The sequence below is a fragment of the Pseudomonas sp. ICBG1301 genome, from assembly GCF_016918385.1.
Taxonomy (GTDB): Bacteria; Pseudomonadota; Gammaproteobacteria; order Pseudomonadales; family Pseudomonadaceae; genus Aquipseudomonas; species Aquipseudomonas palleroniana.
Genome location: NZ_JAEKGB010000008.1, coordinates 282,645 through 334,762, shown reverse-complemented (window position 1 = coordinate 334,762; position 52,118 = coordinate 282,645). Strand labels below are relative to the sequence as shown.

The 52,118-nt window shown below is 56.9% G+C and carries 59 protein-coding genes and 4 tRNA genes (1 of these 63 only partly in view); 55 read left to right on the top strand and 8 right to left on the bottom strand.

Annotation, left to right across the window (positions count from 1 at the left end; genetic code table 11):
- Positions 1 to 215 precede the first annotated feature (215 nt).
- The 49 genes from birA to bfr all read left to right on the top strand — a co-directional run bounded on the left by birA (position 216) and on the right by bfr (position 35,638).
- Complete coding sequence (gene birA / locus JBE38_RS21025; protein ID WP_090365835.1) at positions 216 to 1,175, top strand: bifunctional biotin--[acetyl-CoA-carboxylase] ligase/biotin operon repressor BirA; 960 nt, start codon at positions 216 to 218, stop codon at positions 1,173 to 1,175.
- Complete coding sequence (locus tag JBE38_RS21020; protein ID WP_090365552.1) at positions 1,165 to 1,914, top strand: pantothenate kinase; 750 nt, start codon at positions 1,165 to 1,167, stop codon at positions 1,912 to 1,914. Before birA ends, JBE38_RS21020 begins: the two co-directional genes overlap by 11 nt.
- A 7-nt stretch (positions 1,915 to 1,921) precedes the next feature.
- The gene (locus JBE38_RS21015) at positions 1,922 to 2,368 is read left to right on the top strand and encodes a hypothetical protein (RefSeq protein ID WP_090365554.1); all 447 of its coding nucleotides are present in this window, start codon (positions 1,922 to 1,924) and stop codon (positions 2,366 to 2,368) included.
- Positions 2,369 to 2,511: 143 nt separating this feature from the next.
- Positions 2,512 to 2,596 (top strand) — tRNA-Tyr (locus JBE38_RS21010).
- A 24-nt stretch (positions 2,597 to 2,620) separates the two neighbouring features.
- Positions 2,621 to 2,694, top strand: a tRNA-Gly gene (locus JBE38_RS21005).
- Positions 2,695 to 2,720: 26 nt separating this feature from the next.
- Positions 2,721 to 2,796: transfer RNA gene (locus tag JBE38_RS21000), tRNA-Thr, on the top strand.
- Positions 2,797 to 2,959: 163 nt separating this feature from the next.
- Positions 2,960 to 3,035, top strand: a tRNA-Trp gene (locus JBE38_RS20995).
- Positions 3,036 to 3,080: 45 nt separating this feature from the next.
- Positions 3,081 to 3,449, top strand: a complete 369-nt coding sequence (secE, locus tag JBE38_RS20990; RefSeq protein WP_003194658.1) for a preprotein translocase subunit SecE — start codon at positions 3,081 to 3,083, stop codon at positions 3,447 to 3,449.
- Positions 3,450 to 3,458: 9 nt separating this feature from the next.
- Complete coding sequence (gene nusG / locus JBE38_RS20985; RefSeq protein WP_003176436.1) at positions 3,459 to 3,992, top strand: transcription termination/antitermination protein NusG; 534 nt, start codon at positions 3,459 to 3,461, stop codon at positions 3,990 to 3,992.
- Positions 3,993 to 4,109: 117 nt separating this feature from the next.
- A complete protein-coding gene (rplK, locus tag JBE38_RS20980; protein ID WP_003176435.1) occupies positions 4,110 to 4,541 on the top strand; it encodes a 50S ribosomal protein L11 in 432 nt (143 codons plus the stop codon).
- Positions 4,541 to 5,236: a 50S ribosomal protein L1 gene (gene rplA / locus JBE38_RS20975; RefSeq protein ID WP_090365556.1), complete on the top strand. Its 696-nt coding sequence runs from the start codon at positions 4,541 to 4,543 to the stop codon at positions 5,234 to 5,236. The genes rplK and rplA overlap by 1 nt, the downstream gene beginning before the upstream one ends.
- 199 nt (positions 5,237 to 5,435) lie before the next feature.
- On the top strand, positions 5,436 to 5,936 hold the full coding sequence (gene rplJ, locus JBE38_RS20970; RefSeq protein WP_016969477.1) for a 50S ribosomal protein L10: 501 nt from the start codon (positions 5,436 to 5,438) through the stop codon (positions 5,934 to 5,936).
- Positions 5,937 to 6,014: 78 nt separating this feature from the next.
- The gene (gene rplL, locus JBE38_RS20965; RefSeq protein WP_060755290.1) at positions 6,015 to 6,380 is read left to right on the top strand and encodes a 50S ribosomal protein L7/L12; all 366 of its coding nucleotides are present in this window, start codon (positions 6,015 to 6,017) and stop codon (positions 6,378 to 6,380) included.
- Positions 6,381 to 6,599: 219 nt separating this feature from the next.
- A complete protein-coding gene (gene rpoB / locus JBE38_RS20960; RefSeq protein WP_090365557.1) occupies positions 6,600 to 10,673 on the top strand; it encodes a DNA-directed RNA polymerase subunit beta in 4,074 nt (1,357 codons plus the stop codon).
- Between the two features lie 64 nt (positions 10,674 to 10,737).
- Entirely contained in the window at positions 10,738 to 14,937 is a 4,200-nt protein-coding gene (gene rpoC, locus JBE38_RS20955) for a DNA-directed RNA polymerase subunit beta' (RefSeq protein WP_090365559.1), read from the top strand.
- A 217-nt stretch (positions 14,938 to 15,154) separates the two neighbouring features.
- On the top strand, positions 15,155 to 15,526 hold the full coding sequence (gene rpsL, locus JBE38_RS20950) for a 30S ribosomal protein S12 (protein WP_002555494.1): 372 nt from the start codon (positions 15,155 to 15,157) through the stop codon (positions 15,524 to 15,526).
- A gap of 118 nt (positions 15,527 to 15,644) precedes the next feature.
- Positions 15,645 to 16,115, top strand: coding sequence for a 30S ribosomal protein S7 (gene rpsG, locus JBE38_RS20945; RefSeq protein WP_002555493.1), 471 nt, complete (start codon positions 15,645 to 15,647; stop codon positions 16,113 to 16,115).
- Positions 16,116 to 16,145: 30 nt separating this feature from the next.
- Positions 16,146 to 18,251 carry an elongation factor G gene (gene fusA, locus JBE38_RS20940; protein ID WP_060755287.1) on the top strand — a complete coding sequence of 702 codons (2,106 nt, stop codon included), beginning with the start codon at positions 16,146 to 16,148 and terminating at the stop codon, positions 18,249 to 18,251.
- Between the two features lie 30 nt (positions 18,252 to 18,281).
- Entirely contained in the window at positions 18,282 to 19,475 is a 1,194-nt protein-coding gene (gene tuf / locus JBE38_RS20935; RefSeq protein WP_090365561.1) for an elongation factor Tu, read from the top strand.
- 157 nt (positions 19,476 to 19,632) lie between these two features.
- Positions 19,633 to 19,944 (top strand): 30S ribosomal protein S10, encoded by a 312-nt coding sequence (rpsJ, locus tag JBE38_RS20930; protein WP_003186070.1) that lies wholly within the window; start codon positions 19,633 to 19,635, stop codon positions 19,942 to 19,944.
- Positions 19,945 to 20,025: 81 nt separating this feature from the next.
- Positions 20,026 to 20,661, top strand: coding sequence for a 50S ribosomal protein L3 (rplC, locus tag JBE38_RS20925; protein ID WP_090365562.1), 636 nt, complete (start codon positions 20,026 to 20,028; stop codon positions 20,659 to 20,661).
- Positions 20,662 to 20,673: 12 nt separating this feature from the next.
- Positions 20,674 to 21,276, top strand: a complete 603-nt coding sequence (gene rplD / locus JBE38_RS20920) for a 50S ribosomal protein L4 (RefSeq protein ID WP_049711296.1) — start codon at positions 20,674 to 20,676, stop codon at positions 21,274 to 21,276.
- Positions 21,273 to 21,572 carry a 50S ribosomal protein L23 gene (rplW, locus tag JBE38_RS20915; RefSeq protein ID WP_002555488.1) on the top strand — a complete coding sequence of 100 codons (300 nt, stop codon included), beginning with the start codon at positions 21,273 to 21,275 and terminating at the stop codon, positions 21,570 to 21,572. The genes rplD and rplW overlap by 4 nt, the downstream gene beginning before the upstream one ends.
- A gap of 14 nt (positions 21,573 to 21,586) precedes the next feature.
- Positions 21,587 to 22,411, top strand: a complete 825-nt coding sequence (rplB, locus tag JBE38_RS20910; RefSeq protein ID WP_003186055.1) for a 50S ribosomal protein L2 — start codon at positions 21,587 to 21,589, stop codon at positions 22,409 to 22,411.
- A gap of 16 nt (positions 22,412 to 22,427) precedes the next feature.
- Complete coding sequence (rpsS, locus tag JBE38_RS20905; RefSeq protein ID WP_002555486.1) at positions 22,428 to 22,703, top strand: 30S ribosomal protein S19; 276 nt, start codon at positions 22,428 to 22,430, stop codon at positions 22,701 to 22,703.
- 11 nt (positions 22,704 to 22,714) lie between these two features.
- Positions 22,715 to 23,047 carry a 50S ribosomal protein L22 gene (rplV, locus tag JBE38_RS20900; protein ID WP_003103908.1) on the top strand — a complete coding sequence of 111 codons (333 nt, stop codon included), beginning with the start codon at positions 22,715 to 22,717 and terminating at the stop codon, positions 23,045 to 23,047.
- Between the two features lie 13 nt (positions 23,048 to 23,060).
- On the top strand, positions 23,061 to 23,747 hold the full coding sequence (gene rpsC, locus JBE38_RS20895) for a 30S ribosomal protein S3 (RefSeq protein ID WP_003176422.1): 687 nt from the start codon (positions 23,061 to 23,063) through the stop codon (positions 23,745 to 23,747).
- Positions 23,748 to 23,759: 12 nt separating this feature from the next.
- On the top strand, positions 23,760 to 24,173 hold the full coding sequence (gene rplP, locus JBE38_RS20890; RefSeq protein ID WP_003176421.1) for a 50S ribosomal protein L16: 414 nt from the start codon (positions 23,760 to 23,762) through the stop codon (positions 24,171 to 24,173).
- Positions 24,173 to 24,364, top strand: a complete 192-nt coding sequence (gene rpmC, locus JBE38_RS20885; protein WP_002555481.1) for a 50S ribosomal protein L29 — start codon at positions 24,173 to 24,175, stop codon at positions 24,362 to 24,364. The genes rplP and rpmC overlap by 1 nt, the downstream gene beginning before the upstream one ends.
- A 2-nt stretch (positions 24,365 to 24,366) precedes the next feature.
- Positions 24,367 to 24,633 carry a 30S ribosomal protein S17 gene (rpsQ, locus tag JBE38_RS20880; RefSeq protein WP_003176419.1) on the top strand — a complete coding sequence of 89 codons (267 nt, stop codon included), beginning with the start codon at positions 24,367 to 24,369 and terminating at the stop codon, positions 24,631 to 24,633.
- Between the two features lie 23 nt (positions 24,634 to 24,656).
- The gene (rplN, locus tag JBE38_RS20875) at positions 24,657 to 25,025 is read left to right on the top strand and encodes a 50S ribosomal protein L14 (RefSeq protein WP_002555479.1); all 369 of its coding nucleotides are present in this window, start codon (positions 24,657 to 24,659) and stop codon (positions 25,023 to 25,025) included.
- 11 nt (positions 25,026 to 25,036) lie between these two features.
- A complete protein-coding gene (gene rplX / locus JBE38_RS20870) occupies positions 25,037 to 25,351 on the top strand; it encodes a 50S ribosomal protein L24 (RefSeq protein WP_007896770.1) in 315 nt (104 codons plus the stop codon).
- Between the two features lie 22 nt (positions 25,352 to 25,373).
- The gene (gene rplE / locus JBE38_RS20865) at positions 25,374 to 25,913 is read left to right on the top strand and encodes a 50S ribosomal protein L5 (protein WP_003194642.1); all 540 of its coding nucleotides are present in this window, start codon (positions 25,374 to 25,376) and stop codon (positions 25,911 to 25,913) included.
- A gap of 13 nt (positions 25,914 to 25,926) precedes the next feature.
- On the top strand, positions 25,927 to 26,232 hold the full coding sequence (rpsN, locus tag JBE38_RS20860; RefSeq protein WP_003176414.1) for a 30S ribosomal protein S14: 306 nt from the start codon (positions 25,927 to 25,929) through the stop codon (positions 26,230 to 26,232).
- Between the two features lie 208 nt (positions 26,233 to 26,440).
- The gene (gene rpsH, locus JBE38_RS20855; protein ID WP_010206883.1) at positions 26,441 to 26,833 is read left to right on the top strand and encodes a 30S ribosomal protein S8; all 393 of its coding nucleotides are present in this window, start codon (positions 26,441 to 26,443) and stop codon (positions 26,831 to 26,833) included.
- A 12-nt stretch (positions 26,834 to 26,845) separates the two neighbouring features.
- Positions 26,846 to 27,379: a 50S ribosomal protein L6 gene (gene rplF / locus JBE38_RS20850; RefSeq protein WP_003176412.1), complete on the top strand. Its 534-nt coding sequence runs from the start codon at positions 26,846 to 26,848 to the stop codon at positions 27,377 to 27,379.
- 10 nt (positions 27,380 to 27,389) lie between these two features.
- Positions 27,390 to 27,740: a 50S ribosomal protein L18 gene (gene rplR / locus JBE38_RS20845; protein WP_003186037.1), complete on the top strand. Its 351-nt coding sequence runs from the start codon at positions 27,390 to 27,392 to the stop codon at positions 27,738 to 27,740.
- Between the two features lie 3 nt (positions 27,741 to 27,743).
- A complete protein-coding gene (rpsE, locus tag JBE38_RS20840; RefSeq protein WP_003176409.1) occupies positions 27,744 to 28,244 on the top strand; it encodes a 30S ribosomal protein S5 in 501 nt (166 codons plus the stop codon).
- Between the two features lie 2 nt (positions 28,245 to 28,246).
- Complete coding sequence (gene rpmD / locus JBE38_RS20835; RefSeq protein WP_003176408.1) at positions 28,247 to 28,423, top strand: 50S ribosomal protein L30; 177 nt, start codon at positions 28,247 to 28,249, stop codon at positions 28,421 to 28,423.
- 3 nt (positions 28,424 to 28,426) lie between these two features.
- Positions 28,427 to 28,864 carry a 50S ribosomal protein L15 gene (rplO, locus tag JBE38_RS20830; protein ID WP_060755285.1) on the top strand — a complete coding sequence of 146 codons (438 nt, stop codon included), beginning with the start codon at positions 28,427 to 28,429 and terminating at the stop codon, positions 28,862 to 28,864.
- Positions 28,865 to 30,193 (top strand): preprotein translocase subunit SecY, encoded by a 1,329-nt coding sequence (secY, locus tag JBE38_RS20825; RefSeq protein ID WP_016969470.1) that lies wholly within the window; start codon positions 28,865 to 28,867, stop codon positions 30,191 to 30,193.
- A 27-nt stretch (positions 30,194 to 30,220) separates the two neighbouring features.
- Entirely contained in the window at positions 30,221 to 30,337 is a 117-nt protein-coding gene (gene rpmJ, locus JBE38_RS20820) for a 50S ribosomal protein L36 (RefSeq protein WP_002555468.1), read from the top strand.
- A 129-nt stretch (positions 30,338 to 30,466) separates the two neighbouring features.
- Complete coding sequence (rpsM, locus tag JBE38_RS20815; protein ID WP_003194635.1) at positions 30,467 to 30,823, top strand: 30S ribosomal protein S13; 357 nt, start codon at positions 30,467 to 30,469, stop codon at positions 30,821 to 30,823.
- Between the two features lie 30 nt (positions 30,824 to 30,853).
- On the top strand, positions 30,854 to 31,243 hold the full coding sequence (gene rpsK / locus JBE38_RS20810; RefSeq protein ID WP_002555466.1) for a 30S ribosomal protein S11: 390 nt from the start codon (positions 30,854 to 30,856) through the stop codon (positions 31,241 to 31,243).
- 18 nt (positions 31,244 to 31,261) lie between these two features.
- On the top strand, positions 31,262 to 31,882 hold the full coding sequence (gene rpsD / locus JBE38_RS20805; RefSeq protein WP_003176404.1) for a 30S ribosomal protein S4: 621 nt from the start codon (positions 31,262 to 31,264) through the stop codon (positions 31,880 to 31,882).
- Positions 31,883 to 31,904: 22 nt separating this feature from the next.
- Positions 31,905 to 32,906, top strand: coding sequence for a DNA-directed RNA polymerase subunit alpha (locus JBE38_RS20800; RefSeq protein WP_003176403.1), 1,002 nt, complete (start codon positions 31,905 to 31,907; stop codon positions 32,904 to 32,906).
- 41 nt (positions 32,907 to 32,947) lie between these two features.
- Positions 32,948 to 33,334: a 50S ribosomal protein L17 gene (rplQ, locus tag JBE38_RS20795; protein ID WP_003176402.1), complete on the top strand. Its 387-nt coding sequence runs from the start codon at positions 32,948 to 32,950 to the stop codon at positions 33,332 to 33,334.
- Positions 33,335 to 33,569: 235 nt separating this feature from the next.
- Positions 33,570 to 35,018: a catalase gene (locus JBE38_RS20790; RefSeq protein ID WP_205345030.1), complete on the top strand. Its 1,449-nt coding sequence runs from the start codon at positions 33,570 to 33,572 to the stop codon at positions 35,016 to 35,018.
- Between the two features lie 155 nt (positions 35,019 to 35,173).
- The gene (gene bfr, locus JBE38_RS20785; RefSeq protein WP_015886133.1) at positions 35,174 to 35,638 is read left to right on the top strand and encodes a bacterioferritin; all 465 of its coding nucleotides are present in this window, start codon (positions 35,174 to 35,176) and stop codon (positions 35,636 to 35,638) included.
- 66 nt (positions 35,639 to 35,704) lie between these two features.
- Here the strand turns inward: bfr and uvrA are convergent, their stop codons facing one another.
- Complete coding sequence (uvrA, locus tag JBE38_RS20780) at positions 35,705 to 38,539, bottom strand: excinuclease ABC subunit UvrA (protein ID WP_198762267.1); 2,835 nt, start codon at positions 38,537 to 38,539, stop codon at positions 35,705 to 35,707.
- A 178-nt stretch (positions 38,540 to 38,717) separates the two neighbouring features.
- On the opposite strand from uvrA, the gene JBE38_RS20775 reads away from it, so the two are divergent.
- A complete protein-coding gene (locus JBE38_RS20775; protein ID WP_205345029.1) occupies positions 38,718 to 40,112 on the top strand; it encodes an MFS transporter in 1,395 nt (464 codons plus the stop codon).
- 9 nt (positions 40,113 to 40,121) lie between these two features.
- Positions 40,122 to 40,637, top strand: coding sequence for a single-stranded DNA-binding protein (locus JBE38_RS20770; RefSeq protein WP_003232445.1), 516 nt, complete (start codon positions 40,122 to 40,124; stop codon positions 40,635 to 40,637).
- Between the two features lie 69 nt (positions 40,638 to 40,706).
- Here JBE38_RS20770 and JBE38_RS20765 read toward each other — a convergent pair whose 3' ends face one another.
- A complete protein-coding gene (locus JBE38_RS20765) occupies positions 40,707 to 41,615 on the bottom strand; it encodes a LysR family transcriptional regulator (protein WP_205345028.1) in 909 nt (302 codons plus the stop codon).
- 101 nt (positions 41,616 to 41,716) lie between these two features.
- Between JBE38_RS20765 and tam the strand changes: the two genes are divergently transcribed.
- Complete coding sequence (tam, locus tag JBE38_RS20760) at positions 41,717 to 42,478, top strand: trans-aconitate 2-methyltransferase (RefSeq protein WP_205345027.1); 762 nt, start codon at positions 41,717 to 41,719, stop codon at positions 42,476 to 42,478.
- A gap of 21 nt (positions 42,479 to 42,499) precedes the next feature.
- Here tam and JBE38_RS20755 read toward each other — a convergent pair whose 3' ends face one another.
- Entirely contained in the window at positions 42,500 to 43,063 is a 564-nt protein-coding gene (locus JBE38_RS20755) for a cysteine hydrolase family protein (RefSeq protein ID WP_205345026.1), read from the bottom strand.
- Between the two features lie 207 nt (positions 43,064 to 43,270).
- On the opposite strand from JBE38_RS20755, the gene JBE38_RS20750 reads away from it, so the two are divergent.
- The gene (locus tag JBE38_RS20750) at positions 43,271 to 44,380 is read left to right on the top strand and encodes a DUF3182 family protein (RefSeq protein ID WP_205345025.1); all 1,110 of its coding nucleotides are present in this window, start codon (positions 43,271 to 43,273) and stop codon (positions 44,378 to 44,380) included.
- Positions 44,370 to 45,125, top strand: coding sequence for an alpha/beta hydrolase family protein (locus tag JBE38_RS20745; RefSeq protein WP_090365574.1), 756 nt, complete (start codon positions 44,370 to 44,372; stop codon positions 45,123 to 45,125). Before JBE38_RS20750 ends, JBE38_RS20745 begins: the two co-directional genes overlap by 11 nt.
- Positions 45,126 to 45,130: 5 nt before the next feature.
- On the opposite strand, the gene JBE38_RS20740 is transcribed toward JBE38_RS20745, so the two are convergent.
- The 5 genes from JBE38_RS20740 to JBE38_RS20720 all read right to left on the bottom strand — a co-directional run bounded on the left by JBE38_RS20740 (position 45,131) and on the right by JBE38_RS20720 (position 50,385).
- A complete protein-coding gene (locus tag JBE38_RS20740) occupies positions 45,131 to 46,087 on the bottom strand; it encodes a lysylphosphatidylglycerol synthase domain-containing protein (RefSeq protein ID WP_090365575.1) in 957 nt (318 codons plus the stop codon).
- Positions 46,077 to 47,339 carry a cardiolipin synthase ClsB gene (gene clsB, locus JBE38_RS20735; RefSeq protein WP_205345024.1) on the bottom strand — a complete coding sequence of 421 codons (1,263 nt, stop codon included), beginning with the start codon at positions 47,337 to 47,339 and terminating at the stop codon, positions 46,077 to 46,079. The genes JBE38_RS20740 and clsB overlap by 11 nt, the downstream gene beginning before the upstream one ends.
- Positions 47,336 to 48,112, bottom strand: coding sequence for an endonuclease/exonuclease/phosphatase family protein (locus JBE38_RS20730; protein ID WP_205345023.1), 777 nt, complete (start codon positions 48,110 to 48,112; stop codon positions 47,336 to 47,338). Before JBE38_RS20730 ends, clsB begins: the two co-directional genes overlap by 4 nt.
- Complete coding sequence (locus tag JBE38_RS20725) at positions 48,109 to 49,035, bottom strand: DUF72 domain-containing protein (RefSeq protein ID WP_205345022.1); 927 nt, start codon at positions 49,033 to 49,035, stop codon at positions 48,109 to 48,111. The genes JBE38_RS20730 and JBE38_RS20725 overlap by 4 nt, the downstream gene beginning before the upstream one ends.
- Before the next feature lie 147 nt (positions 49,036 to 49,182).
- Positions 49,183 to 50,385: an MFS transporter gene (locus JBE38_RS20720; protein ID WP_090365582.1), complete on the bottom strand. Its 1,203-nt coding sequence runs from the start codon at positions 50,383 to 50,385 to the stop codon at positions 49,183 to 49,185.
- 173 nt (positions 50,386 to 50,558) lie between these two features.
- On the opposite strand from JBE38_RS20720, the gene JBE38_RS20715 reads away from it, so the two are divergent.
- Positions 50,559 to 52,118 carry the 5' portion of a mechanosensitive ion channel family protein gene (locus JBE38_RS20715; protein ID WP_205345021.1) on the top strand. 558 nt of this gene lie beyond the right edge of the window, so 1,560 of the gene's 2,118 nt are visible here — the first part of the coding sequence; the start codon lies at positions 50,559 to 50,561; its stop codon lies beyond the right edge, outside the window.

Sequence of the window (52,118 nt, the reverse complement as noted above, 5' to 3'; positions counted from 1 at the left end):
AACGATGCATCGCCGATGGTAGTGTGGGGTTTCCCCATGTGAGAGTAGGTCATCGTCAAGATTAAATTCCGAAACCCCATTTGCGAAAGCAGATGGGGTTTTGTTTTGGGCGATCGAAAATGCGTAGAGGTCGATGAAGGCTAGAGTTCGGCCATTTCTATGCAATGGCTTTGCGCATGGCTATCATGCGTGCCTCATCGTGAGGCGATATGTGCATGTTGACGTTGTTAGAACTTCTAAAAGATGGCCGATTTCATTCTGGTGAGGCTCTGGGGGCCGCTCTGGGCGTAAGCCGCAGCGCTGTTTGGAAACAGCTTCAACATCTTGAGGCTGAGTTGAATCTGCCCATCCATAAAGTCCGGGGCAGGGGCTATCAACTCGCGTCTCCGCTGGCGTTCCTGAATGCCGAGGAAATTGCGGCGAATTCGGGCTCCACTGTATGGCCTGTCTACATTTCCGACTCTGTTGATTCCACTAATGCTGAAGCTTTGCGTCTTGTTGACGCCGGCAGTGCTGCGCCGTTCCTGGTGCTGGCCGAGCAGCAAACCGCAGGGCGCGGTAGGCGTGGTCGTAAATGGGTCAGTCCATACGCGCAGAACCTGTATTACAGTCTCGTGTTGCGCATTGAGGGCGGGCTGCGGCAGTTGGAGGGCCTCAGTCTGGTTGTGGGGTTGGCGGTCATGCAGGCCCTGCGTGAGGCGGGTGTGCAGCGTGCGGCCTTGAAATGGCCAAACGATGTTCTGGTTGAAGACAAAAAGATTGCCGGTATTTTGCTTGAGTTGGTGGGGGATCCTGCTGACATTTGTCACGTTGTGCTCGGTATCGGTATTAATGTGAATATGCAGAAGGCGGCTGATGTTGATCAGCAATGGACGTCGGTTCAGTTGGAGACTGGGTCTTCAGTCGATCGCAACCATTTGGTTGCAAGGCTGGGTTTGCATTTGCAGGGCTATCTGGACCGACATAAAAGCCTTGGCTTCTCTGCTCTCCAGGAGGAATGGGAGCAAAATCATTTGTGGCAGGGTAGGGCTGTGTCTCTCATAGCGGGCGTCAACCAAATTGATGGGGTGGTGCTAGGTATCGATCGCCAGGGTGCATTGCGCCTGAGTGTTGATGGTGTCGAGAAAACATACAGCGGTGGTGAGTTAAGCCTGAGGTTGCGTGATGATTCTTGAGCTCGACTGTGGGAATAGCTTCATCAAGTGGCGTGTACTTGGGCCGGATAAAGCGGGAGTCTTGGCTGAGGGTGTGGTTGGCTCGGACGCTTCATTGGTTGAAAGTCTGCTCTCACTTCCAGGTCTGTCGCTAACGCGGTGCCGACTAGTGAGCGTTCGAGCTGTCGAGGAGACCGATAAACTCGTGGAGGCGTTGGAGCGGGTGTTTGGCGTCAGCGTGTCGTGTGCGGCTTCTGCGCGGGAAATGGCAGGGGTGCGTAACGGCTATGAAGAATTTGAACGACTGGGGCTTGATCGTTGGTTGGCAATGCTTGGGGCATTCAAGTTGGGCTCAAGTGCTTGCCTGGTACTTGATTTCGGCACCGCAGCGACTGCGGACTTTATTGCGGCCGATGGTGAGCACCTGGGGGGCTTCATCTGCCCGGGCATGCCCCTTATGCGCAGTCAATTGCGCACGCATACGCGAAAGATTCGATACGACGATACCGCTGCTGAGCAGGCGCTGGAGCGGCTCTCTCCCGGCCGTACTACCGTGGAAGCGGTTGAGCGAGGTTGTACGCTGATGTTAAGGGGGTTTGTGCTGACTCAGCTTGAGCTTGCCCGAAGTTATTGGGGGGATGAGTTCTCGGTGTTCCTCACAGGGGGGGATGCGGGCTTGGTTGCGGAAGTCGTTCCGCAGGGGCGGCTCGTTCCTGATCTGGTGTTCGTCGGCCTGGCTATGGCGTGCCCTTTGTCCTGAGGTGTTTATGCGTTGGCTGTTTTTGCTTTTGCTTGTGCTCAATGTCTTCTACTACGTCTGGCATCAGCAAGAAGCTCCGTTGCGTGCGAAAGATGTCACTCCATTGAGTCTTTATAAGGGGTCTCAGCAAGATATTCGTCTGCTGAGTGAGTCTTCCGATGGCGTTGCCCGTCGTGATCGAGCCAAGGCTCAGGAGGCTCAAAATACCTGCTTATACGTGGGCGGGTTCTCAGATATGCGGCAGGCGCAGTTGCTTGAGCAGCGCCTCATGAGCTTGGATATAAAGGCCAAGATCCAAACCTTGAACGTTCCTGATGCTTTCGGTTACTGGCTTCGCGTGTCTCCGGAAAGCAGGCGTCTGGCTGATGATCTGCCGTTTGAAAACCTTGCTAAGGAATTCAATGAGTTAAAACATAAAATAATGTTGTGCGAAGGCGTTGCAAGTCTCGAATAGTTTGCATAGAATGGCGCCCGCTTCGCAGTGAAGACCTTTACGGTCTGCAGTGTGAAGCGAAGGTCAACGCAGCTAACCTCATATTTTTAAATGAGAAAATGCTTGACAGAAGGTCGGCGTAATGTAAAATGCCGGCTCGCTTAGGAGGGGTTCCCGAGCGGCCAAAGGGATCAGACTGTAAATCTGACGTCTACGACTTCGAAGGTTCGAATCCTTCCCCCTCCACCATTTTTAGCGTGAGCTGCAAGCTCCGCGGGTATAGTTTAGTGGTAGAACCTCAGCCTTCCAAGCTGATGATGCGGGTTCGATTCCCGCTACCCGCTCCAAGTTTGCAGGTTGTGCAAGGTGTTTCGCTCTTGTAGCTCAGTTGGTAGAGCACACCCTTGGTAAGGGTGAGGTCAGCGGTTCAAATCCGCTCAAGAGCTCCATATAACAAGGCAGATATGAAAATATCTGCCTTTGTTTTAACAGCTTATCTCGGCTTGATTGCGTTGTTTCTGGCTTGGTTGTCAGGGTGTTTTCAAGTCTCTTGGGGTTGGTTGTTGTAAAGTCTTTTTCAGGTCTGCATAATGGTCGGCCTGATTTTGTTTTAGGTCAGTAGCTCAATTGGCAGAGCGACGGTCTCCAAAACCGTAGGTTGGGGGTTCGATTCCCTCCTGACCTGCCAGATTCGCGTGGTGTGTCTGGCTTTCTTTTCACAGGATCTTCATAGATGACTCCTAAGGCTGAAGCTCAAAGCTCTCGTTTCGATCTGGTCAAGTGGCTCGCTGTAGTCGCTTTGGTGGTCGTAGGCGTTGTTGGCAATCAGTACTATTCTGCTTCGCCGATCCTGTACCGCGTACTTGCTTTGCTTGCTCTTGCTGCTGTGGCTGCCTTTGTAGGCCTGCAGACTGCCAAAGGCAAGTCTTTCGCAGTCCTGGTAAAGGAAGCGCGCACCGAAATTCGTAAAGTCGTTTGGCCGACTCGCCAAGAAACCACGCAGACCACGTTGATCGTTGTGGCTGTTGTTCTGGTTATGGCGTTGCTGCTGTGGGGGCTTGATTCCCTGCTCGGCTGGCTTGTTTCCTTGATTGTTGGCTAAGGGTGTCCCGTGGCTAAGCGTTGGTACGTTGTGCATGCTTACTCGGGTTACGAGAAGCATGTTATGCGCTCTTTGCTAGAGCGCGTAAAGCTTGCAGGCATGGAAGATGGCTTCGGCGAAATTCTGGTTCCCACTGAAGAAGTGGTTGAAATGCGGAATGGCCAGAAGCGTAAGAGCGAACGCAAGTTCTTCCCTGGCTATGTGCTGGTTCAGATGGACATGAATGAAGGTACTTGGCACTTGGTCAAGGATACTCCTCGTGTCATGGGCTTCATTGGCGGTACTGCTGATAAGCCTGCTCCTATCACTGACAAAGAGGCGGAAGCGATTCTGCGTCGTGTTGCTGATGGTAGTGACAAGCCTAAGCCGAAGACTCTCTTCGAGCCGGGTGAGGTTGTTCGTGTCACAGACGGTCCGTTTGCTGATTTCAACGGTACGGTCGAAGAAGTTAACTACGAGAAGAGCCGGATCCAAGTGGCAGTGCTCATTTTCGGTCGCTCTACTCCGGTAGAGCTGGAGTTCAGCCAGGTCGAGAAGGTCTAGCTGAGCAAGCATCCCAACCCCGCAGCCTTAGGCTGTGGGGTTTTGTCGTCACTGGGATAAACGCGCAAGTAACCGGGGAGCCTTTCGAGGCGTTTGAACCCGTAATTGGAGTGCCTCATGGCCAAGAAGATTACCGCTTACATCAAGCTGCAAGTGAAGGCCGCTCAGGCCAACCCTAGCCCACCCGTCGGTCCAGCTCTGGGTCAACACGGCGTGAACATCATGGAATTCTGCAAGGCCTTCAACGCCCGTACTCAGGGTCTTGAGCCAGGTCTGCCGACTCCAGTGATCATCACTGTATACAGCGACCGTAGCTTCACTTTCGAAACCAAGTCGACCCCGGCTTCGGTTCTGTTGAAGAAAGCTGCTGGTCTGACTAGCGGTTCCGCTCGTCCTAACACCGTTAAAGTCGGCACTGTTACTCGTGCTCAGCTGGAAGAAATCGCGAAAACCAAAAACGCGGATCTGACTGCAGCTGATATGGATGCAGCCGTGCGTACCATCGCCGGTTCTGCTCGTAGCATGGGCCTTAACGTGGAGGGTGTGTAATGGCTAAGCTGACCAAGCGCCAAAAGGCTATCGCCGGCAAAATCGAAGCAGGCAAGGCCTACAGCTTTGTAGACGCTGCTGCCCTGCTGACCGAGCTGTCGACTGTCAAGTTCAGCGAGTCTGTTGACGTTGCTGTAAACCTGGGTGTTGACCCGCGTAAATCCGACCAGGTCGTTCGTAGCGCAACTGTGCTGCCACACGGTACTGGCAAGACTGTACGTGTTGCTGTGTTCACCCAGGGTCCGGCAGCTGAAGCTGCTCTGGCCGCTGGCGCTGATCGCGTTGGCATGGACGACCTGGCTGCCGAAATGAAAGGCGGCGACCTGAACTATGACGTAGTTATTGCTTCCCCGGATGCAATGCGCGTTGTAGGTCAGTTGGGTCAGATCCTCGGTCCACGTGGCCTGATGCCTAACCCTAAGGTTGGTACCGTAACTCCAGACGTAGCCAGCGCGGTTAAAAACGCCAAGGCTGGTCAGGTTCGTTATCGCACCGACAAAAACGGCATCATTCACACCTCCGTTGGCAAAGTCGGCTTTGATGCCGTCAAGCTGAAGGAAAACGTTGAAGCCCTGATCGCTGATCTGAAGCGTATCAAGCCGGCTTCCTCGAAAGGTATCTACGTTAAGCGCGTAACCCTGAGCACCACTATGGGCCCAGGTCTGGTCATCGACCAAGGCTCGCTGGACGTATAAGACACAGATTGGCGCAGGAGACTGCGTCAATTGAAAAAATTGGGGTCCCTGCCTGGCGGGGGCTATCCAAGACCGTAGGCGGCGCAAGTCTTAAACCACAAGCCTACGCAGATGGTGCTCCCGGTTCCTTACCGAATCAGACACCAAAACGACATCCGGCTTCGGCCAGATGAAACGGTAACAAGCAGGAGTTAAACCCGTGGCAATTAATCTCGAAGACAAGAAGGCCATCGTCGCTGAAGTCAACGAGGCTGCCAAAGCTGCTCTGTCCGCTGTCGTGGCTGATGCCCGTGGTGTGACAGTAGGCGCTATGACCGGACTCCGTAAAGAGGCTCGTGAAGCTGGCGTATACGTACGTGTTGTACGTAATACCCTGCTCAAGCGCGCTGTTGCTGACACTGAATACAGTGTTCTCAACGACGTGTTCACCGGCCCGACTCTGATCGCTTTCTCCAAAGAGCATCCAGGCGCTGCTGCCCGTTTGTTCAAAGAGTTCGCCAAGAGTCAGGATAAGTTCGAGATCAAGGCAGCTGCGTTCGAGGGCAAGTTCCTCGCAGCTAACCAAATCGACGTACTGGCAACACTGCCGACCCGCGACGAAGCCATTTCGCAGCTGATGAGCGTGATTCAAGGCGCTACCAGCAAGCTGGCTCGTACTCTGGCTGCAGTTCGCGAGCAAAAAGAAGCTGCCGCAGCCTAAGGCTGAGCGACTTCTCTCGCGTATTTTTGTTTATTTCGATGGCCGCGTAGGCCGTCCCCCAATTCAGGAAATACAGTAATGTCTATCTCCCAAGAAGATATCCTCAACGCCGTAGCTGAAATGTCGGTTCTGCAGGTTGTTGAGCTGATCAAAGCTTTCGAAGAAAAATTCGGCGTTTCCGCTGCTGCTGCTTCCGCCGGCCCAGCCGCTGTTGCTGCTGTTGCTGAAGAGCAAACCGAATTCAACGTCATGCTGACCGAAGCTGGCGAGAAGAAAGTAAACGTGATCAAGGCAGTACGTGAACTGACCGGTCTGGGCCTGAAAGAAGCCAAGGCTGTAGTTGACGGCGCTCCTGCCATGGTTCTGGAAGCTGTTGCCAAAGACGCAGCTGACAAAGCCAAAGCAGTACTGGAAGAAGCAGGCGCTAAAGTCGAGCTGAAGTAAGCATCGACCTTGCGTCTCCAGCCCAAGCGTTAAGCTGAAGGCTGATGGCTGGTGGCTCTTGCCACCGGCCTTTTTCCGTTCTTGGCTGTCGACTCGGTCGCCGCCATTAACGCGCTGTAGCCACCCGATGCGGTGGTGCAAACCATGGGGTTTGCAAGATTTTCTGGCTGCTCCCGTCGGAGGGGCCAAACAAGCAGGTGACCAAGCTGGGGAACGCTGATGGCTTACTCATATACTGAGAAAAAACGTATCCGCAAGGACTTTAGCAAGTTGCCGGACGTCATGGATGTCCCGTACCTTCTGGCTATCCAGCTGGATTCGTATCGTGAATTCTTGCAGGCGGGAGCGACCAAAGATCAGTTCCGCGACGTGGGCCTGCATGCGGCCTTCAAATCCGTTTTCCCGATCATCAGCTACTCCGGCAATGCTGCGCTGGAGTACGTCGGTTATCGCCTGGGCGAACCGGCATTTGATGTCAAAGAATGCGTGTTGCGCGGTGTTACGTACGCCGTACCGTTGCGGGTAAAAGTCCGCCTGATCATTTTCGATAAAGAATCGTCGAACAAAGCGATCAAGGACATCAAAGAGCAAGAAGTCTACATGGGCGAAATCCCATTGATGACTGAAAACGGTACCTTCGTAATCAACGGTACCGAGCGTGTAATCGTTTCCCAGCTGCACCGTTCCCCGGGCGTGTTCTTTGACCACGACCGCGGTAAGACGCACAGCTCCGGTAAGCTCCTGTACTCCGCGCGGATCATTCCGTACCGCGGTTCGTGGTTGGACTTCGAGTTCGACCCGAAAGACTGCGTGTTCGTGCGTATCGACCGTCGTCGCAAGCTGCCGGCCTCGGTACTGCTGCGCGCACTCGGTTATACCACTGAGCAAGTGCTGGATGCCTTCTACACCACCAACGTATTCAGCCTGAAGGGTGAAACCCTCAGCCTGGAATTGGTGCCTTCGCGCCTGCGTGGTGAAATTGCCGTTCTGGATATCCAGGACGATAAGGGCAAGGTCATTGTTGAGGCTGGTCGCCGTATCACTGCGCGCCACATCAACCAGATCGAAAAAGCCGGTATCAAAGAGCTGGAAGTGCCTCTGGACTACGTTCTGGGCCGCACCACCGCCAAGGTCATCGTTCACCCGGCTACAGGCGAAATCCTGGCTGAGTGCAACACCGAGCTGAACACCGAGATCCTGGCCAAGATCGCCAAGGCTCAGGTTGTTCGCATCGAGACTCTGTACACCAACGATATCGACTGCGGTCCGTTCATCTCCGATACTCTGAAGATCGACTCCACCAGCAACCAATTGGAAGCGCTGGTTGAGATCTATCGCATGATGCGTCCTGGTGAGCCACCGACCAAAGACGCTGCCGAAACCCTGTTCAACAACCTGTTCTTCAGCCCTGAGCGCTATGACCTGTCTGCGGTCGGCCGCATGAAGTTCAACCGTCGTATCGGTCGCACCGAGATCGAAGGTTCGGGCGTACTGTGCAAGGAAGACATTGTTGCGGTCCTGAAGACCCTGGTCGACATCCGTAACGGCAAAGGCATCGTCGACGACATCGACCACTTGGGTAACCGTCGCGTTCGCTGCGTAGGCGAAATGGCCGAGAACCAGTTCCGCGTTGGTCTGGTGCGTGTTGAGCGTGCGGTCAAAGAGCGTCTGTCGATGGCTGAAAGCGAAGGCCTGATGCCGCAAGACCTGATCAACGCCAAGCCAGTGGCTGCGGCGGTGAAAGAGTTCTTCGGTTCCAGCCAGCTCTCGCAGTTCATGGACCAGAACAACCCGCTCTCCGAGATCACCCACAAGCGCCGTGTATCCGCACTGGGCCCAGGTGGTCTGACCCGTGAGCGTGCAGGCTTTGAGGTTCGTGACGTACACCCGACGCACTACGGTCGTGTTTGCCCGATCGAAACGCCGGAAGGTCCGAACATCGGTCTGATCAACTCCTTGGCTGCGTACGCGCGCACCAACCAGTACGGCTTCCTCGAGAGTCCGTACCGTGTGGTTAAGGACGCTCTGGTCACCGACGAGATCGTTTTCCTGTCCGCCATCGAAGAAGCTGATCACGTGATCGCTCAGGCCTCGGCCACGATGAGTGACAAGAAAGTCCTGATCGATGAGCTGGTAGCTGTTCGTCACTTGAACGAGTTCACCGTCAAGGCGCCGGAAGACGTCACCTTGATGGACGTTTCGCCGAAGCAGGTAGTGTCGGTTGCAGCGTCGTTGATCCCGTTCCTGGAGCACGACGACGCCAACCGTGCGTTGATGGGTTCCAACATGCAGCGTCAAGCTGTACCCACCCTGCGTGCTGACAAGCCGCTGGTAGGTACCGGCATGGAGCGTAACGTAGCGCGTGACTCCGGCGTTTGCGTCGTGGCGCGTCGTGGTGGCGTGATCGACTCCGTTGATGCCAGCCGTATCGTGGTTCGTGTTGCTGATGACGAAGTTGAAACCGGCGAAGCTGGTGTCGACATCTACAACCTGACCAAGTACACCCGTTCGAACCAGAACACCTGCATCAACCAGCGTCCGCTGGTGAGCAAAGGTGATCGCGTTCAGCGTAGCGACATCATGGCTGACGGCCCGTCCACCGACATGGGTGAGCTGGCTCTGGGTCAGAACATGCGTATCGCGTTCATGGCGTGGAACGGCTTCAACTTCGAAGACTCCATCTGCCTGTCCGAGCGTGTTGTTCAAGAAGACCGCTTCACCACGATCCACATTCAGGAACTGACCTGTGTGGCTCGTGACACCAAGCTTGGGCCAGAAGAGATCACTGCGGACATCCCGAACGTGGGTGAAGCTGCACTGAACAAGCTGGACGAAGCCGGTATCGTTTACGTAGGTGCTGAAGTTGGCGCAGGCGACATCCTGGTTGGTAAGGTCACTCCGAAAGGCGAGACTCAGCTGACTCCGGAAGAGAAGCTGCTGCGTGCCATCTTCGGTGAAAAAGCCAGCGACGTTAAGGACACCTCCCTGCGTGTGCCTACCGGCACCAAAGGTACTGTCATCGACGTACAAGTCTTCACCCGTGACGGTGTTGAGCGTGATGCTCGTGCACTGTCCATCGAGAAGACTCAACTCGACGAGATCCGTAAGGACCTGAACGAAGAGTTCCGCATCGTTGAAGGTGCGACCTTCGAACGTCTGCGTTCCGCTCTGGTAGGCCACAAGGCCGAAGGTGGCGCAGGTCTGAAGAAAGGTCAGGACATTACCGATGAAGTTCTCGACGGTCTTGAGCACGGCCAGTGGTTCAAACTGCGCATGGCTGAAGATGCTCTGAACGAGCAGCTCGAGAAGGCTCAGGCCTATATCGTTGATCGCCGCCGTCTGCTGGACGACAAGTTCGAAGACAAGAAGCGCAAACTGCAGCAGGGCGATGACCTGGCTCCAGGCGTGCTGAAAATCGTCAAGGTTTACCTGGCAATCCGTCGCCGCATCCAGCCGGGCGACAAGATGGCCGGTCGTCACGGTAACAAGGGTGTGGTCTCTGTGATCATGCCGGTTGAAGACATGCCGCACGATGCCAATGGCACCCCGGTCGACGTCGTCCTCAACCCGTTGGGCGTACCTTCGCGTATGAACGTTGGTCAGATCCTCGAAACTCACCTGGGCCTCGCGGCCAAAGGTCTGGGCGAGAAGATCAATCGTATGATCGAAGAGCAACGCAAGGTCGCTGACCTGCGTAAGTTCCTGCACGAGATCTACAACGAGATCGGCGGTCGTAACGAAGAGCTGGACACCTTCTCCGACCAGGAAATCCTGGATCTGGCGAAGAACCTGCGCGGCGGCGTTCCAATGGCTACCCCGGTGTTCGACGGTGCCAAGGAAAGCGAAATCAAGGCCATGCTGAAACTGGCAGACCTGCCAGAAAGCGGCCAGATGCAGCTGTTCGACGGTCGTACCGGCAACAAGTTCGAGCGCCCGGTTACTGTTGGCTACATGTACATGCTGAAGCTGAACCACTTGGTAGACGACAAGATGCACGCTCGTTCTACCGGTTCGTACAGCCTGGTTACCCAGCAGCCGCTGGGTGGTAAGGCTCAGTTCGGTGGTCAGCGTTTCGGGGAGATGGAGGTCTGGGCACTGGAAGCATACGGTGCTGCTTACACTCTGCAAGAAATGCTCACAGTGAAGTCGGACGATGTGAACGGTCGGACCAAGATGTACAAAAACATCGTGGACGGCGATCACCGTATGGAGCCGGGCATGCCCGAGTCCTTCAACGTGTTGATCAAAGAAATTCGTTCCCTCGGCATCGATATCGATCTGGAAACCGAATAACACGTGACGCGAATCGAGAGCGGGGCTGTTTAGCCCGCTCTCTGCTCCGCCAGGAGGAAAGGCCTTGAAAGACCTACTGAATTTGCTGAAAAACCAGGGTCAAGTCGAAGAGTTCGACGCCATCCGTATTGGGTTGGCATCGCCTGAGATGATCCGTTCGTGGTCGTTCGGTGAAGTTAAAAAACCGGAAACCATCAACTACCGTACGTTCAAACCTGAGCGTGACGGCCTGTTCTGCGCCAAGATCTTTGGCCCGGTAAAGGATTACGAGTGCCTGTGCGGTAAGTACAAGCGCTTGAAGCACCGTGGTGTGATCTGCGAGAAGTGCGGCGTTGAAGTTGCGCTGGCCAAAGTTCGTCGTGAGCGCATGGCGCACATCGAACTGGCTTCGCCGGTTGCCCACATCTGGTTCCTGAAATCGCTGCCGTCCCGTATCGGCTTGCTGATGGACATGACCCTGCGTGATATCGAGCGCGTTCTCTACTTCGAGAGCTATGTCGTTATCGATCCAGGCATGACCACCCTTGAAAAAGGTCAGCTGCTGAACGACGAGCAGTACTTCGAAGCGCTGGAAGAGTTCGGCGACGATTTCGATGCCCGCATGGGTGCCGAAGCTGTCCGCGAACTGCTGCACGCTATCGACCTGGAACACGAGATTGGTCGCCTGCGTGAAGAAATTCCGCAAACCAACTCTGAAACCAAGATCAAGAAGCTGTCCAAGCGTCTGAAGTTGATGGAAGCCTTCCAAGGCTCCGGTAACTTGCCAGAGTGGATGGTGCTGACCGTTCTGCCGGTTCTGCCGCCAGACCTGCGTCCGCTGGTACCGTTGGATGGTGGCCGTTTCGCAACGTCCGACCTCAACGACCTGTACCGCCGCGTGATCAACCGTAACAACCGCTTGAAGCGCCTGCTTGATCTGTCCGCTCCGGACATCATCGTGCGCAACGAAAAGCGTATGTTGCAGGAAGCTGTCGATGCCCTGCTCGACAACGGTCGTCGTGGCCGCGCTATCACCGGTTCCAACAAGCGTCCTCTGAAATCCTTGGCTGACATGATCAAGGGTAAGCAAGGTCGTTTCCGTCAGAACTTGCTCGGTAAGCGTGTTGACTACTCCGGTCGTTCGGTAATTACCGTAGGCCCGACCCTGCGTCTGCACCAGTGCGGTCTGCCTAAGAAGATGGCTCTCGAGCTGTTCAAGCCGTTCATCTTCGGCAAGCTGGAAATGCGCGGTCTCGCGACCACCATCAAAGCGGCCAAGAAAATGGTCGAGCGCGAACTGCCAGAGGTTTGGGACGTTCTCGCTGAAGTGATTCGCGAACACCCGGTTCTCCTCAACCGTGCACCGACCCTTCACCGTCTGGGTATCCAGGCGTTTGAACCGGTACTGATCGAAGGCAAGGCTATCCAGCTGCACCCTCTGGTCTGTGCTGCGTACAACGCCGACTTCGACGGCGACCAAATGGCCGTGCACGTACCGCTGACACTGGAAGCCCAGTTGGAAGCGCGTGCGTTGATGATGTCGACCAACAACATTCTGTCGCCAGCCAACGGTGAGCCAATCATCGTTCCGTCGCAGGACGTTGTATTGGGTCTGTACTACATGACTCGTGAAGCGATCAACGCCAAGGGCGAAGGTCGTGTGTTCGCTGACCTGCAAGAAGTTGACCGTGTGTTCCGTGCCGGCGAAGCCGCGCTGCATGCCAAGGTCAAAGTGCGGATCAACGAAACCGTCAACGACCGTGACGGCGGCAGCGTGACCAACACCCGTATTGTCGACACCACTGTCGGCCGTGCGCTGTTGTATCAAGTTGTGCCAAAAGGTCTGTCGTACGACGTCGTCAACCTGCCGATGAAGAAAAAGGCGATCTCCAAGCTGATCAACCAGTGCTACCGCGTGGTTGGTTTGAAAGAGACCGTTATCTTCGCCGACCAGTTGATGTACACCGGTTTTGCTTATTCGACCATTTCCGGCGTTTCCATCGGTGTTAACGACTTCGTTATCCCGGATGAAAAAGCCCGCATCATCGGTGCCGCCACCGACGAAGTGAAAGAAATCGAGAGCCAGTATGCGTCCGGCCTGGTAACCCAGGGCGAGAAGTACAACAAGGTGATCGACCTTTGGTCCAAGGCGAACGACGAAGTTTCCAAGGCGATGATGGCCAACCTCTCGAAAGAGAAAGTCATCGACCGTCACGGCGACGAAGTCGAGCAAGAGTCCTTCAACTCGATGTACATGATGGCCGACTCGGGCGCACGGGGTTCTGCTGCGCAGATCCGTCAGCTCGCCGGTATGCGTGGCCTGATGGCCAAGCCGGACGGTTCCATCATTGAAACGCCGATTACTGCGAACTTCCGTGAAGGTTTGAGCGTACTTCAGTACTTCATCTCCACTCACGGTGCTCGTAAAGGTCTGGCGGATACCGCGTTGAAAACGGCTAACTCCGGTTACCTGACTCGTCGTCTGGTAGACGTTGCACAAGATCTGGTTGTAACCGAGATCGATTGCGGCACCGAGCATGGCCTGCTGATGACTCCGCACATTGAAGGCGGTGACGTTGTAGAGCCGCTGGGTGAGCGCGTACTGGGTCGTGTTATTGCCCGTGACGTATTCAAGCCGGGTACCGAGGAAGTTATCGTTCCTGCCGGCACTCTGGTTGATGAGAAGTGGGTCGAGTTCATCGAACTCAACAGCATCGACGAAGTGATCGTTCGTTCGCCGATCAGCTGCGAAACCCGCTATGGCATTTGCGCCAAGTGCTACGGCCGCGACCTGGCTCGTGGTCACCAGGTGAACATCGGTGAGTCGGTTGGCGTAATCGCTGCCCAGTCCATCGGTGAGCCGGGTACCCAGTTGACGATGCGTACGTTCCACATCGGTGGTGCGGCAAGCCGGACCTCTGCAGCTGACAGCGTTCAGGTGAAAAATGGCGGTACCGTCCGTCTGCACAACCTGAAACATGTTGAGCGAGTGGATGGCCACCTGGTTGCCGTTTCCCGTTCCGGTGAACTGGCAATCGCTGATGACTTCGGCCGTGAGCGTGAGCGCTACAAGCTGCCGTACGGTGCTGTGATTTCGGTTAAAGAAGGTGACAAGGTCGACGCTGGCGCAATCGTGGCCAAGTGGGACCCGCACACTCACCCGATCGTTACCGAAATGAAAGGTACCGTGACCTACGTGGGCATGGAAGAAGGCATTACGATCAAGCGTCAGACTGACGAATTGACCGGTATGACCAACATTGAAGTTCTCGATCCGAAAGATCGTCCAGCTGCCGGTAAAGACATCCGTCCTGCCGTGAAGATGGTTGATGACAACGGCAAGGATCTGTTGCTGCCAGGCACTGACGTAATCGCTCAGTACTTCCTGCCAGCCAACGCCCTGGTCGGTGTAGCGGATGGTGCGAAGATCGCGATCGGTGATGTTATCGCGCGTATCCCGCAAGAAACTTCGAAGACCCGTGACATCACCGGTGGTCTGCCGCGTGTTGCCGACTTGTTCGAAGCTCGTCGTCCGAAGGAAGCGTCGATTCTGGCTGAAGTCAGCGGCACCATCGCGTTCGGTAAAGAGACCAAAGGCAAGCGCCGTCTGGTCATTACCCCGAACGACGGTAGCGATCCGTATGAAGAGCTGATTCCGAAGTGGCGTCACCTGAACGTGTTCGAAGGCGAGCAGGTAAACCGCGGCGAAGTTATCTCCGACGGTCCGAGCGATCCACACGACATCCTGCGTCTGCTGGGTGTGAGTGCGCTCGCCAAGTACATCGTCAACGAGATCCAGGACGTTTACCGCCTGCAAGGCGTGAAGATCAACGATAAGCACATCGAGACCATCCTGCGTCAGATGTTGCGTAAAGTTGAGATCTCCGAGTCCGGCGATTCCAGCTTCATCAAGGGCGACCAGATGGAACTGACTCACGTACTGGTAGAGAACGAGAAGCTGGCAGCCGAAGACAAGTTCGTTGCCAAGTTCACTCGCGTGTTGCTGGGTATCACCAAGGCGTCGTTGTCCACTGAGTCGTTCATCTCGGCGGCCTCCTTCCAGGAGACCACTCGCGTACTGACCGAAGCAGCGGTAACCGGCAAGCGCGATTACCTGCGCGGCCTGAAAGAAAACGTGGTCGTGGGTCGTCTGATCCCGGCGGGTACCGGTTTGGCATACCACAGCGAGCGTAAGCGTCGCCGTGATGCTGACAAGCCGCTGCGCGTTAGCGCCAGTGAAGTGGAAGCTGCACTGACCGAAGCGCTGAACTCTAGCGGTAACTGAGTTCTGCGATAAATAAGTCTGGGCCCTGGCAGCCCCCATTCGTCGGATCGAGGCATTTTTGCCCCGGTTCGATGGAAGGGGAGGTCGGGGCCTTGCCTTGACTGGGGGCAAGATCCTCTTTAGACTCTTGTACCCCTAAATTTGGCGGGAATGCGTTCCTGCCATTTTGCTTTTCTTGCAAGACAATAGCGTCGCAAGACAACAGTGGAGCTAGTAGATGGCAACTATCAACCAGCTGGTACGTCAGCCGCGTAAGCGTATCGTCGAGAAATCCGACGTACCTGCGCTGCAGAACTGCCCGCAACGTCGTGGCGTATGCACCCGTGTGTATACCACCACGCCGAAAAAACCTAACTCGGCACTGCGTAAAGTATGCCGTGTGCGTCTGACCAACGGTTTCGAGGTTTCCTCGTACATCGGTGGTGAAGGCCACAACCTGCAAGAGCACAGCGTGGTACTGATCCGCGGCGGTCGTGTAAAAGACTTGCCAGGTGTTCGTTACCACACCGTACGCGGCTCCTTGGATACTTCCGGCGTTAAAGGTCGTAACCAGGGTCGTTCGAAGTACGGTACCAAGAAGCCTAAGTAGTAGCGGCTTTTTGTAAAACTGAATCATCTTATTTTCTGAGTCGATAAGAGTAAGGTCGGAGGCGTCCCGAAAGGGCACCGATTCCGAGCGAACCTGAAGACCGTTTGAGGGCTTATCCATGCCAAGAAGACGCGTAGCAGCCAAGCGCGAAGTGCTTGACGATCCAAAATACGGAAGCCAAATTCTGGCCAAGTTCATGAACCACGTGATGGAAAGCGGCAAGAAAGCCGTTGCCGAGCGTATCGTTTATGGCGCGCTGGAAAAGGTTAAAGAACGCAAGAACAGCGACCCCCTGGAAATCTTCGAGAAAGCTCTCGACGCCATCGCTCCGCTGGTCGAAGTGAAGTCGCGCCGTGTAGGCGGTGCTACTTACCAGGTTCCGGTTGAAGTTCGTCCGTCCCGTCGTAACGCTCTGGCAATGCGCTGGTTGGTAGACTTCGCCCGTAAGCGCGGCGAGAAGTCTATGGCTCTGCGTTTGGCTGGCGAACTGTTGGACGCTGCCGAAGGTAAAGGTGCTGCTGTTAAGAAGCGTGAAGACGTGCACCGTATGGCTGAAGCTAACAAAGCTTTCTCGCACTACCGCTTCTAATTTTAGCTTCACTAATTATGCGAGGGCTTTATGGCTCGTACTACTCCGATTAGCCGCTACCGTAACATCGGTATCGTCGCTCACGTGGATGCTGGTAAAACCACCACCACCGAGCGCGTACTGTTTTACACCGGCAAAAGTCACAAAATGGGCGAGGTGCATGATGGCGCCGCGACCACAGACTGGATGGTTCAGGAGCAGGAGCGTGGTATTACCATTACTTCTGCTGCCATTACCGCCTTCTGGAAAGGTTCCGAGAAGCAGTACAAAGACGAGCACCGCTTCAACGTAATCGATACCCCAGGCCACGTAGACTTCACTATTGAAGTTGAACGTTCCCTGCGCGTACTCGACGGCGCTGTCGTTGTGTTCTGCGGTACCTCGGGTGTTGAGCCTCAGTCGGAAACCGTATGGCGTCAGGCCAACAAATACGGCGTTCCGCGTCTTGTTTACGTAAACAAGATGGACCGTGCTGGTGCCAACTTCCTGCGCGTGATCGGTCAGATCAAGCAGCGTCTGGGTCACACTCCGGTGCCAATCCAATTGGCTATCGGTTCCGAAGACAACTTCCAGGGTCAGATCGATCTGATCAACATGGAAGCTGTTTACTGGAATGACGCTGACAAAGGCATGGTTCCTGTTCGCAAGCCTATCCCTGCCGAGCTTCAAGAGCTGGCTGACGAGTGGCGCAACAACATGGTTGAGGCTGCTGCCGAAGCCAGCGAAGAGCTGATGAACAAGTACCTCGAAGGTGAAGAACTCACCAACGCGGAAATCAAGGCCGCTCTGCGTCAGCGTACTATCGCTGGCGAAATCGTCCTGGCTGTTTGCGGTTCTTCCTTCAAGAACAAGGGTGTTCCCCTGGTTCTCGACGCCGTTATCGACTTCCTGCCTGCTCCAACCGATATTCCTGCTATCAAGGGTTCCAACCCTGATAACGAGGAAGAAGAGATGGAGCGTCATGCTGACGACAGCGAGCCGTTCTCGGCTCTGGCGTTCAAGATCGCTACCGACCCATTCGTGGGTACCTTGACCTTCGTCCGCGTTTACTCGGGCGTGTTGGCATCCGGCGACGGCGTGATCAACTCGGTTAAAGGCAAGAAAGAGCGCGTGGGTCGTATGGTGCAGATGCACGCAAACGCCCGTGAAGAGATCAAGGAAGTTCGCGCTGGTGACATCGCGGCCCTGATCGGCATGAAGGACGTCACCACTGGTGAGACTTTGTGCGACGCTGCCAAGCCAATCATCCTGGTTCGCATGGACTTCCCGGAGCCGGTTATTTCGGTTGCCGTAGAGCCTAAGACCAAGGATGACCAGGAAAAAATGGGTATCGCTCTGGGCAAGCTTGCTCAGGAAGATCCATCTTTCCGCGTCAAGACTGATGAAGAGACTGGTCAAACGATCATCTCCGGCATGGGCGAGCTGCACCTGGACATCCTGGTTGACCGGATGCGCCGTGAGTTCAACGTCGAAGCCAACATCGGTAAGCCTCAGGTTTCCTATCGTGAGCGCATCACGAAGAACTGTGAAATCGAAGGCAAGTTCGTTCGTCAGTCCGGCGGTCGTGGTCAGTTCGGTCACTGCTGGATCCGTTTTGCTCCTGCTGACGAAGGTCAGGAAGGTCTGCAATTCTTGAACGAAGTAGTGGGTGGTGTTGTTCCTAAGGAATACATCCCTGCTATCCAGAAGGGTATCGAAGAGCAGATGAAGAACGGTGTTGTTGCCGGCTATCCGCTGATCGGCCTGAAAGCAACCGTTTTTGACGGTTCTTACCACGACGTCGACTCCAACGAGATGGCGTTTAAGGTGGCTGCTTCCATGGCAACCAAGCAACTGGCCCAGAAGGGCGGTGGTGAGTTGCTTGAGCCAATCATGGCGGTAGAAGTTGTTACACCTGAAGACTATATGGGTGATGTCATGGGCGACCTTAACCGTCGTCGCGGCATGATCTTGGGTATGGAAGACACGGTTTCCGGCAAAGTGATTCGCGCCGAGGTTCCGCTGGGTGAGATGTTCGGTTATGCGACCGACGTTCGCTCCATGTCCCAGGGTCGCGCAAGCTACTCTATGGAATTCAAAAAATACAACACAGCTCCGGCGCACATCGCTGAAACTGTATCCAAAAAACAAGGCTGATTCAGTCCTTTAGGCAAGGAGTTAATTGTCGTGGCTAAAGAAAAATTTGATCGTTCCCTACCGCACGTAAACGTTGGCACCATCGGCCACGTTGACCACGGTAAAACCACTCTGACCGCTGCTCTGACTCGCGTCTGCTCCGAAGTTTTCGGTTCGGCCGTAGTTGAATTCGACAAGATCGACAGCGCACCAGAAGAAAAAGCTCGTGGTATCACCATCAACACTGCGCACGTTGAGTACAACTCGAACATTCGTCACTACGCTCACGTTGACTGCCCAGGTCACGCTGACTATGTGAAGAACATGATCACTGGTGCTGCCCAGATGGACGGCGCGATCCTGGTTTGCTCGGCCGCTGATGGTCCGATGCCACAAACCCGTGAGCACATCCTGCTGTCCCGTCAGGTAGGCGTTCCGTACATCGTGGTTTTCCTGAACAAGGCTGACCTGGTAGACGACGCTGAGCTGCTGGAACTGGTTGAGATGGAAGTGCGCGATCTGCTGAGCACTTACGACTTCCCAGGCGACGACACTCCGATCATCATCGGTTCTGCTCGTATGGCTCTGGAAGGCAAAGACGACAACGAAATGGGTACTACCGCTGTTAAGAAGCTGGTAGAAACTCTGGACAGCTACATCCCAGAGCCAGTTCGTCTGACCGACAAGCCGTTCCTGATGCCAATCGAAGACGTGTTCTCGATCTCTGGTCGCGGTACTGTTGTGACTGGTCGTATCGAGCGCGGTATCGTTCGCGTTCAAGACCCGCTGGAAATCGTTGGTCTGCGTGACACTACCACCACCACCTGCACCGGTGTTGAGATGTTCCGCAAACTGCTCGACGAAGGTCGTGCTGGCGAGAACTGCGGCGTTCTGCTGCGTGGCACCAAGCGTGACGACGTTGAGCGTGGTCAGGTTCTGGTTAAGCCAGGTTCGGTTAAGCCGCACACCAAGTTCACCGCAGAAGTTTACGTTCTGAGCAAGGAAGAAGGCGGTCGTCACACTCCGTTCTTCAAAGGCTACCGTCCACAGTTCTACTTCCGTACTACTGACGTGACTGGTAACTGCCAGCTGCCAGAAGGCGTTGAAATGGTAATGCCAGGCGATAACATCCAGATGGAAGTTACCCTGATCAAGACCATCGCAATGGAAGACGGCCTGCGCTTCGCTATTCGTGAAGGCGGCCGTACCGTTGGTGCTGGTGTTGTAGCTAAAATCATCGAGTAAGCATCTCTCCTGAGATAGCTTCGATGCTTTGAAAAGCCCCCGCTCAGCGGGGGCTTTTTTATTGGGTTGACACCTATCTGGGGCGTCTATAGAATTGCGCCTCCTTTTAACGGGTGCATTGCGCCCGGTGGGAATAGCAGCCGGAGTCTGAAATCCAATGCAAAATCAGCAAATCCGTATCAGGTTGAAGGCTTTTGACCATCGCCTGATCGACCAATCCACCCAGGAAATCGTGGAAACCGCGAAACGTACTGGTGCTCAAGTGCGTGGTCCAATTCCACTGCCTACCCGTAAAGAGCGGTTCACCGTTCTGGTCTCTCCGCACGTCAACAAAGACGCGCGTGACCAGTACGAGATCCGTACTCATAAGCGCGTACTGGACATCGTCCAGCCAACGGATAAAACCGTTGATGCACTTATGAAGCTCGATCTGGCGGCCGGTGTGGAAGTACAGATCAGCCTCGGCTAAGACTTGGGTCTTAGTCGTGTAACGCTCTGAAATGGGCGGCCATAGCGGGTGAAAGCCCCGTACACTCATGAGGTTTACAACATGACTATTGGTGTAGTCGGTCGTAAATGCGGTATGACCCGTATTTTCACCGAAGAAGGTGTCTCCATTCCGGTCACGGTCATTGAGATCGAGCCGAATCGCGTCACCCAGTTCAAAACTGAAGAAACCGATGGCTATCGTGCAGTGCAAGTCACTGTCGGCGAGCGTCGTGCTTCGCGCGTGACTTCTGCTCAAGCAGGTCACTTCGCTAAAGCAAACGTTGCAGCTGGTCGTACTGTCATGGAGTTCCGTCTCGAAGACGGCGACTACCAGGCTGGCGATCTGATCAACGCTGAAATCTTCGCCGCTGGTCAACTGGTTGATGTAACCGGTCAGTCCAAGGGTAAAGGCTTCCAGGGTACGATCAAGCGTTGGAATTTCCGTGGCCAAGACAACACTCACGGTAACTCCGTTTCCCACCGCGTCCCGGGCTCTATTGGCCAGTGCCAGACTCCTGGTCGTGTATTCAAGGGCAAGAAAATGTCCGGTCATATGGGCGCTGAGCGCGTGACCGTGCAGTCCCTCGAAGTAGTGCGCGTCGACGCTGAACGCAATCTGTTGTTGGTCAAGGGTGCTGTTCCTGGCGCTACTGGCGGCAACCTGGTTGTACGTCCAGCGGCCAAGGCTCGCGGTTAAGGGGAAGCTGACATGCAATTAAATGTAAATGACGCTCAAGCGATCGAAGTTTCCGAACTGACATTTGGCGGCGAATTCAACGAGACGCTGGTTCACCAAGCAGTCGTGGCCTACATGGCCGGCGGCCGTCAAGGTAGCAAGCAGCAAAAGACCCGTTCCGACGTTCGTGGTGGCGGTAAGCGCCCTTGGCGTCAGAAAGGTACTGGCCGTGCTCGTGCCGGTACTATCCGTAGCCCAATCTGGCGTGGCGGCGGTACCACTTTCGCAGCTCGTCCGCAGGATCACTCGCAGAAGCTCAACAAGAAGATGTACCGCGCAGCTCTGCGCTCCATCCTTGCTGAACTCGTGCGTACCGACCGTCTGGTCGTGGTTCAGGACTTCGCTGTTGAAAGCCCGAAAACCAAAGATCTGCTGGGCAAACTGAACGACATGAGCCTGACCGACGTTTTGATCGTGTCGGAAGCTGTTGATCAGAACCTGTACCTGGCTGCTCGTAACCTGCCACACGTTGATGTACGTGACGTGCAAGGTTCCGATCCAGTTAGTCTGATCGCATACGACAAGGTGTTGATCACCGTGTCGGCCGTGAAGAAATTCGAGGAGCTGCTGGGATGAACCAGGAACGCGTATTTAAAGTTCTGCTTGGCCCGCACGTTTCCGAAAAGGCTACGGTTCTGGCTGACAAGAAAGGCCAGTTCGTTTTCAAGGTTGCAACTGACGCAACCAAGCTGGAAATCAAGAAGGCCGTCGAAAGCCTGTTCAGCGTGAAAGTAGAGCGTGTTACTACCCTGAACGTTTTGGGTAAGAGCAAGCGCACTGCTCGCGGTCTGGGCAAGCGTAATGACTGGAAGAAGGCAGTTATCTCCCTTCAGCCAGGCCAAGATCTCGATTTCAGCAGCAGTGCTGAGTAAGGAAGGGGTGCATCATGGCAATCGTTAAATGCAAACCGACTTCCCCTGGCCGCCGTTTTGTGGTCAAGGTGGTCAACCAGGAGCTGCATAAAGGCGCTCCTCACGCACCGCTGCTCGAGAAGAAATCGAAGTCTGGTGGTCGTAACAACAATGGTCGTATTACCACTCGTCACATCGGTGGTGGCCATAAGCAGCATTATCGTCTGGTCGACTTCCGTCGCAACGACAAAGATGGCATCGCTGCCACTGTCGAGCGTATCGAATACGATCCAAACCGTACTGCTCACATCGCTCTGCTGCTGTACGCAGATGGCGAGCGTCGCTACATCATCGCCCCTAAAGGCGTGAGCGCTGGCGACCAGCTGATCGCAGGTGCTCTGGCACCGATCAAGCCGGGCAACGCTCTGCAACTGCGCAACATTCCAGTTGGTAGCACCGTACACGGCATCGAATTGAAGCCAGGTAAAGGCGCGCAAATCGCTCGTTCCGCTGGTGCTTCGGCTCAGCTGATCGCTCGTGAAGGTGTCTACGTGACCCTGCGTCTGCGTTCTGGTGAGATGCGTAAAGTGCTGGCTGAATGCCGTGCGACCCTGGGCGAAGTCTCGAACTCCGAGCACAGCCTGCGTTCGTTGGGTAAAGCTGGTGCCAAACGCTGGCGTGGCGTTCGCCCAACCGTTCGTGGTGTTGCCATGAACCCGGTTGACCACCCACACGGTGGTGGTGAAGGTCGTACCTCTGGTGGTCGTCATCCGGTATCGCCATGGGGCTTCCCGACTAAGGGCGCGAAGACTCGTGGTAATAAGCGTACCGACAAAATGATCGTCCGTCGTCGCAAGTAAATAGAGGGATACGACAGTGCCACGTTCTCTGAAAAAAGGTCCTTTTATTGATCTTCACCTACTGAAGAAGATCGAAGTGGCGGCGGAAAAGAACGATCGCAAACCAGTTAAGACCTGGTCGCGTCGTTCGATGATCCTGCCACAAATGGTCGGTCTGACCATCGCAGTACACAACGGTCGTCAACACGTCCCAGTTCTCGTTAACGAAGACATGGTCGGCCACAAACTGGGCGAGTTCGCCGGTACCCGCACTTATCGTGGGCACGTGGCAGACAAGAAAGCCAAGCGTTAAGGGGTTAGGAAATGGAAGTAGCCGCTAAGTTGTCGGGCGCTCGAATCTCCGCCCAGAAAGCCCGCTTGGTCGCCGACCAGATCCGCGGGAAGAAGGTGGGCGAAGCGCTCAACCTGTTGGCTTTCAGCAGTAAGAAAGCCGCCGAGATCATGAAGAAAGTGCTGGAGTCGGCCGTAGCCAACGCCGAGCATAACGAAGGCGCAGACGTTGATGACCTGAAAGTCAGCACCGTTTTCGTTAACGAAGGGCGTTCGCTGAAGCGCATCATGCCACGTGCCAAAGGCCGTGCTGATCGCATCGTCAAGCGGTCTTGCCATATCACTGTCAAGGTTGCTGACAAGTAACGGAGTCGAAGAGATGGGTCAGAAAGTACATCCCATTGGCATTCGCCTGGGAATCGTCAAGGAGCACACCTCCGTCTGGTACGCAGACGGTCGGACTTATGCGGACTACTTGTTCGCTGATCTGAAGGTGCGTGAGTATCTCCAAGACAAACTAAAAAGCGCGTCCGTAAGCCGTATCGATATCCATCGTCCGGCCCAAACTGCACGTATCACCATCCACACCGCTCGTCCAGGTATCGTTATCGGGAAGAAAGGTGAAGATGTTGAGAAACTGCGTCAGGACCTGACCAAGCAAATGGGTGTGCCTGTGCACATCAATATCGAAGAGATCCGCAAGCCGGAGCTCGACGGTATGCTGGTTGCGCAGAGCGTAGCTCAGCAGCTGGAGCGTCGCGTAATGTTCCGTCGCGCTATGAAGCGTGCCGTACAGAACGCAATGCGCATTGGTGCCAAAGGCATCAAAATCCAAGTGAGCGGTCGTCTCGGCGGTGCTGAAATCGCACGTACTGAATGGTATCGCGAAGGTCGTGTGCCACTGCACACCCTGCGTGCCGACATCGACTATGCCAACTACGAAGCTCACACCACTTACGGTGTGATCGGTGTAAAGGTTTGGATCTTCAAAGGCGAAGTAATTGGTGGTCGCCAAGAAGAACTGAAACCACAAGCACCAGCGCCTCGTAAAAAAGCTGCTAAGTAAGGGGTACGCCAAATGTTGCAACCTAAGCGTACGAAGTTCCGCAAGCAGATGACAGGCCACAACCGTGGTCTGGCTCAGCGCGGTAGCAAAGTCAGCTTCGGCGAGTTCGCGCTGAAGTCTGTAGCTCGTGGTCGTCTCACCGCTCGTCAGATCGAGTCAGCGCGTCGTGCTCTGACCCGTCACGTAAAACGTGGTGGCAAGATCTGGATCCGTGTATTCCCGGACAAGCCGATTTCCAAAAAACCTCTCGAGGTTCGGATGGGTAAAGGTAAGGGTAACGTGGAATACTGGGTTGCCCAGATTCAGCCAGGCAAAGTCCTGTATGAAATCGAGGGTGTTTCTGAAGAGCTGGCGCGTGAGGCTTTCGCCCTGGCTGCTGCAAAGCTGCCGCTCGCCACCTCCTTTGTTAAACGGACGGTGATGTGATGAAAGCGAATGAACTTCGTGAAAAATCCGCACAGCAGCTGAACGAGCAACTGCTCGGCCTGCTGCGCGACCAGTTCAATCTGCGTATGCAGAAAGCAACTGGCCAGTTGGGGCAGTCTCATCTGCTCTCGCAAGTTAAGCGTGACATCGCTCGCGTGAAGACTGTGCTCAACCAGCAGGCAGGTAAGTGATCATGGCTGAAGCCGAAAAGACTGTCCGTACGCTGACTGGCCGTGTTGTCAGCGACAAGATGGACAAAACCATCACCGTTCTGATCGAGCGTCGCGTTAAGCACCCGATCTACGGTAAATATGTTAAGCGTTCGACTAAGCTGCACGCGCACGACGAAACCAATCAGTGCCACATCGGCGACAAAGTCACTATTCGTGAAACTCGTCCGCTGGCCAAGACCAAGTCTTGGGCACTGGTTGATGTTCTCGAACGCGCTGTGGAAGTCTAAGGACTAGGGGTCGGAGAAATTATATGATTCAGACTCAATCCATGCTCGATGTGGCCGATAACAGCGGCGCTCGCCGCGTTATGTGCATCAAGGTGCTGGGTGGCTCCCATCGTCGTTACGCTGGTATCGGTGACATCATCAAAGTTACCGTGAAGGAAGCAATTCCTCGCGGTAAGGTGAAAAAAGGCCAAGTGATGACTGCTGTTGTAGTCCGCACTCGTCACGGCGTACGCCGTGCAGATGGCTCCATTATCCGCTTTGATGGCAACGCTGCTGTTCTTCTGAACAACAAGCAAGAGCCGATCGGCACCCGTATCTTTGGGCCAGTGACCCGTGAACTTCGTACTGAGAAGTTCATGAAGATCGTCTCGCTCGCCCCAGAAGTGCTGTAAGGAGATCCGACATGCAAAAGATTCGTCGTGACGACGAGATCATCGTGATCGCCGGCAAAGACAAAGGTAAGCGCGGTAAGGTGCTGAAGGTTCTCGCTGACGACCGTCTGGTCGTTGGTGGTCTGAACCTGGTCAAGCGTCATACCAAGCCTAACCCGATGTCGGGCGTACAGGGCGGTATCGTCGAGAAAGAAGCGCCACTGCACGCTTCTAACGTCGCCATCTTCAACGGCGAAACCAACAAGGCTGATCGCGTTGGTTTCAAAGTAGAAGACGGTAAGAAAATTCGTGTCTTCAAGTCGACCCAAAAAGCGGTTGATGCTTGAACACTGCTAGGTAGATAAGACCATGGCACGACTACAAGAGATTTACCGGAAGGAAATCGCCCCTAAGCTTAAGGAAGAACTTAAGCTTGGGAACGTGATGGAAGTTCCGCGCGTTACCAAAATCACCCTGAACATGGGTCTGGGCGAAGCGATCGGCGACAAAAAAGTCATCGAGCACGCTGTTGCTGACCTGGAAAAGATCACCGGCCAAAAAGTCGTTGTGACCTACGCTCGGAAATCCATCGCTGGCTTTAAAGTCCGTGAAGGTTGGCCGATCGGCGTCAAGGTAACTCTGCGCCGTGAGCGTATGTACGAATTCCTGGATCGTCTGCTGTCGATCTCCCTGCCTCGGGTTCGCGACTTCCGCGGCCTGAATGCCAAGTCCTTCGATGGTCGTGGTAACTACAGCATGGGCGTGAAAGAGCAGATCATCTTCCCGGAAATCGACTACGACAAGATCGATGCTCTCCGCGGTCTGGACATCACCCTGACCACCACTGCCAAGAACGATGATGAAGGTCGCGCCCTGCTGCGTGCTTTCAAATTCCCGTTCCGCAACTGATTGGAGTAGGACCATGGCCAAGATGAGCATGAAAAACCGCGAGCTGAAGCGTCAGCTCACGGTTGCCAAGTACGCCAAGAAGCGTGCAGCACTGAAAGCAATCATCGTTGATCTGAACGCAAGTCCAGAAGCGCGTTGGGAAGCTACAGTTGCCCTGCAGAAGCAGCCACGTGACGCAAGCGCTTCGCGCATGCGTAACCGCTGCCGCCTGACCGGTCGTCCACACGGCGTTTACCGCAAGTTCGGCCTCGGCCGTAACAAACTGCGTGAAGCGGCAATGCGTGGTGACGTACCAGGTCTGGTTAAAGCCAGCTGGTAAGTACTTTCGAAGTCCAGGTGGTTGGCGTCGCAAGATAACGACCACCGGTGACCTTGAATCTGGAATAAGCCCCTTTTGGGGCTTGTTTCATTTCCGGAGTGTGTCTAGAATACCCGGCTCGCCTGAGCCCGTGTTTTCTATGCCCGGAGATTCTCGGCGACATATGTAGCCGCAAGGCTAATTTTTTTGTATTAGGAGCGTCTAGCCCATGAGTATGCAGGACCCGTTAGCGGACATGCTAACTCGTATCCGTAATGCCCAGATGGCTGAAAAGTCCGTCGTAAGCATGCCATCTTCCAAGTTGAAGGTAGCTGTTGCCAAAGTCCTGAAAGACGAAGGCTACATTGCGGGTTATCAGATCAGCAGCGATGTAAAAGCACTGCTGTCCATCGAGCTGAAGTACTTCGAAGGCCGTTCGGTCATCGAGGAAGTGAAGCGCGTTAGCCGTCCAGGCCTGCGTCAGTACAAGTCCGCTGAAGATCTGCCGAAAGTTCGTGGCGGTCTGGGCGTGTCTATCGTCTCCACCAACAAAGGTGTGATGACTGATCGTGCTGCGCGCGCTGCCGGTGTCGGCGGCGAAGTTCTTTGCACTGTGTTCTAAGGGGGGATAAGCATGTCTCGCGTCGCTAAGAACCCCGTTAAGCTGCCAGCCGGTGTCGAAGTCAAATTCGCAGGCCAACAGCTTTCGGTGAAGGGTGCCAAGGGTACTCTTGAACTGAACATCCATTCGTCCGTTGAGATCGTTGAAGAAGCCGGTGAGCTGCGTTTTGCCGCTCGCAATGGCGATCAACAAACTCGCGCAATGGCCGGTACCACGCGTGCGTTGGTAAACAACATGGTCCAAGGCGTAAGCCAAGGCTTCGAGCGTAAGCTCCAGCTGGTCGGTGTTGGTTACAAAGCGCAAGCAAAAGGCACGGTTTTGAACCTGGCCCTTGGCTTCTCGCACCCAGTGGATTACGAACTGCCGGAAGGCATCACCGCTGAGACCCCTAGCCAGACCGATATCCTGATCAAGGGCATCGATAAGCAGCTGGTAGGTCAAGTGGCCGCTGAGATCCGCGACTTCCGTCCACCAGAGCCGTACAAAGGCAAAGGTGTGCGCTACGCGGACGAAGTCGTCCGTCGTAAAGAAGCCAAGAAGAAGTAGGGCATAGCAAATGACCGACAAAAAAGTTACTCGACTGCGTCGCGCTCGCAAAGCACGCCTGAAAATGCACGAACTCGAAGTCGTGCGTCTCTGCGTGTTCCGCTCGTCGCAGCACATCTACGCCCAGGTCATCTCGGCCGACGGCAACAAAGTCCTGGCAAGCGCCTCGACTTTGGATAAAGAACTGCGTGATGGTGCCACCGGCAACATCGACGCGGCCACAAAGGTTGGCCAGCTGGTCGCTACGCGTGCTAAGGCCGCTGGCGTCTCGCAAGTGGCTTTCGACCGCTCTGGCTTCAAGTACCACGGCCGCGTTAAAGCGCTGGCTGATGCTGCTCGTGAAGCTGGGCTGGAGTTCTAAGTTATGTCAAATAACGACCAAAAGCGCGACGAAGGCTACATTGAGAAGCTGGTTCAAGTTAACCGCGTAGCCAAAACCGTTAAAGGCGGCCGTATCTTCACTTTCACCGCGTTGACCGTGGTAGGTGATGGTAAAGGGCGTGTTGGCTTCGGCCGTGGCAAGTCGCGTGAAGTGCCTGCTGCGATCCAGAAGGCAATGGAAGCTGCTCGTCGCAACATGATCCAAGTTGATCTGAACGGCACCACTCTGCAGTACGCAATGAAGTCCGCCCATGGCGCTTCGAAGGTATACATGCAGCCTGCTTCTGAAGGTACCGGTATCATCGCTGGCGGCGCTATGCGTGCTGTCCTCGAAGTTGCTGGCGTTCAGAACGTTCTGGCCAAGTGCTACGGCTCGACTAACCCAGTAAACGTGGTTCACGCCACTTTCAAGGGTTTGAAAGCTATGCAATCTCCTGAGTCCATCGCTGCCAAGCGTGGCCTGACTGTCAAGGAGATCTTCTGATCATGGCTACCGTTAAAGTAACGCTGATCAAAAGCATGACCGGCCGCATCCCTAACCACAAACTGTGCGTTAAAGGTTTGGGTCTGCGTCGCATCGGTCACACTGTAGAAGTCCAGGATACTCCCGAGAATCGCGGGATGATCAACAAGGCTTACTACATGCTGCGTGTAGAGGGTTAATCGATGAAACTCAATGATCTGAGTCCAGCGCCGGGTTCCCGTCGCGAAAAGCATCGTCCGGGCCGTGGTATCGGTAGCGGTTTGGGTAAGACTGGTGGCCGCGGTCACAAAGGTCAGACCTCCCGTTCCGGTGGCACCATTGCTCCAGGCTTTGAAGGCGGTCAACAGCCGCTGCATCGTCGCCTGCCTAAGTTCGGTTTCGTATCCCTGAAAGCCATGGATCGCGCAGAAGTGCGTCTGTCCGAGCTGGCTAAAGTGGACGGCGACATCGTTACTCTGCAGACCCTGAAAGATGCCAACGTGATCAACGTCAACGTACAGCGCGTGAAAATCATGCTGTCCGGTGAAGTGGCTCGCGCTGTCACTATCGGCAAGGGAATCGGCGCCACCAAAGGTGCGCGTTCGGCTATCGAAGCAGCTGGCGGCAAGTTCGAGGAATAAATGGCTAAGCAAGGTGCTCTCTCTGCGCTCGGCAAAGGCGGTATGTCTGAACTTTGGGCACGTCTGCGTTTTCTGTTCCTGGCGATTATCGTCTACCGAATAGGCGCACACATCCCGGTTCCAGGTATCAACCCGGACCGACTCGCAGACCTGTTTCGACAGAATGAGGGGACCATTCTTAGCTTGTTCAACATGTTTTCCGGCGGCGCGCTGGAACGGATGAGCATCTTTGCATTGGGGATCATGCCGTACATTTCGGCATCGATCATCATGCAGCTGATGACCGCCGTCAGCCCGCAGCTGGAGCAGTTGAAGAAGGAAGGTGAAGCTGGCCGTCGCAAGATTAGCCAGTACACCCGCTACGGCACTGTCGTCCTTGCCCTGGTTCAAGCTATCGGCATGTCCGTTGGCCTGGCAGGGCAGGGCGTTGCGTTCACTGGTGACTTTGGCTTCTATTTCGTCGCGGTATCCACTTTTGTGGCTGGTGCGATGTTCATGATGTGGCTGGGTGAGCAGATTACTGAGCGTGGTGTTGGTAACGGTATCTCGATGTTGATTTTCGCAGGTATCGTCGCCGGTCTTCCGAGGGCAATTGGGCAGTCTTTCGAGTCTGCGCGTCAGGGTGATATCAATATCTTCGCCTTGGTTGCCATCGGTTTGCTGGCAGTAGCGATTATCGGTTTTGTGGTGTTCATTGAGCGTGGCCAGCGTCGTATCGCTGTTCACTACGCCAAGCGTCAGCAGGGCCGTAAGGTTTTTGCTGCGCAGACCAGCCACTTGCCGCTGAAAGTGAATATGGCCGGTGTTATCCCGGCAATTTTCGCGAGCAGCATTTTGCTGTTTCCGGCTTCGTTGGGTACCTGGTTTGGTCAGTCTGAAAATATGGGCTGGCTGCAGGACCTTTCTCAGTCGATCGCTCCTGGTCAGCCGTTGAATATTCTGCTGTTTAGTGCAGGGATTATTTTCTTCTGCTTCTTCTATACGGCGTTGATGTTCAATCCGAAAGACGTAGCGGAAAACCTGAAGAAGTCCGGTGCCTTTATTCCGGGCATCCGTCCAGGTGAGCAGTCGGCACGCTACATTGATGGCGTTCTGACTCGTTTGACCCTGTTCGGTGCTCTATATATGACGGCCGTGTGCCTGTTGCCCCAGTTCCTTGTGGTCGCAGCAAACGTTCCGTTCTACCTTGGCGGGACCTCGTTGCTGATCGTGGTCGTGGTTGTGATGGACTTCATGTCCCAAGTACAATCGCACCTCGTTTCGCACCAGTACGAATCCCTGATGAAGAAAGCCAACCTGAAGGGTTACGGCAGCGGCATGTTGCGCTGAGTACCCATAAGGTTCGAGGAGTTGGTGATGAAAGTTCGTGCATCGGTGAAAAAGCTGTGCCGTAACTGCAAGATTATTCGCCGCGAAGGTGTTGTTCGAGTAATTTGCAGCGCGGAACCGCGTCACAAACAGCGCCAAGGCTGAGTGTGATCCGCTTGAAGCCCGGCAGCTAGTGCGCTGCCGGGTTGATTATTTGTTATTACAGCGATATTATCTCGCGCCCTATTTCTTGGCTTCCGGGGCGTAGGTAGCTGTCAATTGGAGTCCCACTGAATGGCCCGTATTGCAGGCGTTAACATTCCAGATAACAAGCACACTGTTATCTCGCTGACCTACATCTATGGTGTTGGTCGCACTACTGCGCAGAAGATTTGCGCAGTTGCTGGGGTAAACCCAGCCGCTAAGATCAAGGATCTGAGCGACGAGCAGATTGAACAGCTGCGTGGCGAAGTGGCGAAGTTCACCACTGAAGGTGACCTGCGTCGCGAAATCAACATGAAAATCAAGCGTTTGATGGACCTCGGTTGCTATCGCGGTCTGCGTCATCGTCGTGGTCTTCCAGTACGCGGTCAGCGTACCAAGACTAACGCGCGTACCCGTAAAGGTCCGCGTAAGCCGATCCGCAAGTAATCGCCCCAGCGAATCGACAGGAAAATTATCATGGCAAAACCTGCTGCTCGTCCTCGTAAAAAAGTTAAAAAGACAGTGGTTGATGGCATCGCCCACATCCATGCTTCTTTTAACAACACCATCGTGACCATCACCGACCGTCAAGGTAATGCGCTTTCTTGGGCTACCTCTGGTGGTTCGGGTTTCCGCGGTTCCCGCAAGTCCACTCCGTTCGCTGCTCAAGTAGCTGCTGAACGTGCTGGTCAAGCTGCGCTGGAATATGGCCTGAAAAACCTCGACGTTAACGTCAAGGGTCCAGGTCCAGGTCGTGAGTCCGCTGTCCGTGCTTTGAACGGCTGTGGCTATAAGATCGCCAGCATCACCGACGTGACGCCAATCCCGCACAACGGGTGCCGTCCGCCGAAGAAGCGCCGCGTGTAATCCAGGAGATTGTAAAGAATGGCTCGTTACATTGGTCCAAAATGCAAACTCGCTCGTCGCGAGGGCACCGATCTCTTCCTGAAGAGCGGCGTGCGCGCGATCGAATCGAAGTGCAACATTGAAGCAGCACCTGGTATCCACGGCCAACGCCGCGGTCGCCAGTCCGACTACGGCACCCAACTGCGTGAAAAGCAGAAGGTCCGTCGTATCTACGGCGTTCTCGAGCGTCAGTTCAGCGGCTACTACAAAGAAGCTGCTGGCAAGAAAGGTGCAACCGGTGAAAACCTGCTGCAACTGCTCGAATGCCGTCTGGACAACGTTGTATACCGTATGGGCTTTGGTTCGACTCGTGCCGAATCCCGTCAGCTGGTATCGCACAAGTCGATCAGCGTTAACGGTCAGACCGTAAACGTTCCGTCCTACCAGGTTCGTGCTGGTGACGTGGTCGCAGTTCGCGAGAAAGCAAAAAACCAGCTTCGCATTGTCCAAGCTCTCGATCTGTGTGCCCAACGTGGCCGCGTAGAATGGGTAGAAGTAGACACTGAGAAGAAGTCGGGCGTTTTCAAGAACGTTCCTGCTCGCAGTGATCTGTCCGCCGACATCAACGAAAGCCTGATTGTCGAGCTCTACTCCAAGTAAGGGCTAGAAAATAGGTGCATCCATGCAGATTTCGGTAAATGAGTTCCTGACACCCCGCCACATTGATGTGCAGGTTGTCAGTCCAACCCGCGCCAAGATCACTCTCGAGCCTCTCGAGCGTGGTTTTGGCCACACCCTGGGCAACGCGCTGCGCCGCATCCTGTTGTCCTCAATGCCCGGCTGTGCAGTAGTCGAGGCCGAGATTGACGGTGTGCTCCACGAGTACAGCGCCATCGAAGGTGTACAGGAAGACGTAATTGAAATCCTGTTGAACCTTAAAGGTCTGGCTATCAAGCTGCACGGCCGTGACGAAGTTACGCTGACCTTGTCGAAGAAGGGTTCGGGGGTGGTTACCGCTGCCGATATTCAGCTGGATCATGATGTCGAGATCGTTAACCCCGATCACGTAATCGCTAACCTGGCGTCTAACGGCGCCCTGAACATGAAGCTCACCGTAGCTCGTGGTCGTGGTTATGAACCGGCCGACTCGCGTCAGAGCGATGAAGATGAAAGCCGCAGCATTGGTCGCTTGCAGCTTGACTCTTCGTTCAGCCCGGTTCGCCGTATCGCATACGTGGTGGAAAACGCCCGTGTCGAACAGCGCACCAACCTGGACAAGCTGGTTATTGATCTGGAAACCAACGGTACTCTGGACCCGGAAGAGGCTATCCGCCGCGCTGCAACCATTCTGCAACAGCAGTTGGCTGCGTTCGTCGACCTCAAAGGTGACAGCGAACCAGTGGTAATCGAGCAGGAAGACGAGATCGATCCGATCCTGCTTCGCCCGGTTGACGATCTGGAACTGACTGTACGTTCGGCTAACTGCCTTAAGGCGGAAAACATTTACTACATCGGCGACCTGATTCAGCGTACCGAAGTAGAACTGTTGAAGACTCCGAACCTGGGCAAGAAATCCTTGACTGAAATCAAGGACGTTCTGGCCTCCCGCGGTCTGTCCCTCGGCATGCGCCTCGACAACTGGCCGCCTGCAAGTCTTAAGAAGGACGACAAGGCGACTGCCTGATCGTCGTAATCACCGAACGTGAGTTTGGTAAGGAATGAACCATGCGTCATCGTAAAAGTGGTCGTCACCTGAGCCGTACCAGCTCGCACCGCAAGGCCATGTTCCAAAACATGGCGGTGTCGCTGTTCGAGCACGAGCTGATCAAAACTACACTGCCGAAAGCTAAAGAACTGCGTCGCGTTGCTGAGCCGCTGATCACTTTGGCCAAGACAGACAGCCTGGCTAACCGCCGTCTGGCTTTCGACCGTACTCGTTCGAAAGCTATCGTTGGTAAGCTCTTCAACGACCTGGGCAAGCGTTACGCTACCCGTGAGGGTGGCTACCTGCGCATCCTCAAGTGCGGTTTCCGCGCTGGCGACAACGCGCCTATGGCGTACGTCGAGTTGGTTGATCGTGCTACTGCTGGCGAAGCTGTAAGCGCCGAGTAAGACGACAAGCTGTAATAAAAAACCGGGCCTAGTGCCCGGTTTTTTTGTGCGTGTAAAAAGCGCGTTGGATACAAGTTTCCACAGGTGGCTCTTGGCACTATAGGGTTGGGGAGGTTGTTAGTAATTTTCTATTGATGCTTACGATTTAATGAATTTGTAGACGTCATATTGATGGTCAATACTTCCTCCAAGCCGATTAGCCAGCAGTTCCAAGTCCGACCTGAGGAAATTGAATATGAGCCAGAACAAAATCCTTACTACCGCCAGCGGGGTCCCCGTCGCGGATAACCAGAATTCCCGTTCCGCAGGCCCGCGTGGCCCGTTGCTGCTTGATGATTTTCATCTGATCGAGAAGCTCGCTCACTTCAACCGCGAAAACATTCCTGAGCGTCGTGTGCATGCCAAGGGCTCGGGCGCTTATGGCACCTTCACCGTTACCAAAGACATCACCCAATACACCAGTGCCAAACTGTTCGAGTCCGTGGGCAAGCAGACTCCCACCTTCCTGCGGTTTTCCACCGTAGGGGGGGAGCGTGGTTCGGCTGATACCGAGCGCGATCCACGGGGTTTCGCCCTGAAGTTCTACACCGAAGAAGGCAACTGGGACATTGTGGGTAACAACACTCCGGTGTTCTTCATCCGTGACCCGCTGAAGTTCCCGGACTTCATCCATACCCAAAAGCGTTTGCCGCAAAGCAACCTGAAAAGCGCGCAAATGATGTGGGACTTCTGGTCGCACTCTCCTGAGGCGCTGCACCAGGTCACCATCCTGTTTTCGGATCGTGGTATTCCTGACGGCTACCGTCACATGCACGGTTTTGGTAGCCACACCTACAGTCTGATCAATGCCAAGGGCGAACGTCACTGGGTCAAATGGCATTACAAGACCCTGCAGGGCATCAAGAACCTGGCGCCGGCAGAGGCTGCTCGCCTGGCAGGTACCGACCCTGATTACGCCCAGCGTGATCTGTTCGGTGCGATCGAGCGTGGAGACTTCCCAAAATGGCGTGTCTGCATTCAGATCATGACCGAGGCCCAGGCAAACGCTCACTACGAGAACCCGTTCGATGTGACTAAAACCTGGTCGCAGAAGGAATTCCCGCTGATCGAAGTCGGCGAACTGGAACTGAATCGCAACCCGCAAAACTACTTCGCTGAAGTGGAACAAGCCGCATTTGGCCCAAGCAATATGGTGCCAGGCGTTGGTTTGTCGCCAGACCGTATGCTGCAAGGTCGCGTGTTTGCCTACGCTGATGCCCACCGCTACCGCGTTGGCACCAACCATCAGCAATTGCCGGTGAATGCTCCACGCAGCCCGGTGAATAGCTACCAGCGTGATGGCTCAATGGCTTTTGGCAGCAACGGCGGCGCAACGCCTAACTACGAGCCAAACAGCTACGCCGATGCGCCGAAACAAGCCCCTCAGTACGCGGAGCCGGCTTTGGCATTGAGTGGTGCGGCTGACCGTTACGATCACCGTGAAGACACGGATTACTACAGCCACGCCGGTGCGTTGTTCCGCCTGATGAACGATGAGCAGAAAGCGTTGCTCACCAACAATATCGCCGGTGCGATGGGGGGCGTTTCCAGCGATGTGGTCCAGCGTCAACTGCAGCACTTCTATAAAGCAGATCCTGCTTATGGAGAAGCAATCGCAAAGGCACTGGGTGTATCGCTTAACTGACTCTAAACGATAAGCAGAACCGCCCTCATTTGGGCGGTTTTTGCGTTATTTTAGCTACTTTTCTCGGAATATCTTCACTTTTCTGCCGTTAGTCCCGTGACCTTCGAGTCATCATGGTTCAAACTACAAACTTTCAAGCAGGGAGATGTAGGGCGATGCAAGGTCACCCCGACGTAATCGATTACCTCAACACGTTGCTGACGGGCGAACTGGCAGCTCGTGACCAATATTTCATCCATTCGCGCATGTACGAAGACTGGGGCTTTACCGAGCTCTATGAGCGTATCAACCACGAAATGGAAGAAGAGGCACAGCACGCCGACGCACTGATGCGCCGCATCCTGATGCTCGAAGGCACGCCGCGCATGCGTCCCGACGATCTGGATGTGGGTACCACGGTGCCGGATATGCTCGCCGCCGACCTTCGTCTCGAATACAAGGTACGTGCTGCGCTATGCAAGGGCATCGAGCTCTGTGAGCAGCACAACGACTATGTCACCCGCGAGATCCTGCGGGTGCAGTTGAATGACACCGAAGAAGATCACACCTACTGGCTGGAAAAGCAGTTGGGCCTGATCAAGTTGGTAGGCCTGGAGAATTACCTGCAATCGCAGTTCTGATTCACCGGCCATGAAAAAGCCCCTGTCACGTTGCCGTGGCAGGGGCTTTTTCATGGTATCGATAAATCAGGCCTTGTCGCGCGTCAACAACGGCTTCAAGTAGTAGCCCGTATGTGACTGCGGCATTTCGGAAACCTGCTCCGGTGTGCCCACTGCAATGATCTGGCCACCCTTGGAGCCGCCTTCCGGCCCCAGGTCTACCAGCCAGTCGGCAGTCTTGATCACGTCGAGGTTGTGTTCGATTACTACAACGGTATTGCCGTGGTCGCGTAGACGGTGCAACACATCGAGCAGTTGTTGGATATCCGCGAAGTGCAGACCCGTGGTCGGCTCATCGAGGATATACAGGGTTTTGCCCGTATCGCGCTTGGACAGCTCGCGAGACAACTTCACCCGCTGCGCTTCACCGCCGGACAAGGTAGTCGCCGATTGCCCCAGCTTGATGTACGACAGGCCCACATCCATCAGCGTCTGGAGCTTGCGCGCCAATGCCGGAACCGCGTCAAAGAACTCCCGCGCCTCCTCGATCGTCATCTCCAGGGTTTCATGAATGCTCTTGCCCTTGTACTTGATCTCCAGGGTTTCGCGGTTATAGCGCTTGCTCTTGCACACGTCGCACGGCACGTAGATGTCCGGCAGGAAGTGCATTTCGACCTTGATCAAGCCATCGCCCTGGCACGCTTCACAGCGCCCGCCCTTGACGTTGAACGAGAACCGGCCAGGCCCGTAGCCGCGTGAGCGGGATTCCGGGACGCCCGCAAACAGCTCGCGAATGGGCGTGAACAACCCGGTGTAGGTCGCCGGGTTGGAGCGCGGCGTGCGGCCAATCGGGCTTTGGTCAATATCGACCACCTTGTCCAGATGCTCAAGACCCTTGATGCTGTCGTGCGCGGCCGCTTCCAGGGTGGTCGCGCCGTTCAGGGCGGTGGCACTCAAGGGGAACAGCGTATTGTTGATCAGGGTCGATTTACCCGAGCCGGAAACACCAGTCACGCAGGTCAGCAGGCCCAGCGGAATCTCCAGGTCGACGTTGCGCAGGTTATTACCCCGTGCGCCTTTGAGGTGCAGCGCCAGCTTCTTGTTGCGCGGTGTGCGCTTGGCCGGGACTTCGATCTTCACGCGGCCGGACAGGTACTTGCCGGTCAACGAGTCCGGGTGGTCCATGACTTCGGCAGGCGTGCCCTCGGCGACAATATGCCCACCGTGCACACCTGCGCCCGGGCCAATGTCGACGACGTAGTCCGCCAGACGGATTGCATCTTCATCGTGCTCGACCACAATCACCGTGTTGCCGATATCCCGCAGGTGTTTCAGCGTGCCCAGCAGGCGATCGTTGTCGCGCTGGTGCAAGCCGATCGACGGCTCATCGAGGATGTACAGCACGCCCACCAGGCCGGCACCAATCTGGCTGGCGAGGCGAATCCGTTGGGCTTCACCGCCAGACAAGGTATCGGCACTGCGGTCCAGCGAGAGGTAGTCCAGGCCAACGTTGACCAGGAACTGCAAGCGCTCGCGAATTTCCTTGAGGATCTTGTCGGCAATTTCCCCACGACGACCCGTCAGCTTAAGCACACCAAAGTACTCACAGGCGTCACCGATCGGCAGGCTGGTCACCGCCGGCAAGGTCTTCTCACCGACCCACACATGCCGTGCCTCACGACGCAGGCGAGTACCCCGGCAGTCCGGGCAGGGTTGAGTGCTGAGGAATTTCGCCAGTTCTTCGCGCACGCTGGCCGACTCGGTCTCGCGATAACGACGCTCCAGGTTCGGCACGATGCCTTCGAACGGGTGAGAGCGTTTGACGATATCGCCGCGGTCATTCAGGTATTTGAAGTCGACGTTCTGTGAGCCGCTGCCATGGAGGATGACTTTCTGCTGCTCCGCCGGCAGCTGGTTGAACGGCACTTCCAGGCTGAATTTATAGTGCGACGCCAGCGACCCCAGCATCTGGAAGTAATAGACGTTACGCCTGTCCCAGCCGCGTATCGCCCCTTCCGCCAAGGTCAGTTCGCCGTTGACCAGACGCTTGATGTCGAAGAATTGCTTCACCCCCAGGCCATCACAGGTCGGGCAGGCACCGGCGGGGTTGTTGAAGGAAAACAGCTTGGGTTCCAGTTCGCTGATGGCATGGCCACAGATCGGGCAGGCGAAGCGCGCAGAAAAGATGATCTCTTCGCCCGGCTCGTCGTCCATCGGCGCCACCAGGGCAATGCCATCCGCCAACTTCAATGCCGTCTCGAACGATTCCGCCAGGCGCTGTTGCAGATCCGCGCGCACCTTGAAGCGGTCGACCACTACATCAATGGAGTGCTTCTTCTGCTTGTCGAGCTTCGGCGCTTCGTCCAGTTCATAAAGCTTGCCGTTGATGCGCGCACGCACGAAACCCTGGGCCCGCAGTTCCTCGAAGACGGAAAGGTGTTCACCCTTGCGCTCACGAATCACCGGCGCCAGCAGCATCAGTTTTGCGCCTTCCGGCTGGGCCAATACCAGGTCGACCATCTGGCTGACGGTCTGGGCTTCCAAGGGAATATCGTGGTCCGGGCAACGCGGGATACCCACCCGTGCGTAGAGCAAGCGCAGGTAGTCGTAGATTTCGGTGATGGTGCCCACGGTGGAGCGCGGGTTGTGGGACGTCGACTTCTGCTCGATGGAGATCGCCGGCGACAGACCTTCAATGGTGTCGACGTCGGGTTTTTCCATCATGGACAGGAACTGCCGGGCATACGCCGACAGCGATTCCACATAACGCCGCTGGCCTTCGGCATACAGCGTGTCGAACGCCAGGGACGATTTGCCGGACCCGGACAAGCCGGTGATGACGATCAGTTTGTCCCGCGGCAGGGTCAGGTCGATGTTCTTCAGGTTGTGGGTTCTAGCCCCACGAATCAGGATCTTGTCCAAGATGGCCTCGCACGGCGGGCGTAAATTATGCAGGAGTATACGGCTAAAGACTGGATGAATATACACTGTCAAAGTGCCGGGTGCAGCCTTACATGAAAGCTGCGCGGCAAAGCGCCGCATATACCCTCTCAATCGATGGGACTGGTAGAATCGCCGCCGGTTCACACGAGGTTTTTCCATGCACGATCCCCACAGCGAACGCATGAGTAGCGGCGAGACCCGAGCGGCAAGCGGTCTGGCCCTAGTGTTCGCCTTCCGTATGCTTGGCATGTTTATGGTGTTGCCGGTGCTGGCGACCTATGGAATGGATCTCGCAGGAGCGACCCCGGCCTTGATCGGCCTGGCAATTGGCGCCTATGGCTTGACCCAGGCGATTTTCCAGATTCCATTCGGGATCATTTCCGACCGCATTGGCCGCCGCCCGGTGATCTACCTCGGGCTGATCGTATTCGCCCTCGGCAGTGTGCTCGCGGCCCAGTCCGATTCCATCTGGGGCGTGATCGCCGGACGCATCCTGCAAGGCGCCGGAGCCATTTCCGCTGCGGTCATGGCCTTGCTCTCGGACCTGACCCGCGAACAACATCGCACCAAAGCCATGGCCATGATCGGCATGACCATCGGCCTGTCGTTTGCGGTGGCCATGGTGGTCGGCCCGCTGCTGACCCGCGCGTTCGGCCTGCATGGGTTGTTCTTCGCCACCGGCGGCATGGCGTTGTTCGGGATCGTGATCGTGGCGTTCATGGTGCCGCGGTCCACCGGCACGTTGCAGCACCGTGAATCGGGTGTCGCACGCAAGGCGCTGTTGCCGACGCTCAAGCATCCGGACCTGCTGCGCCTCGATTTAGGTATCTTTGTATTACACGCCATGCTGATGTGCAGCTTCGTCGCGCTGCCCCTGGCCCTGGTCGAAAAAGCCGGCCTGCCCAAGGAGCAGCACTGGTGGGTCTACCTCACCGCGCTGTTGATTTCGTTCTTCGCCATGATCCCGTTCATCATCTACGGCGAGAAGAAACGCAAAATGAAACGAGTTTTACTCGGCGCCGTCACGACCCTGATGCTCACTGAGCTATTCTTCTGGGAGTTCGGCGACAGCCTGCGGGCGCTGGTGATCGGCACGGTGGTGTTCTTCACCGCGTTCAACCTGCTGGAAGCCTCGTTGCCTTCGCTGATCAGTAAAGTTTCACCGGCCGGCGGCAAGGGCACGGCGATGGGGGTGTATTCCACCAGCCAGTTCCTCGGTTCTGCGCTGGGCGGCATCATGGGTGGCTGGATGTTCCAGCATGGCGGTTTGTCGGTTGTGTTCCTGGGATGCGCAGGTCTGGCTGCCCTCTGGCTGGCCTTTGCTGTTACCATGCGCGAACCTCCCTATGTGACGAGCCTGCGTTTGCCGTTATCGCCAGAAGCGATCCGCGAAGCCGGTCTGGTTGAGCGCCTCAAGGCTGTCACCGGGGTTACCGATGCCGTGATTGTTGCTGAAGAAGCCGCCATCTACATCAAATTGGACACCGAATTATTGGATCGCGCGACGCTCGAGCAACTGGTCAACCCAGTGCCGACAGCGCGCCCAGCCTAGGAGAACGTTATGGCCCGTGGGGTTAACAAAGTCATATTGGTCGGTACATGCGGCCAGGATCCCGAAGTTCGCTACTTGCCTAACGGTAATGCCGTGACCAACCTGAGTCTGGCGACCAGCGAACAGTGGACCGACAAGCAGACCGGCCAGAAGGTCGAGAAAACCGAATGGCACCGTGTGTCGATGTTCGGCAAGGTGGCAGAGATCGCCGGTGAGTACCTGCGCAAAGGTTCGCAGGTCTACATCGAAGGCAAACTGCAAACCCGCGAGTGGGAAAAAGACGGCATCAAGCGTTACACCACCGAAATCGTGGTCGACATGCAAGGCACCATGCAACTGCTGGGCGGCCGTCCACAGGGCGACCAACAGGGCCAGGGCGGCATGTCCAACTCGGCGCCGCGCCCACAGCAGTCGCGTCCGCAGCCAAGCCAGCAGCCACAGCGTGAGTCGCGCCCTGCGCCACAACAGGCCGCACCGCAGCCGGCTCCGGATTTCGACAGCTTTGATGACGATATCCCGTTCTAAGGTCTGAAGACCCCAAGCACACAAAACCCCCGATGGCTAAACCTCCCGGGGGTTTTTTATTGCCGTTGATCACGCTTCCGTCGACGCCGCTGTCACCACCATCTCCTTGAACCGGCCCAAGACCGCCGAACCGTCACCGATCCGCGTTGCCAGGTGCAACGGCGCCACCAGGCTCTGGCACTCCGTCAGCTCCCGATAGACGATGCCGTCGCCCCGCAGCCGCTGCATCGACGCCGGTACAATCGACACTCCGAGTCCTGCCGCCACCAGGCTCAAGGTCGCGGTCATGCGCGGTGCTTCCTGGACCACCTGCGGGCTGAACCCGGCTTCACGACAGGCCACCAGGATCGCGTCATACAACCCCAACCCCACGCGACGGCGATACAGCACGAAGGACTCGGTCGCCAATGCCGCCAATGGCAGGGGCGAGGCTGGAGCGATTGCCAAGGGGTGGTCTGTCGGCAGCGCCAGCAGCATGGGCTCTACCAGAATCGGTTCGTCCTGCAGCGACTGCGTCCCGCTGAGCGGCGAGCGGATAAACGCCGCGTCGAGTTTCTCGTGCACCAACGCATCCATTAGTTCGCCGGTGCCCGCTTCCTCCAGCACCACCGAGACGCCGACAAAGGTTTCGCGAAACAGCCGCAATACACTGGGTACAAACGGGTGCAGGGCTGCAGAACTGGTAAATCCGATCGCCAGGCGGCCACGTTCACCATGCGCGGCTCGGCGCACGACGTCGGCCAGCCCCTCTGCCTGAGCCAGTATTTCCCGCGCCTCATCCAACAAGGCCAGGCCGGCAGTGGTGGGGCGCACGCCACGCGGTAAACGCTCCATCAAGCTCACCCCCAGCTGGGCCTCAAGGCTTTGCAGCATCCGCGTCAAGGGTGGCTGTTGCATGCCCAGGCGTTCGGCGGCGCGGGTGATATAGCCTTCTTCAGCGATAGCGACGAAGGCTTTGAGCTGGCGCAGTTCCAACATTGGGATACTTTCAAGGTATGGGAGAGCTTCAATCCTGGCATTTGTTATCATGGCTCACAAGATTTAGGCTGTGGCCAACCTCAAAAAGAAGGAAAGCCGCGATGACCTGGTCAGCCAAGCAATACACGATGTTCGAACAACAGCGCACACGTCCGGTGCGCGATCTCGTCGCGGCTATTCCCAATACCCAAGTGCGCAATGCCGTCGACCTGGGCTGTGGCCCTGGCAACTCCACTGAAGTGTTGGCCGAGCGCTACCCGCAGGCTCGCATTACCGGTATGGACAACTCCGATGACATGCTGAAGGACGCCCGTCAACGGCTGCCCGCGCTGAACTTCGAACGGGCGGATATCGGTGATTGGAAACCTGCGCAAACCTTCGATGTGATTTTGGCTAACGCGTCCCTGCAATGGCTGCCCGACCACGCCACGCTTTACCCGCATCTGGTTCGGCAACTGACGCCCGGTGGCACGCTGGCGGTGCAGACACCGGACAACCTCGATGAACCCGCCCACCGGCTTGCCCGCGAAGTGGCGGCCGCTGGCCCGTGGTCCGCCAAGATCGGCGCGGTCAAACACAATGAACGCCACACCGCGAGCTACTACTACGAACTGCTGAGCAAACATTGCAGCACCGTGGATGTATGGCGCACCACCTACCAGCACCCATTGGCGGATCATGCCGCGGTGGTGGAGTGGTTCAAGGGCTCTGCCCTCAGGCCGTTCCTCGCGCCTTTGAGCGAGGATGAAAGGGCTGACTTCCTCCAGCAATACACGGCGCGGATTACCCAGGCTTACCCAGCCCTGGGCGATGGCACCGTGCTGCTGCCGTTTCCGCGCCTGTTCATTATCGCAACCCGCTGACGCAACCACGCCAAGTGGTGGTCACACCGCCGCCGCTTGCGCCTCCAGGTACTCATCCGCCGACATCATGGCGGCATAACCAAATGCCAGCGACGCCATGTAGGCCCCATGCACCTGCGCCGCTGGAATCAGCTGGCCGTTGAACTCCAGGTCCCGTGTCGCACAGGCATCATGAATCACCGTGACCTTGTACCCCAGGTCTGCGGCAGCCCGTACCACGCCGTCGATGCACATATGGCTCATGCTGCCGACCACCACCAGTTCGGTGATGCTGCGCTGTTCCAGCAGGGTGCGCAGGTCAGTCTGGCGAAAGGCGTTCACAAAGTGTTTGAGTACCACCGGCTCGTTGCCCTCATTCAGCACTTTGCTGTGCAGGTGGGCACCCTCGGAGCCCGGCGTGAAGAACGGAGCGTCGTCGGAGGTGAACTCGTGACGCACATGGATCACCGCATCGCCTTTCTGGCGAAACGCCTGCAGCACCTGTGCGGCCTTGTCCGCCGCAGTCTCCACGCCGTCAAGCGGCCACTTACCCTGGGGGAAATAGTCATTCTGGATATCGATCAGGATGAGTGCTTGCTTGACCATGTGTGTTGCCTCGCGATGGATGATGGGCTGCGCAGAATCGTGCAGAACGCCACCACCTTAAAGCGGCGTCGTGCAGAATAAAACAGGCTAACTGCCATCGCTTTCTTTGCAACTGCTTGATTTCACAAACGTCCTTTTTCAGCGCGCCTTGGCGTGATCCCTGCAACCTTATCCTCACATACATGGCGGGATGGCCAAGGGGGACGCATGACCCCGATTCAACGCAAGAGGCTGGTAGTCGCTCACTCCACACGCGAGGGCGCGCCGTTGCACGAGGTGGAAACCAACCGTGCCCTGGCACGCTGGCTGGCGCAGATTCTGGGGCTCAGATTCGGTGGCAGCTACGACCCCGAGTTGCATGCCGGACGAGCCTTGTACCTTTTACCCACACAAACCCTGGTGGGCCAGGCCCAGGCACGCGCACTCAATGTCCATGGCCCGGAAGATCTGTGGGGCGGCTACGTCGATCACGATTTCATCTGCACCAAAGCCATCAGTCATGGTGTGCTCAGCCCGCAAGCCAAAACCCCCGAAGGTTGGTCAACGCTGTTCTGCGAGCGTGCGCGAACCGTCGTATTGGACGGCTTGAGTGTCTTTGCCTTGGAAGACGCACGACCTGCAGCGACCCGTTTGCTCTACAGAGGGCCCATTCGCATGAAACCCGTGCATGCCTGCGCGGGGCGTGGCCAGGAAGTTATCCACAGCGTGGATGAATTCGACGCGGTGCTGGCACGGCCTGACGCCGCGCAACGTTTCAGTGAAGGCATGGTGCTGGAGCAGGACCTGCACGATGTGGTCACCCACAGCGTGGGGCAGAGTTTTATCGCCGGTCACGTGTTGAGCTACTGCGGCGAGCAGTACCTGACCCGAGACGGACAGGGCGAAGACGTCTACGGCGGCTCCAACCTGTTGGTGGTACCCGGAGGCTACGACGACTTGTTGCAGCTCGAACTGTCCGATGACGTGCGCGAAGCCATCGTACAAGCCAGGGTTTTCGACACGGCGGCCGATGAGGCGTACCCCGGTTTTTATGCTTCACGGCGCAACTACGACATCGCCCAGGGCCTGGACAACGATGGCCAGCGTCGCAGTGGTGTGCTTGAACAATCCTGGCGCATGGGCGGGGCCAGCAGTGCGGAAGTCGCCGCCCTGCAAACGTTTATCAACGACCCCGGCCTGCGCGCGATCCGTGTGTCCTCAGTGGAAACCTACGAGGACCAACCGCTGCCCGCCGACGCCATCGAGGTGTATCGCGGCCCGGCGCAAAACAGCGAATTTCTTCTCAAGTACGTGACGGTTAAAACTTATGACGGCTAGAAGCGAAAGCATTGCGATCGACATTGACGACGAACAGATGAGCGCTACGTTCCTGAGCCCCAAGTCCAAAGTACCCGGGGTATTGTTTGTGCACGGCTGGGGCGGTAGCCAGGAGCGCGACCTTGAACGCGCCAAAGGCATTGCCGGCCTGGGATGTGTGTGCCTGACCTTCGACCTGCGCGGCCACGCCGGTAGTGGCATTCCATTGGCGCGAGTGACCCGTGAAGACAACCTGCGCGACCTGCTGGCGGCCTACGATCGGTTACTGGCGCACCCGGCAATCGATACCTCGGCCGTGGCCGTGGTGGGCACCAGCTACGGCGGCTACCTCGCGGCGATACTCACCTCGTTGCGCCCCGTGCGCTGGCTGGCGCTGCGCGTGCCTGCGCTGTACCGCGACCAGGAATGGCTCAAGCCCAAACGCGATCTGGATAAGGCCGACCTGATGGATTACCGCAGTACGCTGGTTCACGCCGAGACCAATCGCGCCTTGCACGCGTGCTCCGTGTTTACCGGGGATGTACTGATTGTCGAATCGGAAACCGATGACCATGTGCCCCACGCGACGATCATGAGCTACCGGGCGGCGTGCCAGCACACGCATTCCCTGACGCATCGCATCATCGATGGGGCCGACCATTCCCTCAGCGATCCGGTGTCCCAGCAGGCCTACACCTCAATCCTGGTGGACTGGGTCACCGAGATGGTGGTGGGCGAACGGTTGAGTATCATCCAGTCCCCGTAGAGCGTTCATGCGGGTGTCTTCTTGACCCTGAGCGCCTTGGCCTTGGCTTCCACGGCGAGGTACATCATCAGCGCGATCAACAGCGGCACAATAAAGTAGATGGCCCGATAGGCGATCAACCCCGCCAGCAAGCTGCCCCGCGACGCCTCATGCTGCATCAGCGCAATGAACACCGCTTCCAGTACGCCCAGCCCGGCCGGTATATGGGTGAGCACCCCGGCAATCGCGCTGATCAGCAGCACGCCCAGCACCAGTGGGTAGTCCAGTTTGGCCGGTAGCAGGGTGAAGATCACCGCAGCCATCAGCGACCAGTTCAGCGCCCCCAACATTAACTGCAAGCACGCCATGCGCAGGGACGGCAGGTTGATTTCCATGCCGCGAATCGTCCAGGCGCGTTTTTTCGAATACCGGCAGGCCAGCAGATACCCGAGGCTGACCAGCACCAACACAGCACCAATGCCTTGCAGCGCAGCACTGCTGACTTTCCAGCCGGGCGGCATGCTGACCAGCCCGCTGCTGAAAATCACCCCGGCTATCGCCATGTAGCCGAACCAGTTGGTCGCCAGGCTGAGGCCGAGGATCTTGGCAATATTGGCGGTGCTGACCCCCAGCCGCGAATACAGCCGGTAACGCATGGCGATACCGCCAACCCAGGCGCTCAGGTTGAGGTTGAACGCGTAGCTGATGATGCCCACCGGCAAAATCTGCTTCCACACCAGGGGCTGGCGAATATAGGTGCGACCGATCAGGTCGAAGCTGGCGTACACCAGGAAACTGCACAGCGTCAGCGCGCTGGCGATCACCAGTGTGCGCACTTTGAAGTCGCCCAGGGTCTGGACCACTTCGCTCCAATCGATACGCCGTGCGAGCAAGGTGAACAGCACGATCAGCAACAGGAAAAAGGCGATGGTCAGCGGTTTTTTCCAGCGCTTGAACCGCGAACCTTGGGCATCAGATGTCATGGTGCTGGACCTCAAAAGGTTCGAGTCGAGGCTTGTGTTTCGGCAACCGGCCTGCCAGCGCCGGGAAATGCCGCATCACATGAAACACCAGGAACCCGACGGTCAAACGCCAGAGCCACAGGCGCTGCTTGCGGTTTTCCGGCAGGGTGCGGCAATGGTTGTTGGCCAGGTTTTCCAGGCGCTCATACAGATGCTGATTGAATGCACGATCGCGGATCAGCACATTGGCTTCCAGGTTCAATGCCAGGCTCAGCGGGTCCAGATTGCTTGAGCCCACGGTGCTCCAGTCGTCATCCACCAGCGCCACCTTGCCGTGCAGCGGGCGCTCGCAGTACTCGTGAATCACCACGCCGTCCTTGAGCAGATAACCATAGAGCGTGCGCGCCGCCAGTTTGGCCAACAGCACGTCAGGCTGGCCCTGCATGATCAGTTGCACGTGCACGCCCCGGCGCGCGGCATTGCGGATTTCGCGCAACAGGCGATAGCCAGGGAAAAAGTAGGCGTTGGCGATCACCACGCGCTGTTGTGCCTGGCTCAATGCGTAGATGTAGGCTTCTTCGATGTCATCGCGGTGCTGCACGTTATCGCGGTAAATCAGGCGCACCTGGCCATCGCCGTTTTCGGTGTGCCACAGCGACGGCCTCTGCTGGCGCCGCCGCCAGCCGCGGCGCGTGCGTACCTGGCGACCACTTTGCGCAAGTGCGAAATGATGCAGGTCCGCCACCGCCGGCCCGATAATGCGCAGCGCATAATCCTGCTTGGCCTCGGGGCCATAATCACCCAAGTGATCGGCAGAGAAATTGATGCCGCCGATGAACCCGACTTCGGCATCCACCACCACAATCTTGCGGTGCAGGCGACGAAACCAATTGGTGCGAATGCCCAGCGTCTTGGCCGCCGGGTCGAACATCTGCACCACCACTCCGGCCTCGGCCAGTTCCCCCAGGAACGCCGGGCTCAGCTCGCCGCAACCAAACCCATCCAGGCTGGCCACTACCTTCACCCCACGGTTCGCGGCCTCGATCAGCACGGCCTTGAGCTCATGGCCGACCTTGTCTTCGAAGAGGATGAAGGTCTCCAGCAGGATCTCCCGTCGCGCGTTACGCAAGGCATCGAAGACCCGTGGAAAGTACGCCTCGCCGTTCTCCAGCAACTCGATCTGGTTACCGCTCTGCCAGCCGTAATCCAGGTCGCGGGCCTTGGCTTCGTCTGGCGGCTGGTCAGTGGAAATATGCTCTATGGCAACGGTCATAGTTCGATCTCCACCGACAGCGGCACATGGTCCGAGAGGTGAGACCACGGCCGTGTCGTCAGTACCCGGGGGTTATGCACCTTCAAATTGCGCACGTAAATTCGGTCCAATGGCAGCAAAGGCAGGCGTGCAGGAAATGTGCGCGCCGGCTTGCCCAGGGCTTGCACGAAGACTTCCTGAAGGCCGCTCTGGCTCAGGTCGGCCTTCTGGCGCCAGTCGTTGAAATCGCCTGCCACCACCAGCGGCGCCGTGGCGGGAATCTCGCTGATGCGCTGCTCCAGCAAGCGCAATTGCTGCTGGCGATGCACCTCACGCAAACCTAAATGAATGCAGATCGCGTGCACTTCCTGCCCGGTGCCCGGCAAGCGCAGCACGCAATGCAGCAGGCCACGGTTTTCATGCCCGCTTTGCGAGATATCGAGGTTGTCGTAGCGCACGATCTGGAATTTCGACAACAGTGCGTTGCCGTGATCGCCATGGGGGTAGACCGCATTGCGCCCGTAAGCGAACTGCGGCCAGATGCTGTCGGCGAGGAACTCGTACTGCGGCATATTCGGCCAGTCGCTGTAGCGCTGGGGGTGGCGTTCGTGCGTGCCGTGGATTTCCTGCAGGAACACCATATCGGCGCCGACGCTGCGCACCGCTTCACGCAGCTCGGGCAGGATGAAGCGTCGATTCAGCGCGGTGAAGCCCTTGTGGATATTCACCGTCAGCACCGTGAAATGCGTGATGGCCGTGGTGGGTGGGGTAGGGACCAGCTCCGCATGGGTCATGGCAACACCCCCGGCTCCGGCAATGTGCCGGGCGTTGTCACCAGGTGTTTGTCCAGCCCGAAACGCTGCAGCAATTGGCGTGCATCAAAGGGCGCACGCACCTTGATGTCATTGTCGAAAAAGCAGAAGACCTCGCGCTGTTTAAGGGCGCGGGGCTTGCGTTGCGGGGCGACCAGATGCGCATCCGCCGGTTGCTTGCCCTGCGCCCAGCAGTCGATGCGATCGCCCCAACGCTTGAGGGCTTCGTCGCTGTAGCCGCTGGCGTACAGCTTTTTGTCGCCGTGCAAGCGCAGGTAAAGGAAATTGGCGGTGACGTCTTCGAGATAGGGCCACTTGCCGGCGGTGTCTGCGACCACCAGCGCCACGCCGTGTGTCGCCAGCATCTGCACGAACTCCGGTACCGCAAAGCTTTTATGGCGAATCTCCACGGCGTGGCGCAACGCTCGCTTGCCATGGGGTTGCATGCTCGCCTTGCCATTCAGGCGCGGCTCATGCTGGCGGGCGAGGGCGGCGGCTTGTTGGGTATCGGTGGGTAATTCGGCCAGGAAGGCTTCGAACAGTGGCGGGTCGAACTGGAAGCTGGGCGGGAACTGCCAGAGGATCGGCCCAAGCTTTTCTTTCAGCTCCAGTACCCCTGAGGCGAAGAAATTGGCCATCGCCTTGTGCACCTCGCGCAGGCGCAGGATATGCGTGATATAGCGCGGCGCCTTGACGCTGAACTGGAAGTCTTCAGGCGTCTGCGCATACCACTCGGCGTAGCGCTTGGGAGTTTGCAGCGCGTAGAACGAGCCGTTGATTTCGATGCTGTTGACGGCGCGTGACGCAAACTGCAACTCACGTTTCTGGGTCAGCCCCTCGGGGTAGAAATCCCCGCGCCAAGGCTTGTAGCGCCAGCCGGAAATGCCGATGTGTATCGCCGCCATGGTTGCTCCCGTGAATGATGGGTCGGTTGACCGCTGTTCAGGGATGACTGAGAGACTCGGCGGAAAGTTTCCCCGTTCCTACAGACGGCACATACCCAGGAGGGAGCGAGCAAGCCCGCTCTCCCTGGCGTTTGCGCTGCGACGGCTTCAGTGCCCGGCGACGACAGGGTTCGACGACTCGGCATACACCGGCCCCAACCGGTCCAGTCGGCCACTCCATGCCGTCAGTGCCAATGCCACCAGCACCACCAGGCCACCGATCCAGGCCGTGTGGATCAGCCCCATATGCGCCACGATCAAACCTCCGCCCCAGGCGCCACCGGCGATACCCAGGTTAAACGCGGCGATATTCAGCCCCGATGCCACATCCACCGCTTGCGGGGTGTGATGCTCAGCCTGGCGCACCACATACACCTGCAGGCCCGGCACGTTACCGAAGGCGACCGCGCCCCACACCAGTACGGTGGCCAGGGCCAGCCACGGGCTCGCTGCGGTGAACGTCAGCATGAACAACACCGCCGCGAGCAGGGCGAAGATGATTTTCAATGCACTGATGGGGCCGCGTTTATCGGCAAGCTTGCCGCCCCAGATATTCCCGGCGGCCACCGAAACGCCGTACACCAGCAGCACCAGGCTCACCGTGCTGGCGCTGAAGCCAGAGATATCCTGAAGGATCGGCGCCAGGAAGGTGAACGCGATAAACGAGCCGCCGTAGCCGATGGCGGTCATGGCATACACCAGCAGCAGGCGCGGTTGCTGGAGCACTTGCAGTTGTTGCAGCAGTGACGCGGGTTTGCTGTGGCTGATGTTTTTCGGCACATAGATCAGGCTGCCGATAAACGCGATGACGCCCAGGGCCGAGACGGCCAGGAAGGTTTCACGCCAGCCGAAATGCTGGCCGATGAAGGTGCCCAGCGGTACGCCGGTGACCAGGGCGACGGTCAAGCCGGTAAACATGATGGCGATTGCGCTGGCGGCTTTTTCCTTGGGCACAAGGCTGGTGGCGATGGTCGAGCCGATCGAGAAAAACACGCCATGGGCCAGGCCGGTGACGATCCGCGCCAGCACCAGGGACTCATAACTCGGCGCCTGCCAGGCCAGCAGGTTGCCGAGGGTGAACAGCACCATCAACGACAGCAGCAGCAATTTGCGCGGCACTTTGCCGGTGAGGGCGGTGAGCACCGGCGCGCCGATGGCGACGCCCAGGGCGTAGAGGCTGACCAACAAGCCGGCGGACGGCAGGTCGACACCCAGGTCGGTGCCGATGGTAGGTAACAGGCCAACGATGACGAACTCGGTCGTCCCGATGGCGAAAGCGCTGAGGGTCAGCGCGAGCAAGGCAATGGGCATGGCTGCAACTCCGGTGGGTTTGATTCAGGAGCGCAGTGTCTGGGTTTGGCTTGTGCGGAAAAAGCCAAGGATTGGCATTTGATATTTGCCTCGTGCGCAAAAGTAAGGCGAGGGGAACGATCAGGGCGCAAACCCGTCAGTTCCTTACAGACCCTGCTGAAGGAGCCGCTGTTTTGCCCACTCTCAAGACCGCATTACTGCTCGGTGCGCTGCTGTTGTTCGGCAACGGCGTGCTGCAAGCTGCCACAACTGCGCCGGCTCAGGCGGCGGCGCCTGCCGAACCGGCCAAGCCGGAACTGTTGGTGGAAGGAGGCTTGCTCGGCGCCATCAGCTCGAGCATCGACGACGTGCAAGACAAACTCGACCTCAATCAAAACCTCATCGATGCCTGGCGGCTTCGCGCCGACCGTGCGGCGGATGAGGTCGGGCGCCTGGTCGACCAGACCGCCCAGCGCTCGCCGTGGAGCGTGGCCGGGGATTTCCTGCTGCTGTCCGGGGTATGGGGCGGCGCCTTTGCGCTGTTGATGCTGCTGGGACGCTTGATCGTACGGCGCTTGAGTCGCCGGCGCTTCATTGAGCGGCGCGGGCGCCTGCAAGCGCTGTTGGGGTACGTGCTGCCCTACACCCTGCCGGCATTGGTGTGCCTGCCACTGACGCTGTATGTCAGCCACTTTTTACCCTCGTCCGTGGGGCGTGCGCTGGCGCTGTGTTTCGCCTATGCCACCAGCAGCGGCATTTTTTCCACCTCGATGTTGTTGTGCGTCATCGTCATGTTCAACGTCGGGCATAAGCGTGCGGCCGTGCGGATTATTCGCGGTTACTCGCCCAGGCCGTTGTTCCTGATCGGCTTTCTGGCCGCCCTCAGCGATGCCTTGACCAGCCCGCAGATCGCCCGGCAACTGGGCGGCAATATCACCAGCAGCATTGCGGTGTTCACGGGGCTGTTTGCCACGGTGATCTTTGGCGTACTGGTGATACGCCTACGGCGTCCGGTGGCCCATTTGATTCGCAATCGGCCATTGGCCCAGCGCCTGAAACACCCGGCGCTGCAACAATCGCTGCGGGTGTTTTCCGGCTTGTGGTACTGGCCGATCCTGTTGATGGTGCTGGTCTCGGCGATCAACCTGATCGGCGCCGGCGACGATAGTCAGAAGGCCCTGCGCTGCGCCTTGTTCACCACGATCTTGCTGATTGGCACGGTATTCCTCAGTACGGTGCTGCAACACCTGTTCAAGTCTCGCAGCCAAGTGGCGATCCAGCGCAGCAGCGCCTACAAGGAGCGCTTCCTCAGCCTGTTGCACGCGATCCTGCGCATTGTCATGGCCATCGCGTTTATCGAAATTCTCGGGCGTATCTGGGGCCTGTCGTTGTTTGAATTTGCCCAGCGCAACTCGGTCGGCCGGGCGATCAGTGACTCCTTGAGCAGTATCGGCCTGATCCTGCTGGTGACCTGGCTGTTCTGGGTGGTCCTCGATACGGCGATCCAGGAAGCGTTGAAGCCACCGGTGAACAAGCGTTCCGGCCGCCAGCCGAGCACGCGGGTCAAAACCATCCTGCCGCTGCTGCGCAATGCGGTGAAAATCATCCTGGTGGTGATCTGCGCAATCACCACCATGGCCAATCTGGGGATCAACGTCGCGCCGCTGTTGGCGGGTGCCGGTGTGGTCGGCCTGGCCATCGGTTTTGGCTCCCAACAATTGGTGCAGGACGTGATCACCGGCCTGTTCATCATC

Coding starts and splice junctions, on each gene's coding strand:
- birA (WP_090365835.1), top strand. CDS start 216: ATGTTGACGTTGTTAGAACTTCTAAAAGATGGCCGATTTCATTCTGGT.
- JBE38_RS21020 (WP_090365552.1), top strand. CDS start 1,165: ATGATTCTTGAGCTCGACTGTGGGAATAGCTTCATCAAGTGGCGTGTA.
- JBE38_RS21015 (WP_090365554.1), top strand. CDS start 1,922: ATGCGTTGGCTGTTTTTGCTTTTGCTTGTGCTCAATGTCTTCTACTAC.
- secE (WP_003194658.1), top strand. CDS start 3,081: ATGACTCCTAAGGCTGAAGCTCAAAGCTCTCGTTTCGATCTGGTCAAG.
- rplK (WP_003176435.1), top strand. CDS start 4,110: ATGGCCAAGAAGATTACCGCTTACATCAAGCTGCAAGTGAAGGCCGCT.
- rplA (WP_090365556.1), top strand. CDS start 4,541: ATGGCTAAGCTGACCAAGCGCCAAAAGGCTATCGCCGGCAAAATCGAA.
- rplL (WP_060755290.1), top strand. CDS start 6,015: ATGTCTATCTCCCAAGAAGATATCCTCAACGCCGTAGCTGAAATGTCG.
- rpoB (WP_090365557.1), top strand. CDS start 6,600: ATGGCTTACTCATATACTGAGAAAAAACGTATCCGCAAGGACTTTAGC.
- rpsL (WP_002555494.1), top strand. CDS start 15,155: ATGGCAACTATCAACCAGCTGGTACGTCAGCCGCGTAAGCGTATCGTC.
- rpsG (WP_002555493.1), top strand. CDS start 15,645: ATGCCAAGAAGACGCGTAGCAGCCAAGCGCGAAGTGCTTGACGATCCA.
- fusA (WP_060755287.1), top strand. CDS start 16,146: ATGGCTCGTACTACTCCGATTAGCCGCTACCGTAACATCGGTATCGTC.
- rpsJ (WP_003186070.1), top strand. CDS start 19,633: ATGCAAAATCAGCAAATCCGTATCAGGTTGAAGGCTTTTGACCATCGC.
- rplC (WP_090365562.1), top strand. CDS start 20,026: ATGACTATTGGTGTAGTCGGTCGTAAATGCGGTATGACCCGTATTTTC.
- rplD (WP_049711296.1), top strand. CDS start 20,674: ATGCAATTAAATGTAAATGACGCTCAAGCGATCGAAGTTTCCGAACTG.
- rplW (WP_002555488.1), top strand. CDS start 21,273: ATGAACCAGGAACGCGTATTTAAAGTTCTGCTTGGCCCGCACGTTTCC.
- rplB (WP_003186055.1), top strand. CDS start 21,587: ATGGCAATCGTTAAATGCAAACCGACTTCCCCTGGCCGCCGTTTTGTG.
- rplV (WP_003103908.1), top strand. CDS start 22,715: ATGGAAGTAGCCGCTAAGTTGTCGGGCGCTCGAATCTCCGCCCAGAAA.
- rpsC (WP_003176422.1), top strand. CDS start 23,061: ATGGGTCAGAAAGTACATCCCATTGGCATTCGCCTGGGAATCGTCAAG.
- rplP (WP_003176421.1), top strand. CDS start 23,760: ATGTTGCAACCTAAGCGTACGAAGTTCCGCAAGCAGATGACAGGCCAC.
- rpmC (WP_002555481.1), top strand. CDS start 24,173: ATGAAAGCGAATGAACTTCGTGAAAAATCCGCACAGCAGCTGAACGAG.
- rpsQ (WP_003176419.1), top strand. CDS start 24,367: ATGGCTGAAGCCGAAAAGACTGTCCGTACGCTGACTGGCCGTGTTGTC.
- rplN (WP_002555479.1), top strand. CDS start 24,657: ATGATTCAGACTCAATCCATGCTCGATGTGGCCGATAACAGCGGCGCT.
- rplX (WP_007896770.1), top strand. CDS start 25,037: ATGCAAAAGATTCGTCGTGACGACGAGATCATCGTGATCGCCGGCAAA.
- rplE (WP_003194642.1), top strand. CDS start 25,374: ATGGCACGACTACAAGAGATTTACCGGAAGGAAATCGCCCCTAAGCTT.
- rpsN (WP_003176414.1), top strand. CDS start 25,927: ATGGCCAAGATGAGCATGAAAAACCGCGAGCTGAAGCGTCAGCTCACG.
- rpsH (WP_010206883.1), top strand. CDS start 26,441: ATGAGTATGCAGGACCCGTTAGCGGACATGCTAACTCGTATCCGTAAT.
- rplF (WP_003176412.1), top strand. CDS start 26,846: ATGTCTCGCGTCGCTAAGAACCCCGTTAAGCTGCCAGCCGGTGTCGAA.
- rplR (WP_003186037.1), top strand. CDS start 27,390: ATGACCGACAAAAAAGTTACTCGACTGCGTCGCGCTCGCAAAGCACGC.
- rpsE (WP_003176409.1), top strand. CDS start 27,744: ATGTCAAATAACGACCAAAAGCGCGACGAAGGCTACATTGAGAAGCTG.
- rpmD (WP_003176408.1), top strand. CDS start 28,247: ATGGCTACCGTTAAAGTAACGCTGATCAAAAGCATGACCGGCCGCATC.
- rplO (WP_060755285.1), top strand. CDS start 28,427: ATGAAACTCAATGATCTGAGTCCAGCGCCGGGTTCCCGTCGCGAAAAG.
- secY (WP_016969470.1), top strand. CDS start 28,865: ATGGCTAAGCAAGGTGCTCTCTCTGCGCTCGGCAAAGGCGGTATGTCT.
- rpmJ (WP_002555468.1), top strand. CDS start 30,221: ATGAAAGTTCGTGCATCGGTGAAAAAGCTGTGCCGTAACTGCAAGATT.
- rpsM (WP_003194635.1), top strand. CDS start 30,467: ATGGCCCGTATTGCAGGCGTTAACATTCCAGATAACAAGCACACTGTT.
- rpsK (WP_002555466.1), top strand. CDS start 30,854: ATGGCAAAACCTGCTGCTCGTCCTCGTAAAAAAGTTAAAAAGACAGTG.
- rpsD (WP_003176404.1), top strand. CDS start 31,262: ATGGCTCGTTACATTGGTCCAAAATGCAAACTCGCTCGTCGCGAGGGC.
- JBE38_RS20800 (WP_003176403.1), top strand. CDS start 31,905: ATGCAGATTTCGGTAAATGAGTTCCTGACACCCCGCCACATTGATGTG.
- rplQ (WP_003176402.1), top strand. CDS start 32,948: ATGCGTCATCGTAAAAGTGGTCGTCACCTGAGCCGTACCAGCTCGCAC.
- JBE38_RS20790 (WP_205345030.1), top strand. CDS start 33,570: ATGAGCCAGAACAAAATCCTTACTACCGCCAGCGGGGTCCCCGTCGCG.
- bfr (WP_015886133.1), top strand. CDS start 35,174: ATGCAAGGTCACCCCGACGTAATCGATTACCTCAACACGTTGCTGACG.
- JBE38_RS20775 (WP_205345029.1), top strand. CDS start 38,718: ATGCACGATCCCCACAGCGAACGCATGAGTAGCGGCGAGACCCGAGCG.
- JBE38_RS20770 (WP_003232445.1), top strand. CDS start 40,122: ATGGCCCGTGGGGTTAACAAAGTCATATTGGTCGGTACATGCGGCCAG.
- JBE38_RS20765 (WP_205345028.1), bottom strand. CDS start 41,615: ATGTTGGAACTGCGCCAGCTCAAAGCCTTCGTCGCTATCGCTGAAGAA.
- tam (WP_205345027.1), top strand. CDS start 41,717: ATGACCTGGTCAGCCAAGCAATACACGATGTTCGAACAACAGCGCACA.
- JBE38_RS20755 (WP_205345026.1), bottom strand. CDS start 43,063: ATGGTCAAGCAAGCACTCATCCTGATCGATATCCAGAATGACTATTTC.
- JBE38_RS20750 (WP_205345025.1), top strand. CDS start 43,271: ATGACCCCGATTCAACGCAAGAGGCTGGTAGTCGCTCACTCCACACGC.
- JBE38_RS20745 (WP_090365574.1), top strand. CDS start 44,370: ATGACGGCTAGAAGCGAAAGCATTGCGATCGACATTGACGACGAACAG.
- JBE38_RS20740 (WP_090365575.1), bottom strand. CDS start 46,087: ATGACATCTGATGCCCAAGGTTCGCGGTTCAAGCGCTGGAAAAAACCG.
- clsB (WP_205345024.1), bottom strand. CDS start 47,339: ATGACCGTTGCCATAGAGCATATTTCCACTGACCAGCCGCCAGACGAA.
- JBE38_RS20730 (WP_205345023.1), bottom strand. CDS start 48,112: ATGACCCATGCGGAGCTGGTCCCTACCCCACCCACCACGGCCATCACG.
- JBE38_RS20725 (WP_205345022.1), bottom strand. CDS start 49,035: ATGGCGGCGATACACATCGGCATTTCCGGCTGGCGCTACAAGCCTTGG.
- JBE38_RS20720 (WP_090365582.1), bottom strand. CDS start 50,385: ATGCCCATTGCCTTGCTCGCGCTGACCCTCAGCGCTTTCGCCATCGGG.